The following is a 57,671-nucleotide window of genomic DNA, read 5'->3' as shown; positions in this document are numbered from 1 at the left end:
CCTGCGGCCAAGTTACAGGTGCCGGCATTGACCCGCCCGGCAAAATTCAACGTGCCCGTTGTGGCGGCCTCGGCCGCGTTGGCGCTCAGACCAGCAGTGATTGCCAACAGCAGGGGCAGTATTCGGGTGTACATCAGTTATTCCTCAGGGGTTTCAGTTATAGGTAATGTTGACGGTGGCGGTACTGGCGAGCGAGCCTTGGCTGACTGCGCCGTTTTTGTGATAGGCCGCGGTTAGCGGCAAGACCGCGCGATTGCCGGATACCAGCACCGTGCGGGTGTTGCTGGGGCCATTGGCGTCAATGGTCTGGTTCGCTCCACCAATGCGCGAATACAGCCACAGCGCTACGCCGCCGGCCGTGCCCGTATTGGCAAAGAGCTGGTTATTGCCGGCAGCGGGCGTGCCGGAGAAGCTGAAGGTGATGCTCGATGCGTCGGTGCAATTGGCGCTCAGTTCGAAGTTTTCCGTGCCCGCGTAGTCGGCGTCTTTCAAAGCACCGACGTGTATAGCGGGGAGCTTGATGGTGCGGTTGACATCGCCGGTCGCGAGGTCGCAGGTGGCCGCAGGGCTGACGAACGTTACCGAGTTGTTGAGCTTGAGCTCAAAGTGGCCCAGGCGCTGCCCCACCGAGGTCATCATGTTGTAGGTGAAGATGCTTCCTGCCGGCACTACCCCGTTGGTTATCGGCCCGGTCTTGTAGAAGATCGCCTCGGCATTGGTGAAGACAGGATGGTTGCCGCTGCGCAGGTGGGTGGTGCCGCTTTTTAAGGCATAAAAGCCAGTCCACGGGCGCGCATCGGTGATTTTGATGCGGATGCCGACGCCTGGCGCCTCGGTGGGCTGGATAAGGCTTGGTAATGGGGGCGTGTTGTAGCGTGCGATGACCTGTACCAGCGTCATGCTGCGGCAGTTCATGAACCGGCCAGGCACGACGCCGCTGAAGGGCTGCTGGGTGATGATGCTGCCCACTGGCAGGTCGGCCGGTACGGTGACAGTGTCCGCAAGGGAGAGGCCATGCTCAGAGTTCATATAGCTCTCACACTCCGCTTGCGCAGCGATCGGCAAGCCGAACATCACCAATGATGAAATGAATAGCGTCGAGTGCTTCATCACGAACCCCTTACAGTCATTTGGCGGTTTTCGACAAGGCGCGCGGCAGGCCCTGCGGGCCGTACCTGCGCAATAATGGGCTCAGCGCCCTGGCAATGGCCTGCATCCAGATGACGCAAGCGGGCGCCGCCGAGTTGTTTGCCTGAGTCATAGCGGAGCCGACAGGTGGCATTGGCCTGTGAGCCCCACTGCACGGTCAGTTGCCCCTGTGCACGCGACACGCGCACAAACGCTTTACCGCCCTGGCCGACAATGCCGACGCTTGCGCCGTCCTCATCGAACACGTCCGCACCGAACGGCAACGGGCTGCCATCCTCGCGCAATGCCGTGATCAACAAAGCCTGGCCGCTGACGGTCTCGAACTGCAACTTCACGACTGAGCCTGCGCGTGGCGCCACGTTTTTGGAGGCGGTCTTGAGCTCCACGTCGACGGACAGGTCCTTGGGGTCCAGCTCGACCACGTTCTGGCGGTAGGGCGTGAGGTGCGGCACGACGGCGTAGCCGCTCTTGGCGACTTGTGCGCTGTGGCTGCCATTGATCCGAGCCCCTTGGGCGTCGGGTGCTTGCACGATACCCAGGGTATCGCCGAGCTCCGGGGCGAAGGTCACGCCGCCAGCGTGAGCGACCATGCCCCCCGTCACCCCGAACGAGGCCGAGCGGTAAGCGCTGCTCTGCCCATAACCGGCGGACAGCGCGGCATGGCTGGCCTGGTACCTCACGTCTGCACTGGTTGAGTTGCCACCGCCGTGCATGCGGCTGGTGCCCACGCCGTAGCTGAATTCGCTGCGTTCGCCAAGGCTGCCGCCCAGGGTGGCGCGCTCGCCGCTGCTTTGATCGCCGTGGTACACCGTGGTGGTCAGGGTCGGCGAACGCGCGCCGCTGCCCAGCGGTAGGCTCACGGTGAGATCAACTTGCTTGTCGACTCGGTCACTCAACAGATCGCGGTTGCGTTGTGCGCTGAGGGTGTAATGCAAGCCCTTCCAACTGCTGCTGTAACCTGCGCTGAAGGTCAGGCTGCCATTGGCGTGATTCCAGTGGTTCTGCGAAGAACCGGTGAGATACACCGAACCGTTGCCCAGGCTCTGATTGAGGCTTATGTCCATCCTGTCGCGCAGGTGCGGCACCTTGTCCAGGTTCAGCCCGTCGATGGCGAGGTCGCGAATGCGTGCGGCGTCGGCCACATTCAGGAAACCTTCAGTGGAATAGCGGTACGCGCCGAGGGCGAAGTGGGTGCCGGTGTCTGCGAAATTCTTGCTGTAGCGCAAGTGCACGCTTTGCCCTTCCCGTGAAGGGTTGCCTGGTAGATGGGCGTTCGAGTGGGTCAGGTCAAAAGACAGCGCACCGACTGCGGTGTTGAAGGCCGCCCCCAGCAACTGCGACTGGTAGTCATCGCAGAACACCGCGCCGGTGTAGCCTGTCAGCACATTATTCAGGCCGTGCTGGTAAGTGGCCTGAGTGAGCGTGGGTGGGTGATGCAGGCCGATCTCGTCCAGTTGGCCGACACTTAACGAGTAACGGTGATAGCCAGGTCGCAGCAGGTTGGCGTTGGCGGCGAACGGTACGATGAACTCGCGCTGGCGACCATCGGCCTCAGTGACTGTAACGGTGAGGTCGCCGCCATAGCCGGTGGGGAACAAATCGTTGAGTACGAATGGGCCGGGCGCTACCGACACTTCATCCAATAGCACGCCGCGCTGGCGCACGCTGACACGGGCGTTGGTCTGGGCGACACCGCGTACTACCGGGGCAAAACCGGTCTGCGAATCGGGCAGCATCCTGTCATCGCTGAACAGGCTGGCGCCGCGCAGACGCACACTGTCGAACAGCTCGCCGGGGGTGTAGATTTCGCCCGCCATCAGTTGCGATTGCAACGTGCTCAACTCGCGCTGCACATAGGTGGCGCCGCTTTGATAAGCCGAGCCGCTGGCTGAATGACTGTAGTTGCCGTTATGGCGCCAATGCCAGTCACCCAGATTGAGCCCGGTGTTGAGGCCCAGGTAATTGGAGCTGAGCGAATGGCCACTCGCCTGGGCCGCAAAGGTATTGGCGTTGTAGCGTACAAAGGCGGCGTCGATGCCGCCGTCCCAATGCTGCGGGTCAACGTAGCCCCGCGCCTTGCGCGCCAGGTAGATCTGCGGCACCTGCAGGTCCAGGCGGTTTTCGCCTGAATCAAATTGGCTGCTGGCCCCTGGCAGGTAGCTCGCAATATCGGCGCAGCGGGCGAACGGCGACGCCGGTGTACTTGGCGTTTCGGCGGACGGCAGCTCTACCGGCTCCACGTTAATGCCCAACCTTTGCAGCGCCTCAGGTTCCAGGCACAACTGTGCACTCTTGTGCCCCTCGACCGCGACGAAGGTCAAGGTTTCACGGCCTGCCCACTGGCCATTGAGGTGGACCTCGGTCCGGTAGCTGCCGGGCAGCACGACATTGCCTTGGCTGAACTTTGAAATATCGACTTGCATACCGGCTGCTCGGTCCGCAAAGAACGCTGGGTTGAACTCGGCGTGTTCGGCGCCAATGGCATGAGTGCCGCTCACCAGCAGCAGGCCAGGCACCACCAGCTTTAAACGATGACGTGGCAGGGGGCGGTTTCTTACGCTGGCTGGCGGATTAAAACGCATGTCTACAGTTCTCAAAAAATAGGGCCTATGCGAATTTCGGCATAGGGAGTCCCTGCCCTGATAAAAGGGCATCGACCAAAGGGGTGGGATGAGGCTTAGGTCAGGTGCCGGGAAACTACGGCGGCGGCACGCAGCGTGTCTTGACCGTCAGGGCGAGACCTCGGCGCTGTGAGGGACCTTTACGCCAAAGTCGTCGAGCGTCTGGAACTCGACGGACGCCGCAGTACTCGGCAGCAATTTGAGGCCAGGTAACTCAAAGCGAGTGCGGCCACCGGGGGGCACCATGTTCTCAGCGCCCGAGGCTGCTGGTTCGCGCACATGACGCTGCCCCGCTGCCAGTACTGTGATCTGATCGAACGTCACGTGATAAGGGCTTGGGTTGTGCACTTCCAAGGCCAGGCCATGCTCGGTCGAGACGCGTCGCCACTGCAGTTTTGCTGGCGCTGCCTTGGCGTCGTAAGGCAGGTTTGACGGACGGTAAAACAGCTTGATCCGCGAGCGAAAGGCCAACTGCAACTGATTGCTCTGCCCGGACTCTTGTGACTGGGAAGGCACCTCCAGCAGGTTGAACCAGAACAGGCTTTCTTGGGACGCCGGCAAGGTTTCGCCTGTATACGCCAGGCGCACAACCTGTTGTTTGCCCGGCTCCATGCGGAAAATCGGCGGCGTGACCACAAAGGGTATGCCTGCCAGCTCCGGTGTTGAGTGTTCATCGCCGCTGTCTATCCATGTCTGGACCAGTACCGGTGCCTGGTTTTTGCTCTCAAGCCTGAGCGTGGCCTCCTTGTCGTCTTGCGGGTAAATAATCCGGGTGTTGTGGATGACTACGCTCGCCTGAGCGACGCTGGTACCGAACAGCACAAATACCATCGCCATGAGCTTGGCAGGCAGGTAGGAAATGAAAGACGCATTCATGAGAAAGGTCATCCTGCGGATGAAGGGCTGAGGCCAGCGGAATGACGCACGCGGGCGCCAAAATCGCTGACGGTGGTGAACTCGACTGTGCTCGCGCTGGTGGGGCGATTGCGCAGCAGGGGCAACACAAACAGTTTCACGTCACCGCCTGGCATTAACAGGCTGTCATTCGCGCCTTTGTTCGCCGCTTTGCTGAATCGCTTGCCATCGCTCAGCAAGTCGATTGAAGCCAGGGAAATATGGTACGGCGTGGGGTTGGTAGCCTGCAGGGCGAGGCCTTGTTCGTGGGCTACCAGTTTCCATTGCAGTTTTGCCGGGGCGCTGCCGACCGGATAGGGCAACGCCTGCGGTCTTAGAAAGACGCGCAAGCGCGTACGAAACGACAGTTCAATCTGATTTTTCTGCGCGGTATCGGTAGCGAGCGGTGGCACTTCCAGAACGTTCAGCCAAAACAGGCTTTCGCGATTGGTGGGCAATGCCTCGCCGGAATAACGCAGGCGCAGCGCCTGTTGCTGGTGAGGCTCAATACGCAAGATCGGTGGTGAAACGTTGAACGGCGTTTGCGTCGTCGCTGGCGTGGAGTGGCGGTCGCCATTGTCCAGCCAGGCTTGCACCAGCGCAGGCAGCGGCCCCTTATTCTCCAGGCGTACCGCGACCTCTTGTTGTTGCGCGGGGTAGATCACGCGTGTGCCATGAATAATCACGCCTGCGTGGGCGGGTGGGGCCAGCAGCGATAACAATCCGCATGCACAGATGGCAAGTACCAGGCGGGTCATTTTGTTCATAGTCAGAAGCGCTCTTCGAATCGGCAAAGGGGCCTGCGGTGCAGCTGCAGGCCCGTTGTATACAAGGTTGCGGCAGCCCTATTCGGCGTACTCGATCAGAAAGCCAACGCGGGTCTTGACTGTGCCTTCGGTGGCGGGTGCGCTGGCGTACATTTGCGCAGCCAACGGAATAACCGCCTGGTTGTCGGCGATCACCACGCCTGCGGATTTTTCGGTGTAGACGTGAATGGGTGAGCCATCTCGATTAGTCACTTCGACTTGTACGTTCTTAGCCGTGGTGGTGTCGGACGGGTCATCGTGTCCGTCGATATTCAAGCGCCCGCTGGCCACATCAATGGCCGGGCTGGTCGGATCAAAGGCAACCATCGCGGTGCGCCCGTTGGTGCAACTGCCTTCGCCTGGCGCACCGACACGAATGGTGAAGCCGGTCAGGTTGGCTCGACTGCCTGCGCTTGCCAGGCGTGCGGCAGAGACACCGCCCAAGTTGACGTCCTTGACCACTGCGCCGGTGCCCGGTGCTGCACCTTCGACTGTGCAGGTCACATCGGTGACCAGGCCGCTGAAATTGATAATGCCGTCCATTGCATCGGCAGGCTGCGAGAGCGCAGCGGTCAAGGCCAGAGCGGCTGCAAGGGGGGATAAAACATTGGCTTTCATGACATTCCCAGTGGTGAGTTACCTGTGCCGCTTAATTTGTATCTAAACGTTAATGGGCTCTATAGAGAAGTCACGAGTTTTAGGTCGAGAATGTTCGAAAGTGTGCTGTTTTGATTAAGGTTTGTTCGGGCGTACGACAGGAGTTTATAAAGGCGAGTAGGAACAGGCTGTCAGGTATTACTGTAAGGCAATGCAAAGCAGATGGAGGTGCCATATTGATCCCCCTGTTTGGCTGGGCTATACCGGACTCGCAACAGTGAAAGAGTGTGTGGGGTGCTGCATTTACTTATGCGAGCCGAACAATGCCTATTTCAATTTCCGACCCGTATACCGTGATGCTGTTAGATAACCATGCGATGGTTCGCCAGGGTATCGAGCTGTGTCTGAGCAAAGAGGCCGACCTCGCTGTCATCGGCTCCTTCGGTACAGGCAGGGAATTGCTCGAGGCCTTGGCTCGGCGGCCAGCCGATGTGGTGGTGATGGACTTCATCCTGGCGCCCTCGGAGATCGATGGCCTCAGCCTGCTGCAGGCGCTGAACAGACGTTTCAGCGCCTGCAGGCCTTTGATTGTGTGTTCACACTACACGCCCGCCACCGTTTCGTTGTCCTTAAAGGCCGGGTGTTGGGGAATACTCGGCAAAACCCAGGACTTGGCCGAGTTGATCACGGCTATTCGAACGGTCGCTCACGGACGGATTTATCTGCAGCCCTGTATGGTGCCAGTCTTACAGGGTATGCAATCGATGCTTGATGCCACGATGATCAAGTCGCATAAAGACTTTGCACCACCGTTGCGTGTGAGTACCTGCCTTACGCCTAAGGAACAGGAAGTGTTGCGTTGTGTGCTTGATGGCATGTCGGTAAGTTTTATTGCGGCAAAGTTTTCGCGCAGTGCAAGTACCATCAGTACGCAAAAGCAATCGGCCTATCGAAAGTTAGGCATCAAGAATGACAGTGAACTGTTTAAGTTCAACCAGCAGTTTGGCGAGCCTGGCTGAGTATTAATCCGGATCGTCCAGATAACGCAGTGCCAGCCGCTCCGTCGCCTGCCGCGCCGGTAACAACAAGTGCGGCGCCACCAGCATCATGATCTGGTACACCACCACGCGCACCTCGCCTTCGCGGTCGAGGATTCGCTGGTAGTCCAGCGAAAACAGCAGAGTCATGGTGATCTGCTCCACCAATTGCCCCAGCGCCTGGGTGTCACTGACCAGTTGTCCCGCCGCCTTGAGTCGCGCCAGCAGCGAAGCCAGTGTTCGCTTCAGGGCGGTCAGCAAGTTGCGTATGCCTTTGGCCAGCTTCGGCAGGCGTCCCGCCAAGTTCGACAAATCCTGAAATAGAAACCGGTAATGGGCCATGCGCTCGACGATCAAGTGCAGGAACAGCCAGTAATCCTCGGCGCTGAGCTGCGCGTGCGCGGGTGGGTCGAGCAGCGGCGCCAGTTCATTTTGAAAGCGCTCGAACAGCCCGAGCACCAACGGTTCCTTGCCATGGAAGTGGTAGTAGAGGTTGCCGGGGCTGATCCCCATTTCATTGGCCACCTCCATGGTCGACACGTTCGGCTCGCCCTTGTGGTTGAACAACTGCAGGGCACATTCAAGGATACGGTCGCGGGTCTTCATCCAGTCTTCTTAATCTGTTCGTTGAGCTCAGCGCACGTGCACGTAAGTGCCCGGCGCCGCTTCCATCGGTGGGTAATTCTGGTTGCCCAAGGCAGTCAGGGTTTCGCGCTGCACGCCGCAGCGTTGTTGAATCCATTCCAGCCACTGCGGCCACCAGCTGCCTTCGACATGGTTGGCGTCGTAGTACCAGGCGCGCGGGTCGCTGCTCAGCTTGGGGTTTTCGACGTAATTGGCCTTGGGGTTGCCCGGCGGGTTGAGGATGCTCTGTACATGCCCGCTGTTGGACAGCACGAAGCGCCGCTCACCGCCAAGCAATTGCGTGGAGCGATACACCGCGTCCCACGGCGTGATGTGGTCGTTGATGCCGGCCACGCTGAAGCTGTCCACCGTGACTTTTTGCAAGTCGATGGGCGTGCCGCACACTTCCAGCCCACCGGGATGGCTCAACGGGTTGTGCTTGAAAAAATCCAGCAGGTCGCCATGCAGCGCGGCAGGCAAGCGCGTGTTGTCGTTGTTCCAATACAGGATGTCGAAGGCCGGCGGCTCCTTGCCCAGCAAGTAATTGTTGACCCAGTAGTTCCAGATCAAGTCGTTGGGGCGCATCCAGGCAAACACCTTGGCCATGTCGCGGCCGTCCAGCACGCCTTGCTGGTAGGACCGGCGCTTGGCAGCTTCCAGTGTTTGTTCATCGGCAAACAGGGTAGCGGGGCTGTCAATCTGGCTGTCCAGCAGGCTCACCAGGTAGCTGGCGCTGGAGATGCGTCGCAGTTGGCGCTTGGCTTGCAGGTGGCCCTGCAGCGCGGCAATGGTCAAGCCACCGGCGCAGGCGCCCATCAGGTTGACCTCACGGGCACCGGTAATCGCCCGGCACACGTTGAGCGCTTCTTCCAGCGCGGCGACGTAGGTTGAAAGCCCCCATTCGCGATGACGCACATCCGGGTTGCGCCAGCTGACCATAAACGTTTGCAGGCCATTTTTCAGCGCGTACTGCACAAAGCTGTTGGCCGGGCTGAGGTCGAAAATGTAGTACTTGTTGATTTGCGGCGGCACGATCAACAGGGGCTTGGCGTACTGTTTTTCGCTCATGGGCTTGTACTGGATCAGCTCCAGCAGATCGTTGCGAAATACCACCGAGCCGGGTGTGGTCGCCACGCTCTTGCCGACCTCGAATGCGTGTTTGCTGACCTGACGAGGCAGGCCGTTGTTATGCAGCAAATCATCAAACAGGTTGCTCACGCCACGCACCACGCTGTTGCCGCCGGAGTTGAGCAGCTCCTTGACGGCCAGTGGGTTGAGCAAGGTGTTGGAGGGCGACACGGCGTCATTGAGCAGGGCGAACGCGAAGTGCGCGCGGGCGCGGTCATCCGCGTTGAGGGTGCTGTCGTCAATCCAGTGGCGGGTTTGTTTTTGCCAGCTCAAATAGGCTTGCAGGCTACGCCGGTACAGCGGGTTGAGCGTCCAGGTTGGGTCGACGAAGCGTGCGTCGTTGGGGTTGGGCTCATGCACGGTCTCGCCGAGCAACACGCGGCCGAGCTGGCCGCCCAGCGCCAGCGCGTGACGCGCGGTGTGCATCGGGTTGCGCAAGCCATGGGCGGCGACGCTGCGCAGGGTTGTCAGCAAGTCCCGACCGCGCAGGCCGGTGATCGCATTTTGCGCATTGACGAACACGGCAGGGGTGGGCGCCGGGTTCGTCACGGGTCTTTCTCGCATGAGCCAACACTCCTTCGTCAAGGCAACAACAGGCACGCCAACTCAGAACCATAGTCGGTTCTCGGCAAGTTGCGCGGCGGTCTAGTCCTTACACCGCCGGTCGCGGGTGAATCACCGCCCGCAGGCGCTCCTCTTCGAGAAACTTCATGATGATAGGCGCCACGGCTTCCGCCCGGGTAATCAGGAACAGGTGGCCGTCATCGATGATGTGCAACTGCGCATTCGGAATACGCCAAGCCAGCATGCGCATATTGATCAGCGGGATCAGCGGGTCGTCATCGCCCGCCAGCACCAGGGTCGGTTGTCGGATCTTGTGCAGCCAATGAATACTGGTCCAGCCCAGTCCCGCAAACAGCTGCCAGTAGTAACCGAGCTTGCCGGCCGAGCGCACTTTGCTGGCGTGCTCGGCGGCAAGCTTTGCATCGCGGCGGAACGAGCCGCCATAAATCATCGGTGCGATGCGCACCACGTGGGATGGTTGGATATAACGCCGGGGGCTTGCCATCAGCCACAGCACTTTGGGTTTGCCCGGCACCATAAACGCACCTGCAGCGGTGGCGGCGAGAATCAGTTTTTTGCAGCGTTCCGGGTAGTCATAGGCGAACTGTTGCGCCAGCGCACCGCCCCAGGACACTCCCACGGCATTCACTTGGCCATAGTCGAGGTAATCGAGCATGCGCGCGGTGAGTTTGGCCAGGCCGGGAAAGCGATAGGGTCGATTGGGCGTCGAGGAACCGCCTACGCCTGGTACATCGAAGGCGATCACTTCCAAATCCGGGTCCAGCGCCTGGACGAACGGAAACACCAGCTCAAGGTTGGCGCCGATGCCGTTGAAGATCAGCAGCGGCGTCAAGTGAGGTTTGCCCGGGCGTACCGCCGTGCGGAGGGTCTGGCCATCCAGGTCGATGGTACGGAAGATGAACGGTTGCGGCATGCTCAAGCCCTGTGGAGTGGCGCGATTTATCTGTAGGAACTCGGTCTATGTGGGGGCTGGCTTGCCTGCGATGGCATTCTGTCACTTACCCATTAGTTGGCTGGCATACCGCTATCGCAGGCAAGCCAGCTCCCACATTGATCTCACTTCAACTACACAATTTGCTTATCGTTCATGCACATAAGTACCCGGCGCCGCCTCAGCTGCGGCATAGGTTTTGTTACCTAAGTTTGTAGGTGCTTTCTTCAGTTTTCCCGCGCGGTCCGCCTGCCAGGCCTGCCAATGCAGCCACCACGAGTCAGTATGCTTGGTCGCATTCTCCTGCCACTCGAGCGCCTTGCCCGCCAGGCCATCACTGGTCTGGTAGCGCGCCTTGGGGTTGCCTGGCGGGTTGAGAATGCTCTGGATATGCCCGCTGCTGGACAACACAAACTCGACCTTGCCACCAAACAGTTGCGCCGACTTGTAGCAAGACTGCCACGGTGTGATGTGGTCGTTGGTGCCGGCCAGGGAGTAGATGTCGGCGGTGACCTGTTTGAGGTCGATCGGCGTGCCGCACACCTCCAAGGCATTGGCGCGCACCAGCGGGTTGTTCTTGAACAGTTCGATCAGGTCGCCGTGGAAGGCTGCGGGCAGGCGCGTGGTGTCGTTGTTCCAGAACAGGATGTCGAACACCGGCGGCTCGTTGCCGAGTAGGTAGTTATTGACCCAGTAGTTCCAGATCAAATCATTGGGGCGCATCCAGGCAAACACCTTGGCCATGTCGCGGCCTTCCAGCACACCGGCCTGATAGGAGTGGCGCTTGGCCGCTTCGAGGGTCTGTTCGTCGACAAATAACGCCACCTGGGTATCCAGCGTGGTGTCCAGCACGCTCACCAGCAAGGTCAGGGCGTTGACCTTCTTTTCACCCAGCGCCGCGTAGTGGCCGAGCAGTGCGGTGCAGGTGATGCCGCCGGAGCAGGCGCCGAGCATGTTGATGTCTTTGCTGCCGGTAATCGCCGTGACCACATCGACCGCTTCCTTCAACGCTTCAATGTAGGTCGACAGGCCCCACTCGCGTTGAGCCTTGGTCGGGTTACGCCAACTGACGATAAATGTCTGCTGGCCATTGCGCAGGCAGAAGCGTGCCAGGCTCTTTTCCGGGCTCAGGTCGAATACATAGAATTTGTTGATCTGCGGCGGCACCACAAGCAAAGGGCGCTCGTGCACCTGTTCGGTGATCGGCTTGTACTGGATCAGTTCCAGTACGTCGTTGCGAAAGACCACGGCGCCTTCTGTGGTGCCCAGGGTCTTGCCGACTTCAAAGGCACCCATGTTGACCTGGCTTGGCATGCCGCCGTTGTGCACCATGTCCTTGGCCAGATGGGACAAGCCATCGAGCAGGCTTTTGCCGCCGGTTTCAAAGAAGCGTTTGACCGCCGCCGGGTTGGCCGCGCTGTTGGTGGGGGCCATGGCTTCGGTCATCAGGTTGATCACGAAGTGGCCGCGGCTGATGTCCTGCTCCGACAGGTTACTGTCGCCGATCCAGTCGTGCAGTTCCTTGCGCCACGCCAGGTAGGTTTGCAGGTAGCGTTTATAGAGCGGGTTCTGGCTCCAGGCTGGGTCGTTGAAGCGACGGTCATCGCCTTCGGGCGCCAGCGCGGATTTACCGAACATCACGTTCTTCAATTCGACGCCAAAATGCGCGACGTGCTTGACGCTGTGCAACGGTTGCTTGATGGCTTGGGTCAGCACCATCTTCGCCGAGGCTAATAAGTCCTTTTTTCGTAACGCGATGATCGGGTTCAGCCCCAGGGTGTTTTCCGAGGCCTGGCGTTTCAAGTCATCGTTATTCTTGTTACTCATCTACGACGCTCCATTGTCCGAAAGACGAGTACCGGCGATTGCTGCGCACTCAATTTCGATACGCGACACCAGCCTGGTACTGCGACTCGGGTGACCGTAAATACCGCATCGTCAAATGCAGGGAACTTGCCAGTTCCATTGGTTACCCGAGTTTAATTTTTTTCGCAAGCGGGCCAATCGTTGACCACGCGAGAGGGCATTCAAACAGATGAAATTAGAAAATGCCTTCTAAAGAGCAAGACGCCCGAGTTAGAGCATCAGCCGTACAACCGACTCACTTGGGTCGCGGGTTTTGCCAGCGGCTTTGAGTTCAGCAAGATAGTCGGCCCACAGCGCGTCCTGACGCACGGCCAACTGGTAGAGGTAGTCCCAGGTGAACAGTCCGCTGTCATGCCCGTCGTCGAAGGTCAATTTCAGTGCGTACTGGCCGGCCGGTTCTATCTTGATCAACCGGACGTTGAGCTTGCCGAATTGCAGGATCGGTTTGCCGTGGCCCTGGACCTCGGCGGAAGGCGAGTGGGTGCGCAGCAGTTCAGCAGAGAGCTGGTAGACCTCGTCGGGCCCGTAGGTGAGGCCGAGGGTGTTGGAGGTTTTATGCAGGTTTACAGCGGTAGGAAATTTCGACATTGGCGATGATCCTGAAGGAACCGGCTCAAAAATGTGGGAGGGGGCAAGCCCCCTCCCACATTAAAGCAAAGCGGTCCTGAGTGAGGCTTACAGGATATAACGAGACAGGTCCTCGTTCTGCGCCAATTCGCCCAGGTGGCTGTTGACGTAGTCGGCGTCGATCTTGATCGCTTCGCCATTCTGCGAACCGGCCATGTCGCCAGCGCTGAAGGACACTTCTTCCAGCAGGCGCTCAAGCAAGGTGTGCAGACGACGCGCACCAATGTTCTCGGTCTTCTCGTTGACCTGCCAGGCAATCTCCGCCAAACGCTTGATACCGTCGGGCAAGAATTCGATGCCCAGGCCTTCGGTTTTCAACAGCTCGCGGTACTGCTCGGTGAGCGAGGCATGCGGCTCGCTGAGGATGCGCTCAAAGTCGCCCGGGGTCAGCGCCTTGAGTTCCACGCGAATTGGCAGACGGCCTTGCAGCTCCGGCACCAGGTCGCTTGGCTTGCTCAGGTGGAATGCACCGGAGGCGATAAACAGGATGTGGTCGGTCTTGACCATGCCCAGCTTGGTGTTCACGGTGCAGCCTTCGATCAGCGGCAGCAGGTCACGCTGGACGCCTTCGCGGGATACATCGACGCCGCCGGAGTTGCCACGCTTGGCCACCTTGTCGATCTCGTCAATAAACACGATGCCATGTTGCTCGACGGCTTCCAGGGCCTTGGCCTTGAGTTCTTCCTCATTCACCAGGCGCCCGGCCTCTTCGTCGCGCACCAGTTTCAACGCTTCCTTGACCTTGAGCTTGCGGCTTTTCTTCTTGCCCTTGCCCATGTTGGCGAACAGGTTCTGCAACTGGCTGGTCATTTCTTCCATGCCAGGCGGTGCTGAGATATCGACGCCGGAGACTTCGGCGACTTCGATCTCGATTTCCTTGTCATCCAGCTGGCCTTCACGCAGGCGCTTGCGGAATAGCTGGCGGGTGTTGGAATCGGACGACGGTGCGGCATCTTCGTTGAAACCCATGCGTGCCGGTGGCAGCAGGGCGTCGAGAATGCGCTCTTCGGCGGCGTCTTCGGCGCGGTGGCTGACCTTGGTCATTTCCTGTTCGCGCAGCAACTTCAGGGCGGCGTCGGCCAGGTCACGGATGATCGACTCGACGTCACGGCCCACATAGCCCACTTCGGTGAACTTGGTGGCTTCGACCTTGATGAACGGGGCGTTGGCCAGCTTGGCCAGGCGCCGGGCGATCTCGGTTTTACCGACGCCGGTAGGGCCGATCATCAAGATGTTCTTCGGGGTTACTTCAACGCGCAATTCTTCGGGCAGTTGCATCCGGCGCCAGCGGTTACGCAGCGCAATGGCAACGGCGCGCTTGGCATCGTCCTGGCCGATGATATGGCGATTAAGTTCATGGACGATTTCGCGGGGAGTCATTGACATAGTGTTTGGCGGCCTCAAGCGGGAATAAGCCTACGGCTTATTCGGCGAGGTCCTGCTCCTCAATGGTGAAGTTGTGGTTGGTGAACACGCAGATGTCGCCGGCAATGCCCAAGGCAGTCTCGACGATTTCATGGGCCGACAGGTCGGTTTTCTTCAACAGTGCGCTGGCTGCAGCCTGGGCGTAGCCACCGCCGGAACCCATGGCGATCAAGCCATGTTCAGGCTCAACCACGTCGCCGTTACCGGTGATGATCAAGGAAGCGTCTTTGTTGGCAACGGCCAGCATGGCTTCCAGGCGGCTGAGGGTACGGTCGGTGCGCCATTCTTTGGCGAGTTCGACAGCGGCGCGTACGAGGTGGCCCTGATGTTTTTCCAGCTGGCCTTCGAAACGCTCGAAAAGGGTGAAGGCGTCGGCGGTAGCGCCGGCAAAGCCCGCGAGAACCTGGCCGTGGTACAGGCGACGCACTTTTTTCGCGTTGCCTTTCATCACGGTGTTGCCAAGGGAAACCTGGCCGTCGCCGCCCATGACGACTTTGCCGTGGCGACGTACTGAAACGATGGTGGTCAAGGGGAGAGTCTCCACGCAGCGGGGCGAAAATGCCCTGATGGAATCTCATATGGGGGTGGCGGGGGGGATTTCAACCGTAGGGGCGTGTGGCGGACGAGTGGTGTTTATAACTCTTACACCTTCTCAAGCACACCTCAAAACCAAATGCGGGAGGGGGCTTGCCCCCGATGGCGGCGCATCAGGCGCCAAAAATAGTGACTGATCTACCGCTATCGGGGGCAAGCCCCCTCCCACATTTTGATCCGCGTTGACTCTGAATCAGCGGCTCTGGCGTTGTTGTAACAACAGGTTGCTAAACCCGGCGCCGGCCAGCTGCTTCTGCGCCACTGTCAGCTGTTCACGGTTGCTGAACGGCCCCACCAGCACGCGATACCAGGTCGCGTCCTTCACCGTACCGGACTCCACCGTCACCGTCTGGCCCAGCAGAATAATCTGCGCCCGTACGCGATCCGCATCCGCCTGTTTGGGGAACGAGCCCGCTTGCAGGAAGAACTTGGTTACCGGTGCCGCTTTGGTCTGTGCAACCGGCGGTGGCGGCGGTGGGGTGATCCCGGCCAGCGCCGCTTGAGCGCGTGCGGTGTCGATTTTCGCCGCTTCCGCAGGCGTCACCGGTGTGGTCGGTACTTGCGGTGTCGGCAGGGTTTTCTCCGGCACGGCGTCGGGCGGCACGATCACTTCCGATTCGGGCAGCAGCGTATAGAAGTCGTACTTCGGCTTCACCGGCGCGGTCGGGCTCGGCGCCGTCTTGTTGGCTTCGGCCATTTTCGTGGCTTTCTGCTGCTCTTGCTTGACGCGCTTGACGTCATCGCCCTTGCCCGGTTCCAGCTTCATCAGAATCACGACAAACGCACCGACCGCCAGGCCGATGGCCATCCACAACCAGCCCGGAATCGGCTTCTTCGCCGGGGCTTGATAGCGGCTGGCGCCGCGCTTGGGTGCAGGTTTTTTCTTGGCAGCCAACTTACATACGCTCCAGGGTTTCCAGGCCTAACAATTCCAGGCCTTGCTTGAGGGTCCGTCCAGCCAGTGCGGCGAGGCGCAGGCGACTTTGCTTCTGGGCTTCGTCGTCGGCGGTGAGGATCGGGCAGTTCTCGTAGAAGCTGGAGAACAGACCGGCGACTTCATACAAATAGGTGCAGAGGATATGCGGGGTGCCTTTCTCACCGACGCTGTTCAGCACTTCGCCGAATTGTGCCAGTTTGGCCGCCAGTTCCTGTTCGTGAGGAGCATCGAGCACGATCTGGCCTTCAACTTCGCTGAAGTCCTTGCCCAGCTTGCGGAACACACCGGCCACGCGGGTGTAGGCGTACAGCAGGTACGGCGCGGTGTTGCCTTCGAAGTTGAGCATCAGTTCGAAGTTGAAGCTGTAGTCGCTGGTGCGGTGCTTGGACAGGTCGGCGTATTTCACCGCGCCAATGCCCACCACGCGGGCGATGTTGCGCAGCTCGGCTTCGGCCAGCTCCGGGTTCTTTTCCTTCACCAGGTTGTAGGCACGCTCCTGGGCTTCGTTCAGCAGGTCGATCAGCTTGACGGTGCCGCCGTCGCGGGTCTTGAACGGGCGGCCGTCGGCGCCGTTCATGGTACCGAAGCCCATGTGTTCCATGTGCATCGGGTGGGTGACGAAACCTGCACGGCGTGCCACTTCAAACACCTGCTGGAAGTGCAGGGCTTGGCGCTGGTCGACGAAATACAGCGCGCGGTCGGCTTTCAGCACGCCGCTGCGGTAACGCACGGCCGCCAGGTCGGTGGTGGCGTAGAGGTAGCCGCCATCGGCCTTGACGATGATCACCGGCAGCGGCTCGCCGTCGGCGGTCTTGAATTCTTCGAGGAACACGCACTGCGCGCCGTTGCTCTCCACCAGCAGGCCCTTGGCCTTGAGGTCGTTGACCACGTTGATCAGGTCGTCGTTGTAGGCACTTTCGCCCATCACGTCGGCCATGGTCAGCTTCACGTTGAGCAACTCGTAGATTTCCTGGCAGTGCGACAACGAGATCTCGCGGAAGCGGCCCCACAGCGCCAGGCATTCCTTGTCACCGGCTTGCAGTTTGACCACCAGGCCACGGGCGCGATCGGCGAATTCTTCGGATTCGTCAAACCGCTTTTTGGCCGCGCGGTAGAAGTTTTCCAAGTCCGCCAGCTCGTTGCTGGTGATTGGGTTTTCCTGCAGGTAGGCCATCAGCATGCCGAACTGGGTGCCCCAGTCGCCCACGTGGTTCTGACGGATTACGGTGTCACCCAAGAACTCCAGCACCCGGGCCACGCCGTCGCCAATGATGGTCGAACGCAAGTGGCCGACGTGCATCTCTTTGGCCAGGTTAGGCGCCGACAGGTCAATCGCCACGCGCTCCAGCGGGCCGGCCTTGTGCACACCGATTTTGGCGTCGGCCAGGGCGGCGTCCAGGCGCGAAGCCAGTGCCTGGGTGTTCTGGAAGAAGTTGATAAAACCTGGGCCGGCGATTTCAGCCTTGGTGACACTCTCGTCAGCCGGCAGCGCTGCGATGATTTTTTCCGCCAGGTCGCGCGGCTTCAGGCCCGCAGGCTTGGCCAGCATCATCGCGATGTTGCTGGCGAAGTCGCCGTGGGTCTTGTCGCGGGTGTTTTCCACCTGGATCACCGGCGTCAGGCCTTCAGGCAACACACCTTCGTTGACGAGTTGGGTGAGGGCTTGTTGGATCAGCTGGCGAATGGTGTCTTTCATGGTGTTCTCTTTCGACCGCAAGCGGCGGCGCGCGATGCGCAGGTGGAAAAACTCGGCATTATCCGTGGCGAGGGCGGGCTTGCCAACCGTTCAGACCAGATGGCAGACCTGCGGGCCTCATCGCGGGCAAGCTCGCTCCCACATTTAAGGGCGTTCACATTTCAAAATGTGGGCGCTGGCTTGCCAGCTATCAATACAAATCTACCGGGTCCACATCCAGAGACCATCGCACTTGGCGGCCGCTGGGCATTTGCTCCAAGGCAAGCAACCAGCTACTTAATAGCCGATGCAGCGGTGCGCGGGAGATTGCCTGCAAGAGTAACTGAGCGCGATAACGCCCCGCACGGCGTTCCATGGGCGCCGGCACCGGGCCGAGCAATTCGATGCCGGTCAGACCCAGTTCGCCGAGCAAACGTTCGGCGGCGCTGCACGCCTCATCCAGAAAACTTTCTGCCTGCCCCGGTTTGTGGGCTTCGGCGCGCAGCAACGCCAAATGGGAAAAGGGCGGCAGGCCAGCGGCGCGGCGTTCGCTCAGCGCCTGTTCAGCGAAGGCAAAGTAGCCCTGTTCTGTCAGCTGGATCAGCAGCGGATGGTCGGCCAGGTGCGTCTGGATAATCACTCGGCCCGGCTCTTCAGCGCGCCCCGCGCGGCCTGCCACCTGCACAATCAACTGCGCCATGCGCTCGCTGGCGCGAAAGTCACCGGAAAACAGGCCGCCGTCGGCATCCAGGATCGACACCAGCGTCACCCGTGGAAAGTGGTGCCCTTTGGCAAGCATCTGCGTGCCGATCAGAATGCACGGCTGGCCTTTCTGAATGGTCGCGAACAGTTGGTTCATCGCGTCTTTGCGCGAGGTGCTGTCGCGGTCAACGCGCAGCACCGGGTAATCCGGGAACAGAATGCCCAGGCGCTCTTCGGCGCGCTCGGTGCCCGCACCCACCGGGCGCAAATCGACTTTGCCGCATTGCGGGCAGTGGCGTGGCACCCGCTCCACATGCCCGCAGTGGTGGCAGCGCAACTCGCCATGGCGCTGGTGCACCGTCATGCGCGCATCGCAGCGTTCGCACTCCGACATCCAGCCGCAGTCATGGCACAGCAGCGTCGGCGCAAAGCCTCGGCGGTTGAGAAACACCAGCACTTGCTGGCCCGCGGCGAGGGTCTGGCCGATGGCTTGTTGCATCGGCCCGGAAATGCCGCTGTCCAGCGGACGGCTTTTTACATCCAGACGCAGGAAACGCGGTTGCTTGGCGCCGCCTGCACGCTCGTTCAGGCGCAGGAGCCCGTAACGGCCGGTGTAGGCATTGTGCAGGCTTTCCAGGGACGGCGTGGCCGAGCCCAGCACAATCGGGATGTCTTCCTGGCGTGCGCGTACCAGCGCCAAGTCGCGGGCGTGGTAGCGCAGGCCTTCCTGCTGTTTATAGGAGCCGTCGTGCTCCTCGTCGATGATGATCAGCCCAGGGTTTTTCATCGGCGTGAACAGGGCCGAGCGGGTGCCGATAATAATGTCGGCCTCGCCGTCCCGCGCCGCCAGCCAGGACTCCAGGCGCTCACGGTCGTTGACCGCCGAATGCACCAGGGCGATGCGCGCATTGAAGCGTTGTTCGAAGCGCGCCAGGGTTTGCGGGCCCAGGTTGATCTCGGGGATCAGTACCAGCGCCTGCTTGCCGGCTTGCAGGGTTTCGCGGATGAGCTGTAAATAGACTTCGGTCTTGCCGCTGCCAGTCACACCCGCCAGCAGGAACGCGTGGAAGCTGTCTGCGCCTGCGCGGATTGCTTCATAAGCGGCACGTTGTTCGGGGTTCAGCGGCAGTTCGGGCTGGGCCAGCCAGTGTTCGTGGCGCGGGTCCGGGGCGTGCTTGCGGATTTGCACCTGCACCAAACCTTTGGCCAGCAGCAGGTCCAGGCTGTCTTTGCTCAGCATCAGCTTGCTTAGTAGCTGATGAGCCACGCCGTGTGGATGCTGCGCCAAGGTCGCCAGGGCTTCACGCTGGCGCGGCGCGCGGGCAATGCGCGGGTCGTCGAGGCGCGCGCCGGGCACTATCGACCAGAAGCGTTCCTGGCGGGCTTCGGCCAATTCGCCCTGACGCAACAGCACCGGCAGCGCCCAGCTCAAGGTGTCGCCGAGGCTATGCTGGTAATACTGCGCGGTCCACAGGCACAGCTTGAACAAGGCTGGCGGTAGCGGCGCGGTCGTGTCGAGGATCGCTATGGCGGGCTTGAGTTTCTCAGCGGGCACTTCGCTGTGATCGGCAACTTCTACCAGGACGCCGATCATTTCTCGGCGCCCGAACGGCACCCGCACCCGCATACCTGGCTGCAACTGCGCCCGCAGCACGCCGGCCGGAGCTCGGTAGTCGAACAGGCGGCGCAGGGGTGAGGGCAGGGCTAGGCGCAAAATGGCGTCGGGCACGCGAGGGGTCTCATCTATAAGGGCAGGCAGTGGCGCAAGGGCGGGAGCCTAGCAGACAGGGGAAGGCTTGGGGTAGCCGATAGTTTTCTGATGAAAGGGGCTTTTATGTGGGGAAACGGCGGGAGGCGGAGCTTGCGCGTTTAAAAAGGTCTGGTAGAATCCGCGGCCTAATTACGTGCGGTATTCGACAATAGTGTCGAGTGGCGGCACGCTAGCCCGAGGAAGTCACCATGAAAGCCGATATCCATCCAGCGTACGAAACCATCGAAGTAACCTGCAGCTGCGGCAACAAGTTCGAAACGCGTTCGAACCTGTGCAAGCCACTGGGTACTGACGTATGCAACGAGTGCCACCCGTTCTACACCGGTAAGCAGAAAACTCTGGACACCGGCGGTCGTGTACAGCGCTTCGCAGATCGCTTTGGTGCTTTCGGCAAGAAGGCTGCTACTCCAGCAGAGTAAGCCTCAAGAGCCTTTTTGGCTTTTGCCGGCTGTTGAAAAAGGCGTCCCTTGTGGACGCCTTTTTTGTGCTTGTGCTTTAGCGATACGTCGCTAAACCCGATATTTAACAAAAAATTGTAGACATTTTTTAAGTTGATTGTGAACAGTTGAGCCCTTGTATCCCGTGACTCTTGGCCAAAAGTCGTAGCGCAGGGCCCTTGACACCCGTGACTGCCCAGTCTTGTGGGGACTTTGCGACACGCGTATCCTCGGCGGTCCGTCGACCAACAGTAAAAGCGGAATGCCGATATGTCTGATTTGAAAACTGCCGCTCTCGAATATCACGCCCATCCTCGTCCAGGAAAGCTGAGTGTAGAGCTCACCAAAGCCACTGCCTCCGCCCGCGACCTGTCGCTGGCCTACAGCCCTGGCGTTGCCGAGCCCGTACGTGAAATCTTCCGCGACCCTGAACTGGCGTACAAGTACACCGGCAAAGGCAACCTGGTTGCAGTGATTTCCGATGGCACCGCGATTCTCGGCCTGGGCAACCTCGGCCCATTGGCTTCCAAGCCAGTCATGGAAGGTAAAGGCGTGCTGTTCAAGCGCTTTGCCGGCATCGACGTTTTCGACATCGAAGTCGAATCCGAAAGCCCGCAGGCCTTCATCGACACCGTAAGGCGCATTTCCATCACGTTCGGTGGCATCAACCTGGAAGACATCAAGTCTCCTGAGTGCTTCGAGATCGAAAAGGCCCTGATTGAACAGTGCAAAATCCCGGTATTCCACGATGATCAGCACGGCACCGCAATCGTGACGGCGGCCGGCATGATCAACGCCCTGGAAATCGCCGGTAAAACCCTGGCTGACGCTCAGATCGTCTGCCTGGGCGCTGGTGCTGCGGCCATCTCCTGCATGAAGTTGCTGGTGAGCATGGGCGCCAAGCTGGAAAACATCTTCATGGTCGACAGCAAGGGCGTTGTTCAGTCCGAGCGTACCGACCTGAACCAGTACAAGGCGATGTTTGCCCACGCGACCGAGAAGCGCACCCTGGCTGACGCCTTGAACGGTGCAGACGTGTTCGTTGGCCTGTCCGGCCCGAACCTGCTCAGCGCCGAAGGCCTGAAGTCCATGGCGGCCAACCCGATCGTGTTCGCCTGCTCCAACCCTGACCCGGAAATCACCCCGGAACTGGCGCACGCCACCCGTGACGACGTGATCATGGCCACCGGCCGTTCGGACTACCCGAACCAGGTCAACAACGTACTGGGCTTCCCGTTCATCTTCCGTGGCGCCTTGGACGTTCGCGCCAAGCGCATCAACGAAGAGATGAAAGTGGCTGCCGCCAACGCCCTGCGCGAACTGGCCAAGCTGCCGGTGCCTCAGGAAGTCTGCGACGCCTACGGTGGTATCAAATTGGAGTTCGGTCGTGAGTACATCATTCCGAAACCAATGGATAAGCGCCTGATCACCCTGATCTCCGATGCCGTGGCCAAAGCCGCGATCGAGACCGGTGTGGCTACCCTGCCGTATCCGAAGCACTACCCGCTGAAAAGCGTGGATGATGTGTTCAACGGCTAAGCCGTTGTAGCGCACCAACAAAAAGCCCCGGCTCTTGCGAGTCGGGGCTTTTTTGTGGCGATTGTCTTCAGTCACAGATCGGGTTAGAACAAATCGATCGGCGCCGCTTCATCCGCTGGCAGTGGGCTGCCCGGCGCAGTGCCGTTACCCAGTTCGTTGACCGACGGCGGCGTGTCTTCGCTCTTGAACAGCTCGAAGTAAGCGTTCGGCGTGCTTGGCGAAGCCGCACGCCCACTGATCGGGTCGATCCGCAGGCTGAGAATGCCTTCCGGCTCAGGCTGGGTGTGCAGCGGCTTGTCCTTCAGGGCTGCGCCCATGTAGCTCATCCAGATCGGCAGTGCCACGGTGCCGCCAAACTCGCGGCGGCCGAGGCTTTCCGGTTGGTCGTAGCCGGTCCACACGGTGGTCACGTAGTCAGCGTTGTAGCCGGAGAACCAGGCGTCCTTGGACTCGTTGGTCGTACCGGTCTTGCCGGCGATATCTGCGCGGCCCAAGGCCAGGGCGCGACGGCCGGTGCCCTTCTTGATGACGTCTTCCAGAATGCTGTTGAGGATATACGTGGTACGGCCATCCACAATGCGTTGAGCTACCGCAGGCGCTTGTGGTTCTGCAGGTGCGGTGGCGTTTGTGGCAGGCGCTGCGCCTGGAGTCGGCTCAATGGTGATACCGCCGTTGCTCGGTGCCGCGATGCCATCCGGCGCCGCCACGCCGTTGACCACGTCGCCCGGCACGCGTGGCGGGTTGGCGGTGAACAGGGTGTCGCCATTGCGGCTTTCGATCTTGTCGATCAGGTACGGCGTGATCTTGTAGCCGCCGTTGGCAAAGGTGCTCCAGCCGGTGGCGATTTCCATCGGCGTGAGGGTCGCGGTGCCCAGTGCCAGAGACAGGTTCGGCGGCAGGTCCGACTTGTTGAAGCCAAAGCGTGTCATATAGTCGATGGTCTTGCCGACGCCCATTGCCTGCAGCAAGCGGATCGATACCAGGTTACGTGACTTGTACAGCGCCTCGCGGACACGGATCGGGCCGAGGAAGGTGTTGTTGTCGTTCTTCGGGCGCCAGACCTTGTCCAGGTACTCGTCGACAAACACGATCGGTGCGTCGTTGACCAGGCTGGCGGCGGTGTAGCCGTTATCCAGCGCGGCACTGTAGACGAACGGCTTGAAGCTCGAACCCGGTTGGCGCTTGGCCTGGGTGGCGCGGTTGTAGTTACTTTGCTCGAAGGAAAAACCGCCGACCAGGGCGCGGATCGCACCGTTCTGCGGGTCAAGTGATACTAGGGCGCCTTGAGCTATAGGCACTTGGCTGAATTTCAAGCTGTCGTCTTTCTGGCGTTGCACGCGGATCAAATCACCCACTTGCGCTACGTCAGATGGCTGCTTGGGCACCGGTCCCATGCTGTTGGTGTTCAGGAACGGGCGCGCCCACTTCATGCTGTCCCACGAAACATGGCCTTCGCCGGTGCGGGTCAGCACCTGCACGCCATCTTTCTTCACTTGGGTGACGATGGCCGGCTCCAGGCCGCTGATCGGGCGCTGTTTGCCCAATTCGGTGGTCCAGGCGCTCAGGGTCTTGCCCGGCAGGCGCGATTCAGGGCCGCGGTAGCCATGGCGCTGGTCGTAGGTGACCAAGCCGTCGCGTACTGAGTTGTTGGCGATTTCCTGCAGGTTGCTAGGAATGGTTGTGGTCACGCGGAAGCCTTCTGTGTAGGCCTCGCTGCCATAACGGCCGACCATCTCGGCGCGTACCATTTCAGCGATGTACGGTGCGTTCACTTCCGGCGTCGGTACGTGGTAGCTGGCATTCAACGGCTCGGCAACGGCACTTTCATAAGCGGCCTGGTCGATCTTGCCCAGCTTGTACATGCGCCCCAGGATCCAGTCACGACGCTCTTTGCTGCGCGCCGGATTGGCCAGCGGGTTAAAGCGCGAAGGGGCCTTTGGCAGGCCAGCAATCATTGCCATTTGTGCCAGGCTGGCATCACGAATCGACTTGCCATAGTAGACCTGGGACGCTGCCTCGATCCCGTAGGCGCGGTTGCCCAGGTAGATCTTGTTCACGTACAGCTCAAGGATCTCGTCCTTGGTCAACTGACGTTCAATCTGCAATGCCAACAGGATTTCCGTGGCTTTACGCGAAAAACTGCGCTCGCTGGTGAGGAAGAAGTTCTTCGCCACTTGCATGGTGATGGTGCTGCCACCGGATTGAATGTGTCCGCTTTTTACCAATTGCGTCGCCGCACGCACCAGGCTGCCGGGGTCGACACCGTAGTGGTTGGCGAAATTATCGTCTTCAGCCGACAGCAGGGCATTGATGAAATTGGGCGGAATATCGGCGAAACGGATCGGGGTGCGGCGCATTTCGCCGAACTCCGCGATCAGTTTTTCATCGCTGCTGTAGACCCGCAAAGGAATCTGCAACTGGATACTTCTGAGTGCCTCTACGGAGGGCAAACCCGGACTAAGGTAGAGGTAGGCCCCGCTGAGTACGAGCAGCAGCCCGCAGACGATCGCGACAATGGAGTACCCGAAAAACTTCAGCAGACGAATCAAGGCTTTTGGATTTCCAGAGAAAAGAATGAGTTACGCGTCGGGGCATGCATAACAAACGATGGATCGACCCGAGCAGCAGAAAAAAGCGGGAAAAAACGCTGGGCATTAAAGCATTTTCGGCCTGGGGCGTCATTCGCACCACTCAAACAAGTCGACCGAATGCACGGTGCCCGAGGGTAATCAGGCGGTATGAACGCCGATATGACAGGGAAAGTTTTGGGGAGTTTTATGAGAAAGGGATTTTTCAGGCGAAAAGTCGACACCGTCCTGGGCGTCGATATCAATGACACTGGCATCAAACTGATTGAGTTGGGCCGTTCCGCCAACGGTTACAGCGTTCAGGGTTACGTCACGCGGCAGTTGCCCTCCCATGCGGTAGTCGATGGCACGCTATTGCACCTTGAAGCCATAGGGCAGGTGCTGCAGCAGGCGTTATCGGGTCTGCATACCTCGGCCCGGCAGGCAGCTGTGGCTGTGGCGGGTCCTTCCGTGATCACCCGGGTGCTAGAAATGCAAGCGGGGCTCAGTGATGAGCAGATGGCCTGGAAGATCCAGATGGAAGCCGATCAGTACATTCCTTACCCATTGGATGACGTCGCCATCGATTTTCAAGTGCGCGGCCCATCACCCCAGGACCCAGCGCGGGTCGAGGTATTACTGGCCGCTTGTCTGAAACAACAGGTAGAGGCCCGCGAAGCGGTTTTGGCCTTGGCCGGGTTGGTCGCGCGCGTAGTCGATGTCGAAGAATTTGCATTGGAGCGCGCTTGCAGTCAGGATTTCGGCAGCTTCACGCCGGGCCATCGAGTGGATCGCGCACAATGGGCCGTGGATGCCCACGGGATGGGAATTGCTTGCGGGTTGGCCCTAAGGAGTTTCGCTGGATGACACGAATCAATCTTTTGCCATGGCGTCAGACGCTGGCAGAGCGGCGGCGCAAATACTTCCTGGCATTTTTGCTCGCGTTCGCCTGTGTGGCGCTCGCGGCAGTGTGGCTGGCGGATCAGGTGATCGACCAGGCGATTGGCCGGCAAGCAGCGCGAAATAACCATTTGAGCAAGGAAGTCGCCGCACAGGATTCGCGCCTCAAGACCATCGATGACCTTGAGGAGCAAAGCCAGCAATTGGTGCAACGCATGAAGGTTGTGCAGGACCTGCACGAAGCCCGCTCAGCCAGCATGCAGCTCTTGGACCAGTTGGCCCGTGCGGTACCGGATGGTGTGCACCTGCATGAGGTGGTTGCCAAGGGCGATACGGTGAGTCTCAGCGGCAGCGCGGAGTCGAACCAGGATATTGCACAACTGATGCGCCGACTGCAGGCGTCTGAAGGTGCCCATGCCCCGCGATTGCAGCATGTGCGTGCAGACCGCGGGCGCGGCAGCAATGAATTTCAATTGATGGTGCGCCAAAGGGAATCCGCCGAGGCTCAGCCTTGAGCCTGCCCAGGCTCGACTTCTCCACGCTTTCTCACAACGCTGCTAAATGGCCTTTGCCGGGTAAGGCTCTGTTGGGCTGCGCGCTGGCAGGTCTGGTGCTGGTGGTGGGCGATAGTCTGCTGCTGGCTCCGGCCCGTGAGCAGCAGTACGCGTTGGAGGCGCAGGAAGTAGTCCTGCAGCAGGCGCTTGCGCAAAAAACCGGTTTGGCAGCCAGCCTTGAGGGGCGTACCCGTCAGGCCCAGGCCATGCAAGATAAGGTCTCCGGGTTTTTACGGCAATTGCCCGGTGACTCCGATATGCCCGGTTGGTTGGAAGACATAGCCCGGCTGGCGGTTGCCAACGGCTTGGCGGTCGAGCGTGTCACGGTGTTGGACGAGCAACCTCAGCCTCTTTACATCGAGCAGCCCGTGCAGGTCCGTGTTTTAGGCGCCTACCACGACCTGGCGATGTTCGTAAGCGCCTTGGGCGGCTTGCCGCGCGTCGTCACAGTGCATGATGTTGTGCTCAGGTCTGATGGGGCGTTGTTGCGTCTTGACCTGCTGGCCAAGACTTATCGGAGCACCGCGCCGCGTGGCAAGTCGGCGCTGGCGGTCGAGCAGGGGGCTCGATTTGTCTACGGTGCAGCCTCCCTGCGTGACCCCTTCCAGCCGTCCACCCAGCAGGTTGCGCACGCGCCGGGTCGGCCGGCGCGTGCGCCGGACCTCACCCGCGCGCGCGGAGCGCTGGAAGGCTTGGCCGTCGATCAGGTCGAAATGGTCGGCACCATATCCCGTGGCTTGCAGACCTTTGTCTTACTGCGTGCGGCGTCGACGGTGCATCGCCTTGCAGTCGGCGACTATCTGGGGCCTGACTACGGCCGGATAACGGCCATTCATGGCAACCACATCGAACTGGCCGAACTGTTCCCGGATGAACAGGGCGCATGGCTGGAGCGTTCGCGAACCCTCGTGTTAAACGTCAACTCATAACGGAATCAAACAATGAAAAGGACTTTCTCGTCCTTCGGTGTGGCGCTATGGATAGCGTTCACGGCACCGATGGCGTCTGCTGTGCCCAACCGTGTGGATCTGATCCAACTGCCGCCACCTGGCAGCGCGGCGCTAAGCGCCTATAACGGTGACAAACTGAACCTCAACTTCCAGAACATCGATTTGCGCGCGGTATTGCAGCAAATTGCGGATGTCGCCGGGCTTAATCTGGTGACCAGCGACGAGGTGCAAGGCTCGATCACCTTGCGACTCAAGGATGTGCCCTGGGATCAGGCGCTGGACCTGGTGTTGCAAGCCAAAGGGTTGGACAAGCGCGTGAAAGCAGGCGTTTTGCTGGTGGCACCGGCCGAAGAGTTGGCCGCCCGTGAGCTGCTGGTGCTGGAGTCACGCAAACAGTTGGCCGAGTTGGCGCCTTTGCGCAGGGAGCTGTTGCAGGTCAATTACGCCAAGGCGGCTGATTTGGCCAAGTTGTTTCAGTCGGTGACGGGCATTGATGGCATCACCGATGAGCGTGGTTCGGTCGCGGTGGATGACCGCACCAATAACATCATCGCCTACCAGACCGGCGAGCGGCTTGAAGAGCTTCGACGGATCGTGGCGCAACTGGATATTCCAGTGCGCCAGGTGATGATCGAGGCGCGGATCGTCGAAGCCAATGTCGACTACGACAAAAGCTTGGGTGTGCGCTGGGGTGGGCGCCTTAATCGTGGCAACTGGGCCGCAGGCGGCATCAGCAAACCGTTGGCCGAGGGGGGTGAGCCATCGGCAAACCCTCCCAGTTCACCCTTTGTCGACTTGGGTGCACTCACGGGGACTTCGGGCCTGGGCATTGCCTATATCACCGACAACCTGCTGTTGGACCTGGAATTGAACGCCATGGAAAAAACCGGCAACGGCGAAATCGTCTCGCAGCCCAAGGTGGTCACTTCCGACAAGGAGACCGCGCGTATCCTCAAGGGCACCGAGATCCCTTACCAGGAATCCACCTCGCGTGGTGCCACTTCGGTGTCCTTCAAGGAAGCCTCGCTGTCCCTGGAGGTAACCCCGCAGATCACCCCTGACGGCTGGGTCATCATGGAGGTCAAGGTCACCAAGGATGAGCCCGACTATCTCAACAAGCTCAACGACGTGCCGCCGATCAAGAAAAACGAGGTCAACGCTAAGGTGCTGGTCAAGGATGGCGAGACCATCGTCATCGGCGGAGTTTTCTCCAATACCCAAAGCAAAGTGGTAGATAAAGTGCCATTTTTGGGCGATGTGCCGTATCTTGGCCGCCTTTTCCGGCGCGATGTGTTGGCGCAAAGAAAATCCGAGCTGCTGGTATTCCTGACTCCGCGTATTATGAATAACCAGGCGATTGCTGTGAGTCGTTGATTCTGTGCGAAATTTGATTCTTGTAGGACCGATGGGGGCTGGAAAAAGCACCATCGGCCGTTTGCTGGCCAAAGAGCTGCGCCTGCCGTTCAAAGATTCCGACAAGGAAATTGAATTGCGCACGGGTGCCAATATCCCATGGATCTTCGATAAGGAAGGCGAGCTGGGCTTTCGCGACCGCGAGCAGGCGATGATTGCCGAGCTGTGTGGCTGCGATGGCGTGGTATTGGCCACCGGCGGCGGCGCAGTTATGCGCGATGAAAACCGCCGGGCGCTGTATGCCGGTGGTCGCGTTGTGTACCTGCATGCGTCGGTCGAGCAGCAAGTGGGCCGTACTGCGCGGGATCGCAATCGCCCATTGTTACGCACCGCCGACCCGGCCAAGACCCTGAGGGATCTGCTGACATTGCGCGATCCGCTCTATCGGGAGATCGCCGACCTGGTGGTGGAAACCGATGAGCGGCCGCCACGAATGGTCGTTCTTGACATCCTCGAGCGCTTGCAGCGGTTGCCGCCCCGTTAAAGCCAAGCCCGAAATGCGCTATTCTCGACGGCGCGCTACACGCCTTCGGGGTGTGGCGTAGAGCCATCAGGCGACGTCAGATCCGAGCGTTGCCGATTGTAAATTTATCTTCACGCGGGGACACATGCAGACACTTAAGGTCGATCTAGGCGAGCGCAGCTACCCAATCCATATTGGCGAAGGTTTGTTGGACCTGCCCGAGTTGCTTGCTCCGCATATTGCCGGGCGGCAAGTGGCGATCATCTCCAACGAAACGGTCGCGCCGCTGTATCTTGAGCGTCTGAGCCGCAGTCTTGCGGCGTACTCGGTGATTTCGGTGATCTTGCCTGACGGCGAGGCCCACAAGAACTGGGAAACCCTGCAACTGATCTTTGATGGCCTGCTGACTGCGCGCCATGACCGGCGTACCACCGTGGTTGCCCTTGGCGGCGGTGTGATCGGCGACATGGCTGGTTTTGCGGCGGCCTGCTACCAGCGTGGCGTGGACTTTATTCAGGTGCCAACCACCTTGTTGTCCCAGGTCGATTCGTCGGTGGGCGGCAAGACCGGTATAAACCACCCGCTGGGCAAGAACATGGTGGGTGCGTTTTATCAGCCTCAAGCCGTGCTGATCGACACTGCGACCCTCAATACGCTGCCACCGCGCGAGCTGTCGGCGGGTTTGGCGGAAGTCATCAAGTACGGCTTGATCTGCGACGAGCCGTTTCTGACCTGGCTCGAAGAACATATGAGCGCCCTGCGCGCCCTCGACCAAGTTGCACTCACCGAAGCGATTTCCCGCTCCTGCGCCGCCAAGGCGCTGGTGGTGAATGCCGACGAGCGGGAGTCCGGTGTACGCGCCACCCTGAACCTTGGTCACACCTTCGGCCATGCGATCGAAACCCACATGGGCTATGGTGTGTGGTTGCATGGGGAAGCGGTAGCGGCCGGCACAGTGATGGCATTGGACATGTCGCAACGTCTGGGCTGGATCAGTGCCCAGGAGCGGGATCGGGGTATCCGCCTGTTCCAGCGCGCTGGCTTGCCGGTCGTACCGCCGTTGGAGATGACCGAGGCGGATTTCCTCGAACATATGGCAATAGACAAGAAAGTGATCGACGGTCGCCTGCGACTGGTGCTGCTGCGCCGCATGGGCGAAGCGGTAGTGACCGACGATTATCCGAAAGAGATTTTACAGGCCACGCTGGGAGCGGATTACCGCGCCCTGGCCCAGCTTAAAGGTTAATAAGATCCCGATGACTAGTTTGCATGCCGACGAGGCGTTCCTCGGCCATTACCAGTTAAGCCATGACCCTTTTGCTCCACGGGTGCCTGGCTTCAAATTTTTCCCTGCCCAGCGCAAGCCGGTGCTTGGCCAACTGCACCACCTGGCGCGCTACAGCCAACTGCTGCTGGTAGTCACTGGCCCGTTGGGCAGCGGCAAGACCTTGCTGCGCCAGGCGCTGGTTGCCAGCACCAACAAGCAATCGGTACAGAGCGTGGTGGTGTCGGCGCGTGGCGCCGGTGATGCGGCGGGCGTGTTGCGCCAAGTGGCCCAAGCACTGAACGTGGCCACGGCCGAGCCGAACGCGATTCTCAAGCAAGTGGTGCAACTGGGCCTGACCGGCCAGGAAGTCTACCTGTTGGTGGACGATGCCGAGCAGCTCGACGAGTCCGCCCTGGAAGCGTTGCTGGCGCTGGCAGCGGGTACGCCCGAAGGTCGCCCGCACGTGTTTCTGTTTGGCGAGTCTTCGTTGATCGCTGATCTGGAGCAGATCAGTGGCGACCAGGAGCTGTTCCACGTCATCGAATTGCAGCCTTACGAAGAGGAAGAGACCCGCGAATACCTGGCTCAACGCCTCGAAGGTGCCGGGGCCGGTATCGAACTTTTCTCCGCTGCGCAGATCTCTGATATTCACGAAAGCTCCGACGGCTGGCCTGGCACCATCAACCAGGTTGCCCGGGATGCCTTGATCGAAGCCATGATTGCAAGCCGCTCTGCGGTTAAGCGTCCAAAGATGGGGTTTACTATGCCTAAGAAGCACGTATTGGCTATTTCCGCCGTTGTCGTGGTCGCTGTTGCCGCCGCCTGGTTGATCCCAGGCCGCAGCAAGGCACCCGCCACCGCCGGCGCGCCAACCGAACAGGCGCAGTTGCCACTGGGCAAACCCACGCCAAATGTCGAATTCGCCAACTCCGGCCAACCCACCAACCTGCCGATGGTAGGTCAGCCAGTGATGCGCGGCCCGCTCGCCGAAGAAGCCGGTGGCATCTCCGAAGGCGACGACGGTGTGCCGGTGGAAGGCTCCAGTGCTACGCCACCGACCGTGACCACTACCGCGCCACCTGCGGGCGTGCCGGCCGGTCAGCCAGCTGCTCCGGTCGCCAAGCCTACCCCGGCCCCGACTGTCGCCACTGCCAAGCCTGCCGCAGTTGCCAAACCGGTCGCACCTGCTCCAGCCGCCAAACCGGCACCGGCTGCCAAGCCAGCTGAAAAAACCGCCGCCACTGTCGCCAAGGCAGGTGCCGCCGGCAGCAGTTGGTACACCAGCCAGCCGACCGGCAACTTCGTGGTGCAGATCCTCGGCACCAGCTCCGAAGCCAACGCTCAGGCGTTCGTGAAAGAGCAGGGCGGCGAGTACCGTTATTTCAAGAAAATGCTCAACGGCAAGCCTCTCTACGTGATCACTTACGGCAACTTCTCCAGCCGTGCAGCAGCTGAATCCGCTATCAAGGCCTTGCCAGCGAAGGTTCAGGCTGGTAAACCTTGGCCACGCACTGTTGCCAGCGTTCAACAAGAACTCGCAACAACTCGCTGAAGATTCGGCGGCCTTACCCAGGCCGCCTCTCCCGGCACCTCAAAAAACTACAACAGCGTGCAGCCCTGAAGGCCGCGCGCTTTGTGGTGTCTGCGCACGTAGCTTTTGAGTCGTAGCGGTCAGAATTAAAAAAGTTTTGACTAGCACAGCATATCGCTTTAAACCTTTCATAAATGCGACATAGATTTGCGACATTTCGCCGCTAAATTTGTGAGCGTTCGTGTCGGTGTGTACAATGACCTCCCTTTTGCCCCCGCTAAGCCGGCGTACGTTCGGCGTGGAAGGTAACCGGTTGAATTGAAAAGAAATTTGCCTCGATATAAGAGGCAGCCTGGTGAGAAAGTGTCTATGAAAGCAGGTCTGTACCAACCCGATGAATTCAAGGATAACTGCGGTTTCGGCCTGATAGCCCACATGCAGGGCGAGCCCAGTCATACCCTATTGCAAACGGCCATCGAGGCCCTGACCTGCATGACCCACCGTGGTGGGATCAACGCCGACGGCAAAACCGGTGACGGTTGCGGCTTGCTGATTCAAAAGCCCGACCAGTTCCTGCGTGCTGTGGCAAAAGAACAATTTGCTGTCGACCTGCCCAAGCAATACGCCGTGGGCATGGTGTTTTTCAACCAAGACCCGGTCAAAGCCGAAGCCGCTCGCGAGAACATGAACCGCGAGATCGTTGCTGCCGGCCTGCAACTGGTCGGCTGGCGCAAAGTGCCGATCGACACCAGCGTGCTCGGCCGTCTGGCTCTGGAGCGCTTGCCACAGATCGAACAAGTGTTCATTGCTGGCGATGGCCTGAGCGATCAGGACATGGCGATCAAGCTGTTCACCTCGCGTCGTCGCTCGTCGGTGTCCAACGCCGCCGATACTGACCACTACATCTGCAGCTTTTCGCACAAGACCATCATTTATAAAGGCCTGATGATGCCGGCGGATTTGACCGCCTTCTATCCAGACCTGAGCGACGAGCGCCTGCAAACCGCAATCTGCGTGTTCCACCAGCGCTTCTCCACCAACACCTTGCCGAAATGGCCGCTGGCTCAGCCATTCCGCTTTCTCGCCCATAACGGCGAGATCAACACCATCACGGGTAACCGCAACTGGGCCGTGGCCCGACGCACCAAGTTCGCCAACGACTTGATGGACCTCGAAGAACTCGGCCCGCTGGTCAATCGCGTGGGTTCCGACTCCTCCAGCATGGACAACATGCTCGAGTTGATGGTCACCGGTGGCATCGACCTGTTCCGTGGCGTGCGCATGATCATTCCGCCAGCGTGGCAGAACGTTGAAACCATGGACCCGGATCTGCGTGCGTTCTACGAGTACAACTCGATGCACATGGAGCCATGGGACGGCCCGGCCGGTGTGGTCATGACCGACGGCCGCTACGCGGTGTGCCTGCTCGACCGTAACGGTCTGCGCCCGGCGCGTTGGGTCACCACCACCAACGGTTTCATCACCCTCGCGTCGGAAATCGGCGTGTGGGACTACAAGCCTGAAGATGTCATCGCCAAAGGCCGTGTCGGCCCTGGCCAGATCCTGGCCGTGGACACTGAAACCGGGCAGATCCTCGACACCGATGCTATCGACAACCGCTTGAAGTCGCGTCACCCGTACAAGCAATGGCTGCGCAAGAACGCCCTGCGCATCCAGGCGACCATGGAAGACAACGACCACGGTTCGGCTTTCTATGACGTCGACCAGCTCAAGCAGTACATGAAGATGTACCAGGTCACGTTCGAGGAGCGCGACCAGGTGCTGCGTCCGCTCGGCGAACAAGGCTACGAGGCCGTCGGCTCCATGGGCGATGACACGCCAATGGCCGTGCTGTCCCAGCGCGTGCGCACGCCGTACGACTATTTCCGCCAGCAGTTCGCCCAGGTGACCAACCCGCCGATCGACCCGCTGCGCGAAGCCATCGTGATGTCGCTGGAAGTGTGCCTCGGTGCCGAGCGCAACATCTTCCAGGAATCGCCTGAGCACGCTTCCCGCGTCATTCTCAGTTCGCCGGTGGTTTCCCCGGCCAAATGGCGCTCGTTGATGACCCTGGAGCGCCCAGGCTTCGACCGCCAGATCATCGACCTGAACTACGACGAGAGCCTCGGCCTTGAAGCCGCTGTGCGCAACGTCGCCGATCAGGCCGAAGAAGCTGTGCGCGCCGGTCGTACCCAGATCGTATTGACCGACCGCCACATCGCGCCAGGCAAACTGCCGATCCACGCTTCCCTGGCTACCGGCGCGGTGCACCACCGCTTGACCGAAAAAGGCCTGCGCTGCGACTCCAACATCCTCGTCGAAACCGCCACTGCCCGCGACCCGCATCACTTTGCGGTGCTGATCGGTTTCGGCGCCTCGGCGGTGTACCCGTTCCTTGCGTACGAAGTGTTGGGCGACTTGATCCGCACCGGTGAAGTGCTGGGCGACCTCTATGAGGTGTTCAAGAATTACCGCAAGGGCATTACCAAGGGCCTGTTGAAGATCCTGTCGAAGATGGGCATCTCCACCGTCACCTCGTACCGTGGCGCTCAATTGTTCGAAGCCATCGGTCTGTCCGAAGAGGTCTGCGACCTGAGTTTCCGGGGTGTACCGAGCCGCATCAAGGGTGCGCGTTTCGTCGATATCGAAGCCGAACAGAAAGCCCTGGCGGCCGAAGCCTGGAGCGCGCGCAAGCCGATCCAGCAAGGCGGCCTGCTCAAGTTCGTCCACGGTGGCGAATATCACGCCTACAACCCGGATGTGGTCAGCACCCTGCAAGCCGCTGTGCAGCAGGGCGACTACGCCAAGTTCAAGCAATACACCGCGCTGGTGGATAACCGCCCGGTGTCGATGATCCGCGATATGTTCAAGGTGAGAACCCTGGACACCCCGCTGGCGATCAGCGAAATCGAGCCGCTGGAATCGATCCTCAAGCGCTTCGACTCCGCGGGTATTTCCCTCGGCGCTTTGTCGCCCGAGGCCCACGAAGCCCTGGCCGAAGCCATGAACCGCCTGGGGGCGCGTTCCAACTCCGGCGAAGGCGGTGAAGACCCGGCGCGCTACGGCACCATCAAGAGCTCGAAAATCAAGCAGGTGGCGACGGGTCGTTTCGGTGTAACCCCGGAATACCTGGTTAACGCTGAAGTGCTGCAGATCAAAGTCGCCCAGGGCGCCAAGCCCGGTGAGGGCGGCCAACTGCCAGGCGGCAAGGTCAACGGCCTGATCGCCAAGCTGCGTTATGCAGTGCCGGGTGTGACCCTGATTTCGCCGCCGCCGCACCACGACATCTACTCCATCGAGGATTTGTCGCAGCTGATTTTCGACTTGAAACAAGTCAACCCGCAGGCCCTGGTCTCGGTGAAACTGGTCGCGGAAGCTGGCGTGGGCACCATCGCCGCCGGTGTGGCCAAGGCCTATGCCGACCTGATCACCATCTCCGGCTATGACGGCGGCACCGGCGCTTCGCCGCTGACTTCCATCAAATACGCGGGCGCGCCGTGGGAACTGGGCTTGGCTGAAACCCACCAGACTCTGCGTGGCAACGACCTGCGCGGCAAAGTACGGGTACAGACCGACGGCGGCCTGAAAACCGGTCTCGATGTGATCAAGGCTGCGATCCTCGGCGCCGAAAGCTTCGGCTTCGGCACCGCGCCAATGATCGCCCTGGGCTGCAAATACCTGCGCATCTGCCACCTGAACAACTGCGCCACCGGCGTCGCGACTCAGAACGAGAAGCTGCGCAAGGACCACTACATCGGCACCGTCGACATGGTGGTGAATTTCTTCACCTACGTCGCCGAAGAAACCCGTGAGTGGCTGGCGAAGCTGGGCGTGCGTTCGCTGGAAGAGCTGATCGGGCGTACCGATCTGCTGGAAATCCTCGAAGGCCAGACTGCCAAGCAACAGCACCTGGACCTGACGCCGCTGTTGGGTAGCGATCACATCCCGGCAGACAAGCCGCAATTCTGCCAGGTGGATCGCAACCCACCGTTCGACAAAGGCCTGCTGGCCGAGAAGATGGTCGAGATGGCCAGCGCGTCGATCAACGACGCCAGCGGTGGCGACTTCGCTCTGGATATCTGCAACTGCGACCGTTCCATCGGCGCACGCATCTCCGGCGAAATCGCGCGCAAGCACGGCAACCAAGGTATGGCGAAAGCGCCGATCACCTTCCGCTTCAACGGCACTGCGGGCCAGAGCTTCGGCGTGTGGAACGCCGGTGGCCTGCACATGTACCTGGAAGGTGACGCCAACGACTACGTGGGCAAGGGCATGACCGGCGGCAAGCTGGTGATCGTTCCGCCTAAAGGCAGCATCTACAAGACCCAGGACAGTGCCATCATCGGCAACACCTGCTTGTACGGCGCTACCGGTGGCAAGCTGTTCGCCGCTGGCACTGCCGGTGAGCGTTTCGCCGTGCGTAACTCCGGTGCCCACACCGTGGTCGAAGGCACTGGCGATCACTGCTGCGAGTACATGACCGGGGGCTTTGTCGCGGTACTTGGCAAGACCGGGTACAACTTCGGTTCGGGCATGACTGGCGGTTTCGCCTACGTGCTCGACCAGGACAACACCTTCGTCGACAAGGTCAACCACGAGTTGGTCGAGATCCAGCGGATCAGCGGCGAAGCCATGGAATCCTACCGGAACCACTTGCAGCACGTGCTGGACGAGTACGTCGAGGAGACCGGCAGCGAATGGGGGCGTAACCTCGCCGAAAATCTCGATGATTACCTGCGTCGTTTCTGGCTGGTCAAGCCCAAGGCTGCCAACCTGAAATCGTTGCTTTCCAGCATCCGTGCCAACCCGCAGTGATATGCGCCTGAACAGTTTGATGAGGTTTTAACATGGCTGAACGTCTGAATAACGACTTCCAGTTCATCGATGTCGGGCGCAAAGATCCGAAGAAGAAACTGTTGCGTCAACGCAAGAAAGAGTTCGTGGAAATCTACGAACCCTTCAAACCCCAGCACTCGGCCGATCAGGCCCACCGCTGCCTGGGGTGCGGTAATCCGTATTGCGAATGGAAGTGCCCGGTGCACAACTTCATTCCCAACTGGCTCAAGCTGGTGGCCGAGGGCAACATCCTCGCCGCCGCCGAGCTGTCGCACCAGACCAATACCCTGCCGGAAGTCTGCGGCCGGGTGTGCCCGCAAGACCGTCTGTGCGAGGGTGCCTGCACCCTTAACGATGGCTTCGGCGCGGTGACCATCGGTTCGGTTGAGAAGTACATCACCGACACCGCGTTCGCCATGGGCTGGCGCCCGGACATGTCCAAGGTCAAGCCGACCGGCAAGCGCGTCGCAATTATCGGCGCAGGCCCGGCGGGCCTGGGTTGTGCCGACGTACTGGTGCGCGGCGGCGTGACCCCGGTGGTGTTCGACAAGAACCCGGAAATCGGCGGCCTGCTGACCTTCGGCATCCCCGAGTTCAAGCTGGAAAAAACCGTACTGAGCCACCGTCGCGAAGTGTTCACCGGCATGGGTATCGAGTTCCGTCTCAATACTGAAATCGGTAAAGACATCACCATGGAGCAACTGCTCGAAGAATACGATGCGGTGTTCATGGGCATGGGCACCTACACCTACATGAAGGGCGGCTTTGCCGGTGAGGACCTGCCGGGCGTGTACGATGCGCTCGACTTCCTGATCGCCAACGTCAATCGCAACCTGGGCTTTGAAAAGTCGCCGGAAGACTTCGTCGACATGAAAGGCAAGAAGGTCGTGGTACTCGGCGGTGGTGACACCGCAATGGACTGCAATCGCACCTCGATCCGCCAGGGCGCCAAGTCGGTGACCTGTGCCTATCGTCGTGACGAAGCGAACATGCCTGGCTCGCGCAAAGAGGTGAAGAACGCCAAGGAAGAAGGCGTGAAATTCCTCTACAACCGCCAGCCGATTGCTATCGTCGGTGAAGATCGCGTCGAAGGCGTGAAGGTGGTCGAGACCCGTCTCGGCGAACCGGACGCCCGTGGCCGTCGCAGTCCTGAGCCAATCCCGGGCTCCGAAGAGATCATCCCGGCCGACGCCGTGGTCATCGCCTTCGGTTTCCGCCCAAGCCCGGCGCCGTGGTTCGAGCAGTTCGAGATCCAGACCGACAGCCAGGGCCGCGTCGTAGCCCCGGAACAAGGCCAATACAAGCACCAGACCAGCAACCCGAAAATTTTCGCCGGTGGCGATATGGTTCGCGGTTCGGACTTGGTGGTGACAGCGATCTTTGAAGGCCGCAATGCCGCCGAAGGGATCCTGGACTATCTGCAGGTCTGACCCCAATACCAGCCTGAAATGGGGATCAAAAATGTGGGAGGGGGCTTGCTCCCGATAGCGGTGTCTCAGTATCTGTAACTGAACCACCGCAATCGGGAGCAAGCTCCCTCCCACATTTGTGTTACGGCGCTCTTATGTCCGCGACAAATTGACCCGATAGACAAAAGGCACCGCTCTTGCCGTGCCTTTTGCGTCGCGCTCTGAGAAAATGCCCGCACTTTTTTTGCGGATGCCGACATGACTGCCCTCAAGAACGACCGTTTCCTTCGTGCCCTGCTCAAGCAACCCGTAGACGTCACGCCCGTGTGGATGATGCGTCAAGCCGGTCGCTACCTGCCGGAATACCGCGCCAGTCGCGCCCACGCCGGCGACTTCATGAGCCTGTGCATGAACCCGGAGTTCGCCTGCGAAGTCACGATGCAGCCGCTGGACCGCTACCCACAACTGGACGCGGCCATCCTCTTCTCCGATATTCTGACCATCCCCGACGCCATGGGCCAAGGCCTGTACTTCGAAACCGGCGAAGGCCCGCGTTTCAAGAAGGTCGTCAGCACCCTGGCCGACATCGAAGCCCTGCCGATTCCTGATCCGCACAAAGACCTTGGCTATGTGATGGATGCGGTCAGCACCATCCGTCGCGAGCTCAATGGCCGCGTGCCGCTGATCGGCTTCTCCGGCAGTCCATGGACCTTGGCAACTTATATGGTCGAAGGCGGCTCGTCGAAAGACTTTCGCAAGACCAAGGCCATGCTCTACGACAACCCGCAAGCCATGCACCTGCTGTTGGAAAAGCTGGCGCAATCGGTCACCAGTTACCTCAACGGCCAGATCATGGCCGGTGCCCAAGCAGTGCAGATTTTCGACACGTGGGGTGGCAACCTGTCGTCGGCGGCGTATCAGGAGTTCTCCCTGGCCTACATGCGCAAGATCGTCAGCGGCCTGATCCGCGAGCACGAGGGCCGCAAAGTGCCGGTGATCATGTTCACCAAGGGTGGCGGTCTGTGGCTGGAAAGCATCGCTGATGCCGGCGCCGATGCACTGGGCCTGGACTGGACCTGCGACATCGGCGAAGCCCGTCAGCGCGTGGGCAACCGCGTCGCGCTGCAAGGCAACATGGACCCGACCGTGCTGTACGCCAAGCCGGAAGCGATCCGCACTGAAGTCGGCCGCATCCTGGCCAGCTACGGCAAAGGCAGCGGGCACGTGTTCAACCTCGGCCATGGCATCACGCCGGAAGTGAACCCGGAACATGCCGGTGCGTTCCTGCGTGCGGTGCATGAGCTGTCGGCGCAGTATCACGAGTAAACGCAAAACAAATGTGGGAGCGGGCTTGCTCGCGAATGCGCAGTGTCAGTCGATAAATACGTCACTGAAGCACCGCCTTCGCGAGCAAGCCCGCTCCCACATAAAGCAGGACCGCGTCAGGCCTTTACATTCCCCTGCGGCGCCAGCTTCGCCAGCTTCAATGCCACCAGCAACGCGCCGATCAGCAGCGCCACAATAAACCCGCCAATCCCATTCCACCCGGCAAAGTGCCAGAAGAACCCGCCCGCCGTACCGGCAACGCTCGAACCCACGTAGTAACAGAACAAGTACAGCGATGACGCCTGCCCCTTGGCCTTGACCGCGCGGCGGCCGATCCAGCTGCTGGCCACCGAGTGGGCGCCGAAGAAACCGAAGGTGAAGATCAGCATGCCCGGCACCACCAGCCACAGCGGGGTGAACAGTGTCAGTAACATCCCAGAAAGCATCAGCACGATGGTGCCCCACAACACACGACGCCGGCCGAGGCGATCCGCCAGCGAGCCGATTTTCGCCGAGCTGTAGATACCTGACAGGTACACCAACGACAACAGGCCGACCACGGCCTGGCTCAGCCCGTAAGGCGAGGCCAGCAGGCGATAGCCGATGTAGTTGAACATCGTCACGAATGCCCCCATCAGCAGGAACGCTTCGAGGAACAACCACGGCAAGCCCGCGTCCTTGAAGTGCATGACAAAGCCATCCAACAGGTTGCGTGGCTTGAGGCTGCTGGCGCGGAAGTTGCGCGACGTGGGGAGGATCTTCCAGAACACCGTGGCCGCGATCAATGCCAGGGCGCCGATGATCAGCGTGGCGGTGTGCCAACTGACGAAGTCGATCAGCACGCCCATGATCAAACGCCCACTCATGCCGCCAATCGCGTTGCCGCCGATGTACAGACCCATGGCCAGGCCGATATGTTGCGGGTGGATCTCTTCGCTCAGGTAGGTCATGGCCACGGCGGCCAGGCCGCTCAACGACAGGCCCACCAACGCACGCATCAGCAGAATCCCTTCCCACGTCGGCATCAAGCCACTGGCGATGGTCGCCAGCGCGGCACAGAACAACGCGGACACCATCACGGGCTTGCGCCCCAGGCGGTCGGATATCGGCCCGGTGATCAGCAATCCCAAGGCAAGCATCGCCGTGGCAACCGAGAGGATCAGGCTACTCTGCGCCGCGTTGATAGAAAACTCGTGGGACAGCGCCGGCATCATCGGCTGTACGCAATACAGCAATGCAAAGGTGGCGAAACCTCCGGAGAACAGCGCCAGCACGGTGCGCATGAACATCGGCGTGCCTTTTTCGATGAACTGCTCATTGAGCTGGGCCACCACCTCATCCAGGGCGGTAGGCGGGGCTTCTTGAGCAAATGGAGCGACAGCAGATTTCACGGGGACCTCGGCTAGGGAAAGCCTGCCAGACTGGCAATGCAAAAAAGAATATAGCTGGCTAATGATTCTTTCCAATATATTGTTCGACCTGTTTGATAGCTTTTACGACCTAATGAGGTTTGCATGGAATTGCGTCACCTGCGGTACTTCATCGCCGTCGCCGAAGAACTGCATTTTGGCCGCGCCGCGCAGGTGCTGGGCATCTCGCAGCCGCCGTTGAGCCAGCAGATCCAGGCGCTGGAGCAAGAGGTGGGCGCGCGCTTATTTGAGCGCACCAATCGTCGGGTCGAGCTGAGTGAGGCCGGTCGGCTGTTCCTGCAGGAGGCGCGATTGGTGCTGGCGCAGGTCGACAAGGCGGCAGATGTGGCTCGGCGTGCGCAGCTGGGGGAGCTGGGGGAGTTGAAGATCGGCTTCACCTCGTCGGCGCCGTTCAATTCCAGCATTCCGCAGGCGATCTTTGCGTTTCGCCAGGCGTTCCCGGCGGTGCACCTGAATCTGCAAGAGATGAGCAGCACCGAAGTGGCCGAGTCGCTGGTGGATGAGTCGATCCAAGTGGGCCTTATGCGGCCGCTGCCGTTGCCCGACTCGCTTGGCGTCATCGAGCTGATGCGCGAGCCTCTGGTCGCCGTACTGAATGCGGGTCACCCTTTAGTGGAAGGCAGCGAGCGCGGTTTGCACCTGGCGCAACTGGCGCAGGAGCCGTTTGTATTCTTCCCACGCACCTATGGCAGCGGCCTGTATGCGCAACTGCTCAACTTGGCCCGTGACGCCGGCTTCAGCCCGCACTTCGCCCAGGAAGCCGGAGAGGCGATGACCATCATTGGGTTGGTGGCAGCGGGGTTGGGTGTATCGGTGTTGCCGGCGTCTTATCAGCGCATACGCATTGATGGCGTGGTGTATCGCACGTTGCTCGATCAGGAGGCGGTGACGGCCGTGTGGCTGGTGCAACGCAAAGGCGCGCAAACCCCGATGGCCAAGGCGTTTGTGGAACTTCTAACCCGTAAGGCGTTGGTATGACGGGCGAATAACCTGTGGCGAGGGAGCTTGCTCCCTCGCCACAGGAAAGCGGGTGTATCAGTTCTGCTTCGACGTCCCTGTCTGCTCAAACAATTGCGCCGCCGACCCCGCCTCATTCGCGCCATTGCTGCGCAAACCCGCCATGATGTCGCTGTCCAGGTTGTTCACCCAGCGGTTGTAGTTGCGATGGATCTTGCCGTCCTTGTAGCCCAGGTCGCGGCTGTCGCGGTAGGTGATGGCGTAGCTGTTGCGGGTGTAACGGATGTCGATGGCGGCGTAGTACTGGTTACGTACGGTGATTTCGGCCTGCACCAGTTGCGGGCCGAAACGTTGCACGGTCCACTCGCGTTTTTGCAGGGCAGTAACGATGACCTGCTTCATTTTTTCTTCGCTGACCTGGGTGTCGGCCGGCAGCGCGTGCTGGGTGTTGAGCACCGGTTTGTTGGTGCAACCGGCGGTGGTCAGCAAAGCGAGGGTGATCAGGGTTGCGCGTAGCAAGGAAGACATTCCATTTTCTCCAATCGATTAAAAAATTCAGGACCAGCGGCGGAAGATCAGCGAGGTGTTGACGCCGCCAAACGCAAAGTTGTTGTTCATCACGTAATCGTTGTGCATCTGGCGAAACCCCCCTTGCAGGTAATCCAGCTCGCCGCATTGCGGGTCAACCGAGTCGAGGTTGAAGGTGTGCACGTACTGGTCGCGGTTCATCATTTCGATGCTGAACCAGGACTCCAGCGCACCGCACGCTCCCAAGGTGTGACCGAGAAAGCTTTTCTGCGAGCTGATGGGCATGCGGCTGCCGAACAGGCTACTGGTGGCCAATGTCTCGGCGATGTCGCCTTGGTCGGTGGCGGTGCCATGGCCGTTCACGTAGCCAATGGCGGCAGGCTCAAGCCCGGCGTCTTCCAAGGCCAACTCCATCGCGCGGCGCATGGTTTTCTGCTCGGGGCGAGTGGTGTGCTGGCCGTCGGCGTTGCTGCCGAAGCCGACCAGTTCGGCGTGGATGTGCGCACCGCGCGCCAAGGCGTGTTCCAGTTCTTCGAGCACCAACATGCCGCCGCCTTCGCCGATCACCAGGCCATCGCGGCCACTGTCGTAAGGGCGTGGGCTGGTCTGTGGAGCGTCGTTTTTCAGGCTGGTGGCGTAGAGCGCATCAAATACCATGGCTTCGGTGGGGCACAGCTCTTCGGCGCCGCCCGCGAGCATCAACGGCAGGCGACCGAACTTGATCGCCTCGTAGGCATAGCCAATGCCCTGGCTGCCACTGGTGCAGGCGCTGGACGTCGGGATCAAGCGCCCGGTGAGGCCAAAGAAAATACTGATATTCGCCGCCGTAGTGTGCGGCATCATGCGCACATAGGAGTTGGCATTCAGCCCCTCGGCGACCGAGTTCAGCAGCATATTGCCAAAGGCCTTGATCTCGTCGGTGCTGCCGGTGGACGAGCCACAGGCCACGCCCATGCGCCCGTCCTTGATCGACTCGTCGCCGAGCAAGCCGGCGTCCTGCAATGCCTGCTCCGCCGCCCACACGGCCAGGCGCGAGACGCGGCCCATGCTGCGCAGTTGCTTGCGCGTCCAATGGGCGGGCACGACGAAATCGTCGATCGGCCCGGCCAGGCGCGTGTTCAATTCGGTGAAACGGTCCCACTCGTCCATGCGCCGAATGCCGCTGCGGTTGGCGCGAAAGTTGGCGGCGATGGTGTCCCAGTCGCAGCCCAGGGAGGTCATGCCGGCCATGCCGGTGACGACGACGCGCTTCATCAGCACAGGCCTCCGTTCACGGCCAACACCTGGCGAGTGATGTAAGCGGCCTCAGCCGACATCAGGAAGTTCACCGCACCGGCAACTTCTTCCGGGGTGCCCATGCGTTGCGCCGGGATCATCTTCATCAGCTCTTCGACCGGCACGTTTTCATCCAGCATCGCGGTGTCGATCAAGCCCGGCGCCACGCAGTTGACGGTGATCCTGCGCTTGCCCAACTCGATAGCGAGGGCCTTGGCGGCACCGATCAAACCGGCCTTTGACGCGCTGTAGTTCACCTGGCCACGGTTGCCGATCAATCCGGAAACTGACGTGATACACACGATGCGTCCGGCCGCACGACGACGAATCATCGGCATCATCACCGGGTGCAGCACGTTGTAGAAACCGTCGAGGTTGGTGCGCATCACCACGTCCCAATCGTCTTCGGACAAGGCCGGGAACGCGCCGTCGCGGGTCAGGCCGGCATTGAGCACTACGCCGTAATAGGCGCCATTTTGCTCCACGTCGGCCTCAAGGATGTCTTTGCAACTGGCGCGATCCGCCACGTCAAATTGCAGTACGCGCGCTTTGCGCCCCAAGGCTTCGATCTCGACCTGCACCGCGTCGGCTTCAACGCGGCCGCTGCGGCAATGCAGCACGATGTCATGCCCGGCCTGCGCCAGGCGCAGGGCAATGGCGCGGCCGATGCCACGGCTGGAGCCGGTGACCAGTACGGATTCAGTCATGGCGTTTCGTCCTTCGGTTCATCTAAATAATTGGCCGCCTGTGGCGGTCGAAATACGTTCAAGCGTGCGCTGGCCTGGATACCGTCGCCGGTGAGGTGGCATTCGAACACACCCATGCCGTTGTCGTCTTCCAGCGAGCGCAGGCCGTGGATGCGCAGCTCGGCGCCTGCTGGGAAGTGTTCCACGTTGCACTCGAACTTGCGCGTGCCGAGCAGGAAGCCCAATTCCACCGCATCGCCTTTCTGGCGCGCGCGGCACCCGGCATAGGCGGCGACGCTTTGCGCCATCAACTCAATACCGACCCAAGCTGGCAGGCTGCCGTCCGCGCGGTTGAACAGGCCGCCGGGCTTGACGGTGAGGCGGGTGTGAATCTGCTCTTCATCGAACGACAACACCTGGTCGATCAGGATCATGTCGCCCGCGTGGGGCAGCAGTTCGGCGAGTGGCCAATCGATCATGGGGCCTCTGCGATTATCAGGCTGACGTTATTACCGCCGAAAGCAAACGAGTTGCTCATCAGGCAGCGTTTTTTCAGGGTGTCGCCGGTCTGCGCCCATTGCAGGGCCGGCAGCGCCGGGTCGGCGTGGCCATCCCACACATGCGGCGGCACTCGGCCGTGGGCCAGGCTCAGCCAGCAGAACGCCGCTTCCAATGCACCGGCGGCACCAAGGGTGTGGCCGGTCATGGGCTTGGTCGATGAGCAAGCCACGCCTTGGGGAAACAGGCTGGCGACAGCCAGGCTTTCCATGGCGTCGTTGTGTTGGGTGGCGGTGCCGTGCAGGTTTAGGTAACCGACCTGCTCGGGCACAAGTTTTGCGCTGGCCAAGGCCTTGCGCATCGCCTGCAATGCGCCTCTGCCGGTGGGCTCTGGCGCGGAGATATGGTGCGCGTCGCAACTGGCACCACTGCCTAGCAAGGCAATCGGCGCCCGCTCTCTAGTCATCAGGAACAGCACGGCCGCTTCGCCGATATTGATGCCGTTGCGGTTCACGGAGAACGGATTGCAGCGCTCGCTGGAGACGGCTTCCAGCGAGGTAAAACCGTTAAGCGTGAGCTTGCACAGGCTGTCGACACCGCCGCAGATCACCGCGTCGCATACGCCCAGGTCCAGCAGGCGCTGGGCACTCATCAACGCGCGGGCGCTGGAGGTGCAGGCGGTGGAAATCACATAGGCCGGGCCGCTCAGTTGCAGCCAGTCGGCAAGGAAATTCGCCGGGGCGCTGAGTTCCTGTTGTTGGTAGTCGTAGTCGCCGGGGAATTGCTGGTCGCGCAGGTAGTTGGCAATACCACGGCTGGCTTCGTCGATGCCCGAGGTGCTGGTGCCCAGCACAATGGCGACCCGCGCGGCGCCGTAGGTGTGGATCGCCTGCCGGATCTGATCTTCGATTTGCAACGCCGCTTCCAGCAGCAACTGGTTGTTGCGGCTGCTTTGCTGGTTCAGCTCAGCAGGCAGAGGCACCAACTCGCTGCGCACGCCGCCAACCGGCAACACTCGCTCCGGCACCCAACCACTCTCGGCGCGCATGCCGCAGCAGTCGCCGGCAAACAGGTTGCGGCTGACTTCATCCTGGCCGCGCCCCAAGGCGCAGATCAGACCCAGGGCATTCAGGTAAGCCGTCATCGGGCGGCCCCAAGCGGCGTGATGCGGTAGCTCAACCGTTGACCCGCCATGTTCACACTGAACACCTCTGACGACTGATAGACGATTTGCCAATGGCCCGGCAGCGTACGTGTGAGGTCCATGGCTTGGGCACTCGGGTAAAGCGCGCGTACGTCATCCGATGAAGTCAGGGCAAACAACAACGCGGCAAACAGCTCGCGTGCCGCAGGATTGGGCGGCAACAAGCCATCGGCCTGCCACTGGCCATTGATCAGTTTCTGCCGGGCCTGGGGAATGCCCAAAGGGTCCATCATCGACCAGCGAATAGCAGCGCCTTCGCGCTGGATCACCAGCAGCCAGTCCTGGCTCTGGGCTCCTGCCTGGCGCTGCACGTGCAGTTGCATCGGTAAGGCCAATGCCGGGGTTTTCTCGGGCAGCGGCGGCTGGCTGGCGCAGGCGCTCAACAGCAACAGACAGCCGATCAACAGCAGGCGGATCATGGTGCAGTGCTCACTAAAGGTTTACGCGCCACGCAGTTCACCAAGGTTTCTTCACGCTGGCCCACTGGTGGCGGGTTACGCAGGCCCCAGCGTTCGAGCAGGCCAAAATCGCTGGAACGGCTCCACCACAAATACGGGTACGAGACGTTCTGCGGGCCGAATTCAAAGCCCTGTTCGCGCAGCATTTCCAAATATTCTTCGGCGCTTTTTTGCACGTGCATCGGGTGGCGGAACAGCCAGCGAATCACCCACGTGTCGATGTAGGCTTCAGTGGATTCGGCAAACAGCAGGTAGCCGCCCGGCTTGAGCACACGGTAGAACTCTTTCAAGGCGCGATGCTGTTCCACCAGGTGATGGAAGGTCTGGTGGCAGAACAGGATATCGACGCTTTCGTCCGACACCTCAAGCGTGGCGCAGTCGCTGCCAATCAGCTCGATGGACAAGCCTTGGCGCGCGGCTTCGGCTTTGCTCAGTTCCAGGCTGTGGGGGTCGGCATCCAGGCCGATCAGGCGCTGCGGCGCGAACACGTGCTGCAAATACTGGAACGACTTGCCCTGGCCACAACCGGCGTCCAGTAACACTGGCGCCACCGGTAACGGCTCGGTGAACAAGCTGCGCAGGTCGTTGATCGCCACGCGCAATACATGGTGCTGCCAGGTGTGGCTGCGCAGGAACCAGAAGCCGAACTTGGTTTCTTCGACGTAGTTTTTACTCAGGTATTGAGTGCTCATACTGGTTCGCCCGCACAAATCTCCGACAACATCCGCAACCGCCGCTTGGGCTCGCTGACAAATGGGTTGCGCTCATCCCACGCATAACCGGCGAGGATCGAGCTGATCATCCGGCGAATCTCTGGCGAGCTGCCCGGGTGGAAAATCACATCCTGGAAGGTGCCGGCATACCAGCCTTCGACGTAGCAACGGAAGGTGTCGACACCGCGCTTCAACGGCTCTGCAAACTCGGTTTGCCAATCCACTGTTTCGCCCTTGAGTTGGCGATGCAGCAGCCCCGCGGCCATGCTCGCCGAACGCATGGCGATGGTCACACCGGAAGAAAACACCGGGTCGAGGAATTCCGCCGCGTTGCCCAGCAGCGCAAAGCCCGGGCCGTGCAGGGTTTTGACGTTGGCCGAGTAGCCACCGATGGTGCGCGCGGGGGTGTCCCACACGGCATTTTGCAGTGCGCGGGCAAGGCTTGGGGTTTCGTCGATAAAACCGCGCAGGCAGCCATCGAGGTTGGCGTCGCGGCCGTCGAAGTGCTCCTTGGCCGCGACCACGCCTACCGAGCAACGGCCGTTGCTGAACGGGATGGTCCAGAACCAGATGTCGCGCTGGGTGGGGTGGGTGGTAATCAGAATCTTGGTGCGGTCGAAGCCTGGGTATTCGATACGGTCTTCAACGTGGGTGAACACCGCCTGACGCAGCGGGAAGTTCGATGGCGCTTCCAGGTCCAGCAAGCGCGGCAGCACGCGGCCGTAGCCGCTGGCGTCGAGCACGAACTTGGCCTTGAGGTGGTACTCGCTGCCATTCTCGCGGCGCACGTGCAGGTAGCGGCTTTCGCCTCCAAAGTCCACGCCGACGATGGTTTCGCCGTAGCGAATATCCACGCCCTGCAAGGCAGCCTGGTCAGCCAGCAATTTGTCGAATTCGCCGCGCTGGACCTGGAAGGTGGTGGACTTGCCGTTGCTGAACGTGTCACTAAAATCAAACGCACTGTAGCGCTCGCCCCAGGCAAACGCGGCGCCAGTTTTTACCTGGAAACCCGCCGCCTGCACGGCCTCGAGCATGCCGGCCTCTTCGATAAAGTCGATGCAATGCGACAGCAGGCTTTCGCCAATCGAGAACCGTGGGAAATGCTGGCGCTCGATAATCAATACATCATGCCCGTTGCGCTTTAACAGCGCGGCTGCGATAGCGCCGGATGGCCCGGCACCGATCACCACCACCTGGCGACGTTCCATTTCAACTATAGGCACGAGGGCTCCTTGCCGCTATGGCAATAATCACATTCATAAGGCGTGCTTCTGATGGCTGGCCCAAGGCGCCAGCATAAAGCTGAATGCCAGGCCCAGGCTGACCGACAAGCCGAAATTGCTCACGGCGGGCGTACTCGACACTGCCAGCAGGCCAAACGACAACCAGGTCGTCAGCGCCGCCAGCAGCGTACCTAAAAGACTCACGGCGGGGCCGCCGATTTGTTCGCGCATCAAAATCGCGTAGTCGACGCTGATGGCCGTGACCAGCAGCAGGCCGAACAGGCTGAACAGGGTCAACGGCTGGCCCAACCAACCCAGGCTGGCCAGGCTGCACAGCGCCGCCAGCAGCGGCAAGGCGACGATGCGCAAGGCCCCGGCAAAGCCGAACGGCAGGATCAGTAGCAGCACGATCAGCACGCACGACATCAATTTCAATTCTGCGGCGCTGATCTGGGTGTCGGCGAATACCTGGTTTAAATCGCCCAGGCGATCGACCAACTGCACGCCGGGTAAGTCCAGCGCCTGCACCCGCAGCAGCGCAGGGTTGTTCAAGCCTTGCAGGCTGACCATCGCCGCCACGCCGCCGTCTACCGGGCCGAGCCACAATGTGCGCCAAGGCTCGGCCAAGGGGCCGATCAGCGCGGCGTCGATGTCTTCGGTGGGCAAGGCTTGCAGCTGTGCGACTTCGGCTTGCAGGGCGCTGGCGGGTACGCCGAGGTCCAGCAGCGGTTGCCAGTGCTGTGGGAGCTTGTTTAACGCATCACGCAACTGTTGCTGCTCGGCGGGCAAATTGACCAGTTGGTTGAGCGCCAGGTAACCCTGCAGCTTGTCCATATTCACCAGTTGGTCCAGACGTTGGCCCAAGGCCGCCTGACGCTCCAGCAACTGCTGCTGGTTGTCGGCCCGCACCAGAAAGAACTGGCTGGTGGGCTGGAAGCCGGTGATGCGCGCCACTGCCTGAGCTTCCTGCAGCAGTTGCGGCGGGGCGCCGATCCATTGGCGAATATCGTTTTTGCTGTTCAGTTGCCACAGGCCACCGGCACAAAACAACAGCACCCACGCCAGCAGAAATGGGCCGGGTACCCGTTTGAGTAACGAGGTGCGCAACAGCCACAAACATTCGGCGATGCGCAGCGGCCATTGCGCGGGGCGCAGTTCCACGCCTTTGAGCAGCGCGGGCAGCAGGCATACGGCCGACAGGTAGGCACCGACTAAGCCTGCGGCGGAGAACACCGCGATTTGCGTCAGCGCCGGAAAGGGCGTCCAGGCCAGCGCCAAGTAGCCGATGCAACTGGTGGCCAGGCTCAGGCTCAGACCCGGCAGCGTCAGGCGCAACGCCGGCCAACTGCGCCACGGCTGCAGGCTCCAGCTTTTCGACAGGTAGTGCAGTGGGTAATCCACGGCCACGCCGATCAGGCTGGAGCCCAGCACCAGCGTCATCACATGCATATGGCCGAACAGCGCCACACAGGCCACCGCACCAAACAACACGCCCACCAACACCGGCACAAAGGCCAGCAGCACGCGCCAGCGGCGGAACGCCACAAGCAACAGCAGCAGAATGCCAAGGGTCGCGCCGCCGCCGACCCAGGTGATTTCCCGGGCGGCCTGTTGCTGCCCATTGGCCGCGTAGAGCAACCCGCTGGCAGCGAGCAATTGCGCGCCTTGTCCGAGGGCCTGCGTGCGGCTGGCCTGGAGCAAATCCGCCACTTGCAGTGGCAGTTTCATATCGAAGGCATTGCCGGTGGTGCGCGCGCGCAACAGCACCCAGCTTTTGCTATCGGCATCGGCAATCAGCGCGCCGCTGCCGATATCCAGTTGCACCGAACCGTGCTGCGGCTGGCTGTTCTGGATACGCCCGGTGAGGCCGAGCCAGTCGTCCTGGCTCGGCACCAGGCTGAACCCGGTGAACGGGTCGAACAGCGCTTGTACACGCTGCTGGATGAACGCGTCGGGGTGCTCGATCAGTTGCTCGCGGTCTTTGGTCGAGAGCATCGCCAGTCGCCCGCGCAGCAATTGCTCACGCAGTGCCGGCAAGTCGGCGTGCAGGTTCCACTGGACCTTTTCAAACAGCCCGCTGGCTTGCCAGCGCTCGCCCAATTGCTGCGCGACGGCCACGGCTGTTTGCCGATCGGCATGCCCCACCAGCACCAGCATTTCGCGGTTCAGCGGTTCCTGCGTGCGTTGTTCGGCTTTTAGCTCGAGCGCATCCGGCGTGCTGCCCGGCACCAGTTCCATCAGGTTGGCCGACAGCGGCGCGCCATGGCGCCACTGCCAGCCGGCCAGGGCCAGCACGGCCACCAGCAGGATCAGGAACAGGCGCGGTAACAGGCGCTCACTGGGCAAAGTCGTGACGCTCCGTTTCGCTCAAGGGTTGGTCGCCTGTGCTGTTTTGCATGCGCAGCACGGTGCTGTCGCCTTGGGTTTCCAGCAGTTGGATGGTTTGGACCAGCTCGCCGCCGTCGATATTGATCTGGGTGAAGACTTGCTTGAGCAGCAAGGAGCGTGGGGTCAGCGTTAGCTTCCATTGCTTGGATTCGCCGTGCAGTTGCAGGTCGAAGTCGCGCTGCAGGCCACTGCTGTCGCCCTGCAGTACGGCGAGAAACAGACGGTTCTGCTCGGCACCGGCGCTCTTGTTCGGCAGCAGTTGCCAGCCGTTGGTGTCGCGGCGCGCGATGCCGTGGGCGCTGATGCGGTAGTCCTGTTGCAGCGGGGTTTTCAACAGCCACAACAGGCCGTGGTCTTTGGCGAGCACGAAAGTGCCTTTGCTGACCAAGGGTTGCGGCAGGGCGCGCAGGTGTTTTTCCTGGATGAAGGTGCCGTGGATCACCGAGGGCTTGGCCAACTGATCGCTGAGTTGTTGCAGATCAAAAGCATGGGCGCTGAAGCTCAGCAACAACCCAATTAATGTGGGAACGGGCTTGCCCGCGAAGAACCTGAGGGCGCTGCGCAGTGTCAGGCGGTTCGCGTTATCGTTAACGACCTTCGCGAGCAAGCCCGCTCCCACATTGGATCTCATTTCAATGCCCTTTCTACGGCGTGGGTGAATACGTGGGGGGAGGCCAGCTGCATTTCGCGGCTGGCGATCTCTACCGCCACTTGCACGGTGCTGGCGCGGGTCAGGCGCTCGCCGCTGGCCAGGTCGGTAATCAGGTAGTTCACCTTCAAACGGTTCTCCCATTCCACCAGGCTGGCGCGCACATTGATGGTCTGGCCAAACGTGGCGCCGCGCACGTAGCGCAGTTGCATGTCGATCACCGGCCAGGCGTAGCCGGATTCGAGCATTGCGGTGTAGTTATGGCCGAGCTTGTCCAGCAGCGCGCAGCGCGCCACTTCCAGGTATTTCACGTAATGCCCGTGCCACACCACGTTCATGGTGTCGATGTCGAAAAACGGCACAAGGATTTCAGTGTCGCAATGCAACACGCCCTGGCTACGCATGCAGCCTCCAGTGTTGCTCGGCGATACGTTTGAGGCACAAGCGCAGTTCGCTTTCCAGCGCACGGTCTTCGATGACCGGCGGGAAGTCTTTGGCGAGTGCTTCGTGCATAGCCGCCAAGGCTGGTGGCAGTGGCCGCGCGCCCTCTGCCTGGGCACGCAGCCACACACCTTGGTTGGCCGCGAGCAGAGTGGCGGCCGCCACTTGTTCGGTCAGCTCCAGCACGCGGATCGCATCGCGGGCGGCGATGGTGCCCATGCTCACCTTGTCCTGGTTATGGCACTCGGTGGAGCGCGAGAACACGCTGGCCGGCATGGTGTTTTTCAGCGCTTCGGCAGTCCAGGCGCTGGTGCCGATCTGCACGGCCTTGAAACCATGGTTGATCATTGCGCGGTCGGCCGGCGCGCCGGACAGATTGCTCGGCAAACCGTGGTTGTAACGCACGTCCACCAGCAGTGCGAGCTGGCGGTCGAGCAGGTCGGCGACGTTGGCCACCAAGGTCTTGAGGCTGTCCATGGCGAAGGCGATGTGTCCGCCGTAGAAGTGTCCGCCGTGCAGCACGCGTTCTTCTTCGGCATCGATGATCGGGTTGTCGTTGGCGCTGTTCAGTTCGATCTCGATAAACGAGCGCAGCCAGTTCAGGCTGTCAGCCAACACGCCGAGTACGTGCGGCGCGCAGCGCAGCGAATAGCGATCCTGCAGGCGGTGCAGTGGCGCGGTGGGCGCATCAATTGCCAAATCCTTGCGCAGCCACGCGGCGACTTGCATCTGCCCCGGATGCGGCTTGGCGGCGAACAGGCGCTCGTCAAAGTGTTCCGGGTTGCCTTGCAGCGCCACCACGTTCAGCGCGGTGATGCGCGTGGCCAGTTGCAGCAGGTAGTCGGCGCGGGCGAAGGCCAGGCAGGCCAGGCCAGTCATCACGGCGGTGCCGTTCATCAACGCCAGGGCTTCTTTGGGGCGCAGCACCAGCGGCTCCCAGCCCAGCTCCCGGTGTACGTCGATGGCTTGGCGACGTTCGCCACCGAACAGTACTTCACGCTCACCGGACAAGGTCGCGGCCACGTAGGACAGCGGCGTCAAATCGCCGCTGGCGCCCACCGAACCTTCTTCTGGGATCAGCGGCAGTACGTCGTGTTCCAGAAACGCATGCAGACGCTCCAGCAGCTCCACGCGCACCCCGGAAACGCCGTGGCACAGCGACTGCAAACGCGCCGCCAGCACGGCGCGGGTAGCTTGCGCGTCGAGCAATTTGCCCAGCCCGCAGCCGTGGAAGGTGTACAGATGACGCGGCAACGCCTCGACGTGCTGCAACGGCACTGCCACCACGCATGAGTCGCCGTAGCCGGTGGTCACACCGTAGATCACGCCTTCTTTGTCCAGCAGCGAGTCAAGGAACTGCGCGCCTTTGGCAATGCGCTGGCGATACGCCGCGTCGCCCTGTAACTGCGTGGGCGCCTGACGGTTGGCCAAGGCCAACACGTCTTCAATGCGCAAAGCGCGTTCGCCAAAGGTTACTGGTTCAAGGTGCGTCGTCATCGGTCTTCCAGAAAGGGTAAAAGTTGAACCATTGTTGGGGCGCTTGCAGGCAGAACTGGCCGAGGCGGGCGGCGTAGCGCGCGGTCCACAGGCTGATGACCTGCTCGCGGGTGCTGCGTTTCCATTCGATCAATTGGGCGAACGGCTCGATGGTCAGGCGATAGCGGCCCTGATGCTTCAGGCACATCAGCAGGTTGACCGGGCATTTTAGCAACCCGGCCAGCAGCCACGGGCCTTGGGGGAATGCCGCCTCAAAGCCGAGGAAATCCACACGCACCTTGCGCCCACCGTGCAGCGGCACGCGGTCACCGGCAATTGCCAGCCACTCGCCGTCGTCCAGGCGCTGGCTGAGCAGCAGCATGGTCGCCGGGTCCAGTTCGCTGACTTGGATCAAGCGCAGATGTGTGGCCCCGGCTTCGCCCAGCAGGCGGTTGAAACGCTCGGCGTGCTTGGTGTGCACCAGTACGTTCATGGTGACTTGTTCACCCATCTCCGCCAGTGCGCGGCACACTTCAAGGTTGCCCAAATGTGCGCCGACCAGCATCTGCCCGCGCTCGCCGCGCAGTTGCCCGCGCAACTGCGCCGGGTCGTTGATTTCGATCTGCTCCAGGCGCAGCTTGCCGTTCCAGACGTCGAGCTTGTCGAGCAGTGAATCGGCAAACGCCATGAATTGGCCGAAGACTTTTTTATGTGTGGGCCGCAGCTCGTCGCGCCCGCTCCAATCGGCCAGGCGCTGCTGGTATTCCCAGGCGCTGTGGCGTGCGGTGCGGCCGAACAGGAAGAAGTACAGCACGATGCCGTACAGCAGCGGGCTCAGCAGGCGGCGGCCGAGGACCTTGGCGGCCACGGCGGTGAATTTCATCAGCCAGAAGCTGCCGCGTTCCTCGCGGTCAGCCCAGTGCTTGGTGCTGTCGCTCATGCCTGCCACCGTCGCCACAAGATCATGGGGGCGCGCACCAACATGCCGAAGAAAAGCCGAGTGTGCATGGCCGAGATGCGTACGTTGTCGCGTAGCAGGCGGAAGTGCGACAGGCCGTCAGTGGGGTAATGCACCTGGGTCGGCAGCCAGCGCATCGGCTGGTTACGCCAGGCCAGGCGCACCAGGATGTCGGAGTCGAAATCCATGCGCGTGCCGATGTAGGCCGAGTCCATCAACACCAGGGTGGGCGCCAGCGGGTACACGCGAAAGCCGCACATCGAGTCGCGGATTTGCAAAGACAAGGTGTTGATCCACACCCAAACGTGGGTGAGGTAGCGCGCGTACAAGCGGGCCTTGGGCACGCTGTCGTCGTATTCTGGGTAACCGCAGATCACCGCGTCGGGGTGCCGGCGGGAGCTATCGAGGAAATTCTCGACCTCACGCAAATCGTGCTGGCCGTCGGCATCCACTTGCAGGGCGTGGGTGAAGCCCAGGCGCGCGGCTTCGCGGAAACCGGCCATGACCGCACTGCCCTTGCCCTGGTTGTTGGGCAAGGTCAGCAGGGTGACGTTTTCCAGTGTCGCCAATTGCGCCAATACCGCCGCGCAGGCCGCGCTGCTGCCGTCGTCGATCAGCAGGCACGGCAGGCCGCTGTTCAACAGGCTGTGGACCACGGCGGGCACCGCGGCTTCATGGTTGTAGACCGGGATCAGCGCGCAGGGGTTATGCATGCGCGTTCACCAATTGAATCCGCCCACTGGAGCAGGCTGCGACGCCGTTGCGGTAGGTGAAGTACAGCTTGCTGCGTTCCGGGTCAAAGCGCAGGTGCAGTTCGATATGGTCGCCGGGGCGCACCAGTTGCTGGAACTTGAGCACTTCCATGCCGGCAAAGGTGGCGGGCAGGTCGAGCAGTTGCTGGCCGAGGTTGAACGCCCACTCCACTTGCACCACGCCTGGCAGTACCGGTGTGACGGGGAAGTGGCCGCTGAAGTAGGCCAGGTCTGGCGGGATGTTCAGTTGCACGGTCCATTCACCGTTGGCTTCGACCTGCTCCAGCACTTCGGGCGCCTTTGGCCGTGGTGCCAGCAACAGCGCCGCCACGTCGGCCTGGGGCAATTTGCCTTGGGCATTCAGCGGCAACTGACGCAGCAGCCGCCAGCGACGTGGCAGGGCCAGTGCTTCGCAATGTTGGCTCAGGTGTTGGCGCAGGGTTTGGCTGACGGTGCGGCGGCCTTGGTTGCGCAGGGCATGCAGGCCCTCGGCGCTCAGCACCACCAGCGCACCGAGCGAGGCGCGGTTTTCCTGCACCACGCCCAAGCGGGTTTCTGCGACCCAGGCGTGGGTCATCAGCGCCTGTTCCAGCATCGGCAGGGAGATGCGCTTTTCTTCCAGCTTGACGATACGGTCCAGGCGCCCCAGCAGCTCAAAGCGGCCATCGGAATGAATGCGCGCAGCGTCGGCGGTCTGTTCGATATGCCCGGCAGGCAGGTAAGGCGAAGCAATGCGCAGGGCGCCGTCGGCGTCCTGGCTCAGGTGTACTTCGGCAAACGGCTGCCACGGCTGTGCACCCTGGCGCCAGGCGATGCCGCCGGTTTCGGAGCTGCCGAGGATTTCCGTGGGCCATTGCTGCAAGCGGTCGTACAGACTGCCGGCAGCCTCCACGGGCAACGCGCCGCCAGAAGAGAAGACACGCGACACCTGGCTCAGCGCGGGCCAGTCGAGGTTGTCGCCCATGCGTTTGAGCAGCGCGGGGCTGGCGACCCAGGCAAATGCTGGGTGTTCGCGGCTGGCGCGCTGTATGTCTTCGGGGAAGGCCAGTTGTTTGCGCACAAAAATGCGACCGGCGCACAACGGCCACAACACTCGGAACAGCAAACCGTAGATGTGCTGGGTGGCAACGCTGCCGATGATGCACGCGTCTTTCAGGTCCGCGCCCCACAGGGCCTCCAGCGCCTGAACTTCGTTAGCCAGTTGGCGCAGAGTTTTGTCGATACGCTTGGGCTCGCCACTGGATCCTGAAGTGCACAGGCTCAGTTGGCAGGTATCCAAGTCGAGTGCGGCAGCGCTCAACGGCGCCTGATACAACGCGTCGAGATCGGCGGCCTCAACCAGCCACGCATCCACGGCGGCGTTCCAGCGTTGGCGGGTCTGGGGTTGCAGGTCGGCAGGCAGCAACACGCTGACCCCGGCCCGCCAGGCACCCAGCAAGGCAATCGCGAGCAGGCCCGCGTCTTCCAGGTGCACCGCCAAACGCTGGATGCCGCGCGCCTGCAGGCCCGCCGCCAGGCTCAGGGATTGTGCCCACAGTTGGGCATGGTTCATTTCAGGCTCGGTGGTAACCGAACGCTGTTGCAGCGGCTCAAGCAGCAGGTGCTCAAGTTTCAACCCTTTCATACGCGGCCTCGAACCCTTTGTCGTACCAGCCATTCCACGGCAAACAACAATCCCATCAGCCCGTAGGCGATCAGGCCGTTGTACAACGTCCACCAGCCCAGCGGCGCCCATAGGGTGAGGGCGGCGGCGAGCAGGCCATTACACAGAAAAAATACACTCCACACTACGGTGACCTGGCGCGTATACACAATCGCGCTCGGCGGCAGCTGTGGGTCGGTCATGCGTGCCAGGCGCTCGACCATCGGCGGGCCGTATTTCAGGCTCAAGCCGAACAGCGCCAGCATGAACGCGCTGACCAGGCTCGGGTACCAGCGCAGTAATTGCGGGTTGTCGAACCAGGCCAGCAGCAAGCAAAACATAATCACCGCTACGGCCATCCAGCGGCTACCGGGTCGCCGTGCGCCCGTCAGCGCGCGCAACAGCCACAAGCTGCCCAATAGCAGGCCGAATTGCCATGGCGCAAAATGTTCGGTGCCGTAATACACCGCAAAAGGGTACAGCAGCCCTGCCAGCAACAGACCAAGGCCGATCAAGCGGCTCATGCGGCAGGCTGGACCAGGCGGTACACCGCCTCAACCACATCGTTTACGGTGCGCACGGCCTTGAACTCTTCGGCGGCGATTTTCTTGCCGGTCTGGCGCTTGATATGGTCGATCAGGTCCACGGCGTCGATGCTGTCGATCTCCAGGTCCTGGTACAGGTTGGCGTCGAGGGTGACGCGCTCCGGTGGCAGTTCAAACAGTTCCACCAAGGCATCGCGCAGGGTGTTGAAAATATCGTCACGAGTTTGCATGGTCCGGTCTCAAGCTACCTGTCTGGCCGTGACGAACGCCGCAAGGCTGGCCACGTTGGTGAAGTGATTGCGTGTGTCCTTGGCGTCGGCATCAATCTTGATACCGTACTTTTTCTGGATCGCCAGGCCCAATTCCAGGGCGTCGACCGAATCCAGGCCCAGGCCTTCGCCGAACAGGGTCTGCTCGCTGCCGATGTCGTCGACGCTGATGTCTTCCAGGCCGAGGGCCTCGATAATCAGCGCCTTTATGTCGTGCTCAAGGCGGTGTTGGTCGCTCATCTTCGGCGAGCTCCTTAATAAAATAGTGGTGCAGGTAATCGTTGAGCTTGCGTGAAGCCTGGGGCGCGGGCCCGAGTGCAGCAAAGGCGTGTGGTTCTATATCGGCACCCACGCGCAAACTGAAATGAAATCGACATTTAGGAATGCGATACCAGGGTTCTGCCTTGGTCAAGGTGGT

The 57,671-nt window shown here is 61.0% G+C and carries 50 protein-coding genes and 1 pseudogene (2 of these 51 only partly in view); 14 read left to right on the top strand and 37 right to left on the bottom strand.

The annotated features are described in order from the left end of the window. The 6 genes from FW764_RS09395 to FW764_RS09370 form a co-directional block, all read right to left on the bottom strand. Positions 1-134, bottom strand: partial view of a fimbrial protein gene (locus FW764_RS09395; RefSeq protein WP_446433690.1) — the 5' end (the start) only. 394 nt of this gene lie to the left of the window's left edge; the window shows 134 of its 528 coding nt (coding positions 1-134); the start codon lies at positions 132-134; the stop codon falls past the left edge of the window. A 19-nt stretch (positions 135-153) separates the two neighbouring features. After that, positions 154-1,110 (bottom strand): fimbrial protein, encoded by a 957-nt coding sequence (locus FW764_RS09390; protein WP_446433689.1) that lies wholly within the window; start codon positions 1,108-1,110, stop codon positions 154-156. Continuing rightward, a complete protein-coding gene (locus FW764_RS09385; RefSeq protein ID WP_446433688.1) occupies positions 1,110-3,731 on the bottom strand; it encodes a fimbria/pilus outer membrane usher protein in 2,622 nt (873 codons plus the stop codon). Before FW764_RS09385 ends, FW764_RS09390 begins: the two co-directional genes overlap by 1 nt. 147 nt (positions 3,732-3,878) lie before the next feature. Beyond that, positions 3,879-4,646, bottom strand: coding sequence for a fimbrial biogenesis chaperone (locus tag FW764_RS09380; protein ID WP_446433687.1), 768 nt, complete (start codon positions 4,644-4,646; stop codon positions 3,879-3,881). Positions 4,647-4,654: 8 nt separating this feature from the next. Next, on the bottom strand, positions 4,655-5,431 hold the full coding sequence (locus tag FW764_RS09375) for a fimbrial biogenesis chaperone (protein WP_446433686.1): 777 nt from the start codon (positions 5,429-5,431) through the stop codon (positions 4,655-4,657). A 78-nt stretch (positions 5,432-5,509) separates the two neighbouring features. Continuing rightward, a complete protein-coding gene (locus FW764_RS09370; protein WP_446433685.1) occupies positions 5,510-6,088 on the bottom strand; it encodes a fimbrial protein in 579 nt (192 codons plus the stop codon). 335 nt (positions 6,089-6,423) lie between these two features. Here FW764_RS09370 and FW764_RS09365 point away from each other — a divergent pair, with 335 nt between their 5' ends. After that, positions 6,424-7,086: a response regulator gene (locus tag FW764_RS09365; protein WP_446433812.1), complete on the top strand. Its 663-nt coding sequence runs from the start codon at positions 6,424-6,426 to the stop codon at positions 7,084-7,086. A gap of 3 nt (positions 7,087-7,089) precedes the next feature. Here the strand turns inward: FW764_RS09365 and FW764_RS09360 are convergent, their stop codons facing one another. The 10 genes from FW764_RS09360 to FW764_RS09315 form a co-directional block, all read right to left on the bottom strand. Further along, a complete protein-coding gene (locus FW764_RS09360) occupies positions 7,090-7,710 on the bottom strand; it encodes a TetR/AcrR family transcriptional regulator (protein WP_407021386.1) in 621 nt (206 codons plus the stop codon). Between the two features lie 27 nt (positions 7,711-7,737). Then, on the bottom strand, positions 7,738-9,420 hold the full coding sequence (gene phaC, locus FW764_RS09355) for a class II poly(R)-hydroxyalkanoic acid synthase (protein WP_446433684.1): 1,683 nt from the start codon (positions 9,418-9,420) through the stop codon (positions 7,738-7,740). Positions 9,421-9,508: 88 nt separating this feature from the next. Next, entirely contained in the window at positions 9,509-10,354 is an 846-nt protein-coding gene (phaZ, locus tag FW764_RS09350) for a poly(3-hydroxyalkanoate) depolymerase (RefSeq protein WP_083355664.1), read from the bottom strand. A 165-nt stretch (positions 10,355-10,519) separates the two neighbouring features. Further along, entirely contained in the window at positions 10,520-12,199 is a 1,680-nt protein-coding gene (gene phaC, locus FW764_RS09345; protein ID WP_446433683.1) for a class II poly(R)-hydroxyalkanoic acid synthase, read from the bottom strand. Positions 12,200-12,448: 249 nt separating this feature from the next. Next, complete coding sequence (locus FW764_RS09340; RefSeq protein WP_446433682.1) at positions 12,449-12,826, bottom strand: gamma-butyrobetaine hydroxylase-like domain-containing protein; 378 nt, start codon at positions 12,824-12,826, stop codon at positions 12,449-12,451. Between the two features lie 87 nt (positions 12,827-12,913). Next, on the bottom strand, positions 12,914-14,251 hold the full coding sequence (gene hslU, locus FW764_RS09335; RefSeq protein WP_083355661.1) for an ATP-dependent protease ATPase subunit HslU: 1,338 nt from the start codon (positions 14,249-14,251) through the stop codon (positions 12,914-12,916). A gap of 37 nt (positions 14,252-14,288) precedes the next feature. Further along, positions 14,289-14,819, bottom strand: coding sequence for an ATP-dependent protease subunit HslV (gene hslV / locus FW764_RS09330; protein WP_446433681.1), 531 nt, complete (start codon positions 14,817-14,819; stop codon positions 14,289-14,291). A 258-nt stretch (positions 14,820-15,077) separates the two neighbouring features. Further along, positions 15,078-15,779: an SPOR domain-containing protein gene (locus FW764_RS09325; RefSeq protein WP_446433680.1), complete on the bottom strand. Its 702-nt coding sequence runs from the start codon at positions 15,777-15,779 to the stop codon at positions 15,078-15,080. 1 nt (position 15,780) lies between these two features. Beyond that, entirely contained in the window at positions 15,781-17,517 is a 1,737-nt protein-coding gene (gene argS, locus FW764_RS09320) for an arginine--tRNA ligase (RefSeq protein ID WP_446433679.1), read from the bottom strand. Between the two features lie 190 nt (positions 17,518-17,707). Beyond that, positions 17,708-19,927: a primosomal protein N' gene (locus tag FW764_RS09315; RefSeq protein WP_446433678.1), complete on the bottom strand. Its 2,220-nt coding sequence runs from the start codon at positions 19,925-19,927 to the stop codon at positions 17,708-17,710. Between the two features lie 230 nt (positions 19,928-20,157). On the opposite strand from FW764_RS09315, the gene rpmE reads away from it, so the two are divergent. Together rpmE and FW764_RS09305 are read left to right on the top strand one after the other, a co-directional pair. Next, positions 20,158-20,388, top strand: coding sequence for a 50S ribosomal protein L31 (rpmE, locus tag FW764_RS09310; RefSeq protein ID WP_017738861.1), 231 nt, complete (start codon positions 20,158-20,160; stop codon positions 20,386-20,388). Between the two features lie 288 nt (positions 20,389-20,676). Next, on the top strand, positions 20,677-21,945 hold the full coding sequence (locus tag FW764_RS09305) for a malic enzyme-like NAD(P)-binding protein (protein WP_446433677.1): 1,269 nt from the start codon (positions 20,677-20,679) through the stop codon (positions 21,943-21,945). An 83-nt stretch (positions 21,946-22,028) separates the two neighbouring features. Here FW764_RS09305 and FW764_RS09300 read toward each other — a convergent pair whose 3' ends face one another. After that, complete coding sequence (locus FW764_RS09300) at positions 22,029-24,491, bottom strand: penicillin-binding protein 1A (protein ID WP_446433811.1); 2,463 nt, start codon at positions 24,489-24,491, stop codon at positions 22,029-22,031. Between the two features lie 231 nt (positions 24,492-24,722). Between FW764_RS09300 and pilM the strand changes: the two genes are divergently transcribed. The 10 genes and pseudogenes from pilM to hemE all read left to right on the top strand — a co-directional run bounded on the left by pilM (position 24,723) and on the right by hemE (position 39,161). Beyond that, positions 24,723-25,379: a type IV pilus assembly protein PilM gene (gene pilM, locus FW764_RS09295; RefSeq protein WP_446433676.1), complete on the top strand. Its 657-nt coding sequence runs from the start codon at positions 24,723-24,725 to the stop codon at positions 25,377-25,379. Then, positions 25,376-25,927, top strand: coding sequence for a PilN domain-containing protein (locus FW764_RS09290; RefSeq protein WP_446433675.1), 552 nt, complete (start codon positions 25,376-25,378; stop codon positions 25,925-25,927). The genes pilM and FW764_RS09290 overlap by 4 nt, the downstream gene beginning before the upstream one ends. Further along, on the top strand, positions 25,924-26,895 hold the full coding sequence (locus FW764_RS09285; RefSeq protein WP_446433674.1) for a pilus assembly protein PilP: 972 nt from the start codon (positions 25,924-25,926) through the stop codon (positions 26,893-26,895). Before FW764_RS09290 ends, FW764_RS09285 begins: the two co-directional genes overlap by 4 nt. Positions 26,896-27,033: 138 nt before the next feature. Beyond that, positions 27,034-28,290, top strand: a pseudogene (locus tag FW764_RS09280) (type IV pilus secretin PilQ); the annotation flags it as partial. Positions 28,291-28,294: 4 nt separating this feature from the next. After that, complete coding sequence (gene aroK, locus FW764_RS09275) at positions 28,295-28,813, top strand: shikimate kinase AroK (protein WP_083355652.1); 519 nt, start codon at positions 28,295-28,297, stop codon at positions 28,811-28,813. 124 nt (positions 28,814-28,937) lie between these two features. Further along, complete coding sequence (aroB, locus tag FW764_RS09270; RefSeq protein WP_446433673.1) at positions 28,938-30,038, top strand: 3-dehydroquinate synthase; 1,101 nt, start codon at positions 28,938-28,940, stop codon at positions 30,036-30,038. A gap of 10 nt (positions 30,039-30,048) precedes the next feature. Continuing rightward, positions 30,049-31,611, top strand: a complete 1,563-nt coding sequence (locus FW764_RS09265; RefSeq protein WP_446433672.1) for an AAA family ATPase — start codon at positions 30,049-30,051, stop codon at positions 31,609-31,611. Positions 31,612-31,959: 348 nt separating this feature from the next. Continuing rightward, a complete protein-coding gene (gene gltB, locus FW764_RS09260) occupies positions 31,960-36,405 on the top strand; it encodes a glutamate synthase large subunit (RefSeq protein WP_446433671.1) in 4,446 nt (1,481 codons plus the stop codon). 32 nt (positions 36,406-36,437) lie between these two features. Continuing rightward, a complete protein-coding gene (locus FW764_RS09255; RefSeq protein ID WP_101265717.1) occupies positions 36,438-37,856 on the top strand; it encodes an FAD-dependent oxidoreductase in 1,419 nt (472 codons plus the stop codon). 237 nt (positions 37,857-38,093) lie between these two features. Next, positions 38,094-39,161, top strand: coding sequence for a uroporphyrinogen decarboxylase (gene hemE, locus FW764_RS09250; RefSeq protein WP_446433670.1), 1,068 nt, complete (start codon positions 38,094-38,096; stop codon positions 39,159-39,161). 116 nt (positions 39,162-39,277) lie between these two features. Here hemE and FW764_RS09245 read toward each other — a convergent pair whose 3' ends face one another. After that, entirely contained in the window at positions 39,278-40,504 is a 1,227-nt protein-coding gene (locus FW764_RS09245; protein ID WP_446433810.1) for an MFS transporter, read from the bottom strand. A gap of 171 nt (positions 40,505-40,675) precedes the next feature. Here FW764_RS09245 and FW764_RS09240 point away from each other — a divergent pair, with 171 nt between their 5' ends. Next, positions 40,676-41,569 carry a LysR substrate-binding domain-containing protein gene (locus FW764_RS09240; RefSeq protein WP_446433669.1) on the top strand — a complete coding sequence of 298 codons (894 nt, stop codon included), beginning with the start codon at positions 40,676-40,678 and terminating at the stop codon, positions 41,567-41,569. Between the two features lie 57 nt (positions 41,570-41,626). Here the strand turns inward: FW764_RS09240 and FW764_RS09235 are convergent, their stop codons facing one another. The 19 genes in view from FW764_RS09235 to FW764_RS09145 are tightly spaced (at most 33 nt apart) and all read right to left on the bottom strand, a layout consistent with a single transcriptional unit that may run on beyond the window. After that, positions 41,627-42,076 carry a hypothetical protein gene (locus FW764_RS09235; RefSeq protein WP_446433668.1) on the bottom strand — a complete coding sequence of 150 codons (450 nt, stop codon included), beginning with the start codon at positions 42,074-42,076 and terminating at the stop codon, positions 41,627-41,629. 27 nt (positions 42,077-42,103) lie between these two features. Beyond that, entirely contained in the window at positions 42,104-43,330 is a 1,227-nt protein-coding gene (locus FW764_RS09230; protein ID WP_446433667.1) for a beta-ketoacyl-ACP synthase, read from the bottom strand. Continuing rightward, positions 43,330-44,058, bottom strand: a complete 729-nt coding sequence (fabG, locus tag FW764_RS09225) for a 3-oxoacyl-ACP reductase FabG (protein WP_446433666.1) — start codon at positions 44,056-44,058, stop codon at positions 43,330-43,332. Before fabG ends, FW764_RS09230 begins: the two co-directional genes overlap by 1 nt. Continuing rightward, on the bottom strand, positions 44,055-44,516 hold the full coding sequence (locus FW764_RS09220; protein ID WP_083355642.1) for a hotdog family protein: 462 nt from the start codon (positions 44,514-44,516) through the stop codon (positions 44,055-44,057). Before FW764_RS09220 ends, fabG begins: the two co-directional genes overlap by 4 nt. After that, positions 44,513-45,679: a beta-ketoacyl-[acyl-carrier-protein] synthase family protein gene (locus FW764_RS09215; RefSeq protein ID WP_446433665.1), complete on the bottom strand. Its 1,167-nt coding sequence runs from the start codon at positions 45,677-45,679 to the stop codon at positions 44,513-44,515. The genes FW764_RS09220 and FW764_RS09215 overlap by 4 nt, the downstream gene beginning before the upstream one ends. Further along, positions 45,676-46,158, bottom strand: a complete 483-nt coding sequence (locus FW764_RS09210) for a hypothetical protein (protein WP_446433664.1) — start codon at positions 46,156-46,158, stop codon at positions 45,676-45,678. Before FW764_RS09210 ends, FW764_RS09215 begins: the two co-directional genes overlap by 4 nt. Then, positions 46,155-46,889, bottom strand: a complete 735-nt coding sequence (locus FW764_RS09205; protein WP_446433663.1) for a class I SAM-dependent methyltransferase — start codon at positions 46,887-46,889, stop codon at positions 46,155-46,157. Before FW764_RS09205 ends, FW764_RS09210 begins: the two co-directional genes overlap by 4 nt. After that, on the bottom strand, positions 46,886-48,133 hold the full coding sequence (locus tag FW764_RS09200) for an NAD(P)/FAD-dependent oxidoreductase (RefSeq protein WP_446433662.1): 1,248 nt from the start codon (positions 48,131-48,133) through the stop codon (positions 46,886-46,888). The genes FW764_RS09205 and FW764_RS09200 overlap by 4 nt, the downstream gene beginning before the upstream one ends. Before the next feature lie 33 nt (positions 48,134-48,166). Then, complete coding sequence (locus FW764_RS09195) at positions 48,167-50,479, bottom strand: MMPL family transporter (protein WP_446433661.1); 2,313 nt, start codon at positions 50,477-50,479, stop codon at positions 48,167-48,169. Beyond that, positions 50,469-51,152 carry an outer membrane lipoprotein carrier protein LolA gene (locus FW764_RS09190; protein WP_446433660.1) on the bottom strand — a complete coding sequence of 228 codons (684 nt, stop codon included), beginning with the start codon at positions 51,150-51,152 and terminating at the stop codon, positions 50,469-50,471. Before FW764_RS09190 ends, FW764_RS09195 begins: the two co-directional genes overlap by 11 nt. Continuing rightward, complete coding sequence (locus FW764_RS09185; RefSeq protein ID WP_446433659.1) at positions 51,149-51,574, bottom strand: acyl-CoA thioesterase; 426 nt, start codon at positions 51,572-51,574, stop codon at positions 51,149-51,151. The genes FW764_RS09190 and FW764_RS09185 overlap by 4 nt, the downstream gene beginning before the upstream one ends. Next, positions 51,567-53,108, bottom strand: coding sequence for an HAL/PAL/TAL family ammonia-lyase (locus tag FW764_RS09180; RefSeq protein WP_446433658.1), 1,542 nt, complete (start codon positions 53,106-53,108; stop codon positions 51,567-51,569). Before FW764_RS09180 ends, FW764_RS09185 begins: the two co-directional genes overlap by 8 nt. After that, positions 53,092-54,027, bottom strand: coding sequence for an LpxL/LpxP family acyltransferase (locus tag FW764_RS09175; protein ID WP_446433657.1), 936 nt, complete (start codon positions 54,025-54,027; stop codon positions 53,092-53,094). Before FW764_RS09175 ends, FW764_RS09180 begins: the two co-directional genes overlap by 17 nt. Then, positions 54,024-54,758: a glycosyltransferase family 2 protein gene (locus FW764_RS09170; RefSeq protein WP_446433656.1), complete on the bottom strand. Its 735-nt coding sequence runs from the start codon at positions 54,756-54,758 to the stop codon at positions 54,024-54,026. The genes FW764_RS09175 and FW764_RS09170 overlap by 4 nt, the downstream gene beginning before the upstream one ends. Further along, positions 54,751-56,421 (bottom strand): ApeI family dehydratase, encoded by a 1,671-nt coding sequence (locus FW764_RS09165; protein ID WP_446433655.1) that lies wholly within the window; start codon positions 56,419-56,421, stop codon positions 54,751-54,753. Before FW764_RS09165 ends, FW764_RS09170 begins: the two co-directional genes overlap by 8 nt. Beyond that, positions 56,418-56,963 (bottom strand): hypothetical protein, encoded by a 546-nt coding sequence (locus FW764_RS09160; RefSeq protein ID WP_446433654.1) that lies wholly within the window; start codon positions 56,961-56,963, stop codon positions 56,418-56,420. The genes FW764_RS09165 and FW764_RS09160 overlap by 4 nt, the downstream gene beginning before the upstream one ends. Beyond that, positions 56,960-57,214, bottom strand: a complete 255-nt coding sequence (locus FW764_RS09155; protein WP_003187949.1) for an acyl carrier protein — start codon at positions 57,212-57,214, stop codon at positions 56,960-56,962. Before FW764_RS09155 ends, FW764_RS09160 begins: the two co-directional genes overlap by 4 nt. Before the next feature lie 9 nt (positions 57,215-57,223). Then, positions 57,224-57,493, bottom strand: coding sequence for a phosphopantetheine-binding protein (locus tag FW764_RS09150; protein ID WP_083355630.1), 270 nt, complete (start codon positions 57,491-57,493; stop codon positions 57,224-57,226). After that, positions 57,471-57,671, bottom strand: partial view of a lysophospholipid acyltransferase family protein gene (locus tag FW764_RS09145; RefSeq protein ID WP_446433653.1) — the final stretch only. It continues 612 nt past the right edge of the window; 201 of the gene's 813 nt are visible here — the last part of the coding sequence; its start codon lies off the right edge, out of view; the stop codon is at positions 57,471-57,473. Before FW764_RS09145 ends, FW764_RS09150 begins: the two co-directional genes overlap by 23 nt.

The sequence above is a fragment of the Pseudomonas sp. 1152_12 genome, from assembly GCF_052850675.1.
This window is presented reverse-complemented; position numbering and strand designations above follow the sequence as displayed.

Bases quoted from the DNA above. Each gene is read 5' to 3' on its own strand.
- FW764_RS09390 (WP_446433689.1), bottom strand. From the start codon at position 1,110: ATGAAGCACTCGACGCTATTCATTTCATCATTGGTGATGTTCGGCTTG.
- FW764_RS09385 (WP_446433688.1), bottom strand. From the start codon at position 3,731: ATGCGTTTTAATCCGCCAGCCAGCGTAAGAAACCGCCCCCTGCCACGT.
- FW764_RS09380 (WP_446433687.1), bottom strand. From the start codon at position 4,646: ATGAATGCGTCTTTCATTTCCTACCTGCCTGCCAAGCTCATGGCGATG.
- FW764_RS09375 (WP_446433686.1), bottom strand. From the start codon at position 5,431: ATGAACAAAATGACCCGCCTGGTACTTGCCATCTGTGCATGCGGATTG.
- FW764_RS09370 (WP_446433685.1), bottom strand. From the start codon at position 6,088: ATGAAAGCCAATGTTTTATCCCCCCTTGCAGCCGCTCTGGCCTTGACC.
- FW764_RS09365 (WP_446433812.1), top strand. From the start codon at position 6,424: ATGCTGTTAGATAACCATGCGATGGTTCGCCAGGGTATCGAGCTGTGT.
- FW764_RS09360 (WP_407021386.1), bottom strand. From the start codon at position 7,710: ATGAAGACCCGCGACCGTATCCTTGAATGTGCCCTGCAGTTGTTCAAC.
- phaC (WP_446433684.1), bottom strand. From the start codon at position 9,420: ATGCGAGAAAGACCCGTGACGAACCCGGCGCCCACCCCTGCCGTGTTC.
- phaZ (WP_083355664.1), bottom strand. From the start codon at position 10,354: ATGCCGCAACCGTTCATCTTCCGTACCATCGACCTGGATGGCCAGACC.
- phaC (WP_446433683.1), bottom strand. From the start codon at position 12,199: ATGAGTAACAAGAATAACGATGACTTGAAACGCCAGGCCTCGGAAAAC.
- FW764_RS09340 (WP_446433682.1), bottom strand. From the start codon at position 12,826: ATGTCGAAATTTCCTACCGCTGTAAACCTGCATAAAACCTCCAACACC.
- hslU (WP_083355661.1), bottom strand. From the start codon at position 14,251: ATGTCAATGACTCCCCGCGAAATCGTCCATGAACTTAATCGCCATATC.
- argS (WP_446433679.1), bottom strand. From the start codon at position 17,517: ATGAAAGACACCATTCGCCAGCTGATCCAACAAGCCCTCACCCAACTC.
- rpmE (WP_017738861.1), top strand. From the start codon at position 20,158: ATGAAAGCCGATATCCATCCAGCGTACGAAACCATCGAAGTAACCTGC.
- FW764_RS09305 (WP_446433677.1), top strand. From the start codon at position 20,677: ATGTCTGATTTGAAAACTGCCGCTCTCGAATATCACGCCCATCCTCGT.
- pilM (WP_446433676.1), top strand. From the start codon at position 24,723: ATGAGAAAGGGATTTTTCAGGCGAAAAGTCGACACCGTCCTGGGCGTC.
- FW764_RS09290 (WP_446433675.1), top strand. From the start codon at position 25,376: ATGACACGAATCAATCTTTTGCCATGGCGTCAGACGCTGGCAGAGCGG.
- aroB (WP_446433673.1), top strand. From the start codon at position 28,938: ATGCAGACACTTAAGGTCGATCTAGGCGAGCGCAGCTACCCAATCCAT.
- FW764_RS09265 (WP_446433672.1), top strand. From the start codon at position 30,049: ATGACTAGTTTGCATGCCGACGAGGCGTTCCTCGGCCATTACCAGTTA.
- gltB (WP_446433671.1), top strand. From the start codon at position 31,960: ATGAAAGCAGGTCTGTACCAACCCGATGAATTCAAGGATAACTGCGGT.
- FW764_RS09255 (WP_101265717.1), top strand. From the start codon at position 36,438: ATGGCTGAACGTCTGAATAACGACTTCCAGTTCATCGATGTCGGGCGC.
- hemE (WP_446433670.1), top strand. From the start codon at position 38,094: ATGACTGCCCTCAAGAACGACCGTTTCCTTCGTGCCCTGCTCAAGCAA.
- FW764_RS09240 (WP_446433669.1), top strand. From the start codon at position 40,676: ATGGAATTGCGTCACCTGCGGTACTTCATCGCCGTCGCCGAAGAACTG.
- FW764_RS09235 (WP_446433668.1), bottom strand. From the start codon at position 42,076: ATGTCTTCCTTGCTACGCGCAACCCTGATCACCCTCGCTTTGCTGACC.
- FW764_RS09230 (WP_446433667.1), bottom strand. From the start codon at position 43,330: ATGAAGCGCGTCGTCGTCACCGGCATGGCCGGCATGACCTCCCTGGGC.
- fabG (WP_446433666.1), bottom strand. From the start codon at position 44,058: ATGACTGAATCCGTACTGGTCACCGGCTCCAGCCGTGGCATCGGCCGC.
- FW764_RS09220 (WP_083355642.1), bottom strand. From the start codon at position 44,516: ATGATCGATTGGCCACTCGCCGAACTGCTGCCCCACGCGGGCGACATG.
- FW764_RS09215 (WP_446433665.1), bottom strand. From the start codon at position 45,679: ATGACGGCTTACCTGAATGCCCTGGGTCTGATCTGCGCCTTGGGGCGC.
- FW764_RS09210 (WP_446433664.1), bottom strand. From the start codon at position 46,158: ATGATCCGCCTGCTGTTGATCGGCTGTCTGTTGCTGTTGAGCGCCTGC.
- FW764_RS09205 (WP_446433663.1), bottom strand. From the start codon at position 46,889: ATGAGCACTCAATACCTGAGTAAAAACTACGTCGAAGAAACCAAGTTC.
- FW764_RS09190 (WP_446433660.1), bottom strand. From the start codon at position 51,152: ATGAGATCCAATGTGGGAGCGGGCTTGCTCGCGAAGGTCGTTAACGAT.
- FW764_RS09185 (WP_446433659.1), bottom strand. From the start codon at position 51,574: ATGCGTAGCCAGGGCGTGTTGCATTGCGACACTGAAATCCTTGTGCCG.
- FW764_RS09180 (WP_446433658.1), bottom strand. From the start codon at position 53,108: ATGACGACGCACCTTGAACCAGTAACCTTTGGCGAACGCGCTTTGCGC.
- FW764_RS09175 (WP_446433657.1), bottom strand. From the start codon at position 54,027: ATGAGCGACAGCACCAAGCACTGGGCTGACCGCGAGGAACGCGGCAGC.
- FW764_RS09170 (WP_446433656.1), bottom strand. From the start codon at position 54,758: ATGCATAACCCCTGCGCGCTGATCCCGGTCTACAACCATGAAGCCGCG.
- FW764_RS09165 (WP_446433655.1), bottom strand. From the start codon at position 56,421: ATGAAAGGGTTGAAACTTGAGCACCTGCTGCTTGAGCCGCTGCAACAG.
- FW764_RS09160 (WP_446433654.1), bottom strand. From the start codon at position 56,963: ATGAGCCGCTTGATCGGCCTTGGTCTGTTGCTGGCAGGGCTGCTGTAC.
- FW764_RS09155 (WP_003187949.1), bottom strand. From the start codon at position 57,214: ATGCAAACTCGTGACGATATTTTCAACACCCTGCGCGATGCCTTGGTG.
- FW764_RS09150 (WP_083355630.1), bottom strand. From the start codon at position 57,493: ATGAGCGACCAACACCGCCTTGAGCACGACATAAAGGCGCTGATTATC.